Source organism: Photorhabdus luminescens subsp. luminescens (assembly GCF_001083805.1).
Lineage (GTDB): Bacteria > Pseudomonadota > Gammaproteobacteria > Enterobacterales > Enterobacteriaceae > Photorhabdus > Photorhabdus luminescens.
In genome coordinates this window covers 288,358-346,028 of record NZ_JXSK01000004.1, presented here as the reverse complement: position 1 = coordinate 346,028, position 57,671 = coordinate 288,358, and the positions used below count along the sequence as shown (strand labels likewise).

At 43.7% G+C, this 57,671-nt stretch carries 48 protein-coding genes, 2 tRNA genes, 3 rRNA genes and 1 pseudogene (2 of these 54 only partly in view); 9 read left to right on the top strand and 45 right to left on the bottom strand.

Annotated features, from left to right (window positions below):
• The 6 genes from proS to metN all read right to left on the bottom strand — a co-directional run.
• On the bottom strand, nucleotides 1-1,486 hold the 5' portion of the coding sequence (gene proS / locus TI10_RS12500; protein ID WP_049583662.1) for a proline--tRNA ligase. Its footprint begins 233 nt before the window's first position; only the first 1,486 of its 1,719 coding nucleotides appear in the window; its start codon is at nucleotides 1,484-1,486; its stop codon lies beyond the left edge, outside the window.
• A 124-nt stretch (nucleotides 1,487-1,610) separates the two neighbouring features.
• Nucleotides 1,611-2,318, bottom strand: coding sequence for a tRNA (N6-threonylcarbamoyladenosine(37)-N6)-methyltransferase TrmO (tsaA, locus tag TI10_RS12495; protein WP_049583661.1), 708 nt, complete (start codon nucleotides 2,316-2,318; stop codon nucleotides 1,611-1,613).
• Complete coding sequence (rcsF, locus tag TI10_RS12490) at nucleotides 2,315-2,662, bottom strand: Rcs stress response system protein RcsF (RefSeq protein WP_254773899.1); 348 nt, start codon at nucleotides 2,660-2,662, stop codon at nucleotides 2,315-2,317. Before rcsF ends, tsaA begins: the two co-directional genes overlap by 4 nt.
• 193 nt (nucleotides 2,663-2,855) lie before the next feature.
• Nucleotides 2,856-3,671: a MetQ/NlpA family lipoprotein gene (locus TI10_RS12485; protein ID WP_049583659.1), complete on the bottom strand. Its 816-nt coding sequence runs from the start codon at nucleotides 3,669-3,671 to the stop codon at nucleotides 2,856-2,858.
• 64 nt (nucleotides 3,672-3,735) lie between these two features.
• Nucleotides 3,736-4,389, bottom strand: coding sequence for a methionine ABC transporter permease MetI (locus TI10_RS12480; protein WP_049583657.1), 654 nt, complete (start codon nucleotides 4,387-4,389; stop codon nucleotides 3,736-3,738).
• The gene (gene metN, locus TI10_RS12475; protein WP_036781210.1) at nucleotides 4,382-5,413 is read right to left on the bottom strand and encodes a methionine ABC transporter ATP-binding protein MetN; all 1,032 of its coding nucleotides are present in this window, start codon (nucleotides 5,411-5,413) and stop codon (nucleotides 4,382-4,384) included. Before metN ends, TI10_RS12480 begins: the two co-directional genes overlap by 8 nt.
• A gap of 195 nt (nucleotides 5,414-5,608) precedes the next feature.
• Here metN and gmhB point away from each other — a divergent pair, with 195 nt between their 5' ends.
• From gmhB to rrf, 6 genes are all read left to right on the top strand, one after another.
• Nucleotides 5,609-6,175 (top strand): D-glycero-beta-D-manno-heptose 1,7-bisphosphate 7-phosphatase, encoded by a 567-nt coding sequence (gene gmhB / locus TI10_RS12470; RefSeq protein ID WP_049583656.1) that lies wholly within the window; start codon nucleotides 5,609-5,611, stop codon nucleotides 6,173-6,175.
• A gap of 377 nt (nucleotides 6,176-6,552) precedes the next feature.
• A 16S ribosomal RNA gene (locus tag TI10_RS12465) occupies nucleotides 6,553-8,097 on the top strand.
• 69 nt (nucleotides 8,098-8,166) lie between these two features.
• Nucleotides 8,167-8,243 (top strand) — tRNA-Ile (locus TI10_RS12460).
• Between the two features lie 130 nt (nucleotides 8,244-8,373).
• A tRNA-Ala gene (locus TI10_RS12455) sits at nucleotides 8,374-8,449 on the top strand.
• Between the two features lie 163 nt (nucleotides 8,450-8,612).
• Nucleotides 8,613-12,040 (top strand): 23S ribosomal RNA (locus tag TI10_RS12450).
• Nucleotides 12,041-12,175: 135 nt separating this feature from the next.
• Nucleotides 12,176-12,291, top strand: a 5S ribosomal RNA gene (gene rrf, locus TI10_RS12445).
• Together the 16S, 23S and 5S rRNA genes with 2 tRNA genes alongside form the textbook arrangement of a ribosomal RNA operon.
• A 1,147-nt stretch (nucleotides 12,292-13,438) precedes the next feature.
• On the opposite strand, the gene pssA is transcribed toward rrf, so the two are convergent.
• The gene (gene pssA / locus TI10_RS12440) at nucleotides 13,439-14,794 is read right to left on the bottom strand and encodes a CDP-diacylglycerol--serine O-phosphatidyltransferase (protein ID WP_049583655.1); all 1,356 of its coding nucleotides are present in this window, start codon (nucleotides 14,792-14,794) and stop codon (nucleotides 13,439-13,441) included.
• Nucleotides 14,795-14,957: 163 nt separating this feature from the next.
• Nucleotides 14,958-17,600 carry a bifunctional acetate--CoA ligase family protein/GNAT family N-acetyltransferase gene (locus TI10_RS12435; protein WP_049583654.1) on the bottom strand — a complete coding sequence of 881 codons (2,643 nt, stop codon included), beginning with the start codon at nucleotides 17,598-17,600 and terminating at the stop codon, nucleotides 14,958-14,960.
• A gap of 320 nt (nucleotides 17,601-17,920) precedes the next feature.
• Between TI10_RS12435 and TI10_RS12430 the strand changes: the two genes are divergently transcribed.
• Nucleotides 17,921-18,937 (top strand): tRNA/rRNA methyltransferase, encoded by a 1,017-nt coding sequence (locus tag TI10_RS12430; protein ID WP_049583653.1) that lies wholly within the window; start codon nucleotides 17,921-17,923, stop codon nucleotides 18,935-18,937.
• 46 nt (nucleotides 18,938-18,983) lie between these two features.
• Here the strand turns inward: TI10_RS12430 and emrB are convergent, their stop codons facing one another.
• The 13 genes from emrB to nrdH all read right to left on the bottom strand — a co-directional run bounded on the left by emrB (nucleotide 18,984) and on the right by nrdH (nucleotide 33,121).
• Nucleotides 18,984-20,525: a multidrug efflux MFS transporter permease subunit EmrB gene (emrB, locus tag TI10_RS12425; RefSeq protein ID WP_049583652.1), complete on the bottom strand. Its 1,542-nt coding sequence runs from the start codon at nucleotides 20,523-20,525 to the stop codon at nucleotides 18,984-18,986.
• A gap of 14 nt (nucleotides 20,526-20,539) precedes the next feature.
• The gene (gene emrA / locus TI10_RS12420) at nucleotides 20,540-21,730 is read right to left on the bottom strand and encodes a multidrug efflux MFS transporter periplasmic adaptor subunit EmrA (RefSeq protein ID WP_049583651.1); all 1,191 of its coding nucleotides are present in this window, start codon (nucleotides 21,728-21,730) and stop codon (nucleotides 20,540-20,542) included.
• 237 nt (nucleotides 21,731-21,967) lie between these two features.
• Nucleotides 21,968-22,495, bottom strand: a complete 528-nt coding sequence (gene mprA, locus TI10_RS12415) for a transcriptional repressor MprA (RefSeq protein ID WP_011145601.1) — start codon at nucleotides 22,493-22,495, stop codon at nucleotides 21,968-21,970.
• Nucleotides 22,496-22,624: 129 nt separating this feature from the next.
• Nucleotides 22,625-22,960, bottom strand: a complete 336-nt coding sequence (ygaH, locus tag TI10_RS12410; RefSeq protein ID WP_175445349.1) for an L-valine transporter subunit YgaH — start codon at nucleotides 22,958-22,960, stop codon at nucleotides 22,625-22,627.
• A complete protein-coding gene (locus tag TI10_RS12405; protein WP_049583649.1) occupies nucleotides 22,960-23,718 on the bottom strand; it encodes an AzlC family ABC transporter permease in 759 nt (252 codons plus the stop codon). The genes ygaH and TI10_RS12405 overlap by 1 nt, the downstream gene beginning before the upstream one ends.
• Nucleotides 23,719-23,843: 125 nt before the next feature.
• Nucleotides 23,844-25,034, bottom strand: coding sequence for an MFS transporter (locus TI10_RS12400; protein ID WP_049583648.1), 1,191 nt, complete (start codon nucleotides 25,032-25,034; stop codon nucleotides 23,844-23,846).
• Between the two features lie 376 nt (nucleotides 25,035-25,410).
• Complete coding sequence (gene proX / locus TI10_RS12395) at nucleotides 25,411-26,409, bottom strand: glycine betaine/L-proline ABC transporter substrate-binding protein ProX (RefSeq protein ID WP_049583647.1); 999 nt, start codon at nucleotides 26,407-26,409, stop codon at nucleotides 25,411-25,413.
• Nucleotides 26,410-26,478: 69 nt separating this feature from the next.
• Nucleotides 26,479-27,564 carry a glycine betaine/L-proline ABC transporter permease ProW gene (gene proW / locus TI10_RS12390; protein ID WP_049583645.1) on the bottom strand — a complete coding sequence of 362 codons (1,086 nt, stop codon included), beginning with the start codon at nucleotides 27,562-27,564 and terminating at the stop codon, nucleotides 26,479-26,481.
• A complete protein-coding gene (gene proV / locus TI10_RS12385; RefSeq protein ID WP_049583643.1) occupies nucleotides 27,557-28,756 on the bottom strand; it encodes a glycine betaine/L-proline ABC transporter ATP-binding protein ProV in 1,200 nt (399 codons plus the stop codon). Before proV ends, proW begins: the two co-directional genes overlap by 8 nt.
• Before the next feature lie 592 nt (nucleotides 28,757-29,348).
• Complete coding sequence (gene nrdF, locus TI10_RS12380; RefSeq protein WP_049583642.1) at nucleotides 29,349-30,308, bottom strand: class 1b ribonucleoside-diphosphate reductase subunit beta; 960 nt, start codon at nucleotides 30,306-30,308, stop codon at nucleotides 29,349-29,351.
• A gap of 20 nt (nucleotides 30,309-30,328) precedes the next feature.
• Complete coding sequence (gene nrdE, locus TI10_RS12375) at nucleotides 30,329-32,458, bottom strand: class 1b ribonucleoside-diphosphate reductase subunit alpha (RefSeq protein WP_074525017.1); 2,130 nt, start codon at nucleotides 32,456-32,458, stop codon at nucleotides 30,329-30,331.
• A 2-nt stretch (nucleotides 32,459-32,460) separates the two neighbouring features.
• Nucleotides 32,461-32,877, bottom strand: a complete 417-nt coding sequence (nrdI, locus tag TI10_RS12370; protein WP_049583804.1) for a class Ib ribonucleoside-diphosphate reductase assembly flavoprotein NrdI — start codon at nucleotides 32,875-32,877, stop codon at nucleotides 32,461-32,463.
• A gap of 13 nt (nucleotides 32,878-32,890) precedes the next feature.
• Entirely contained in the window at nucleotides 32,891-33,121 is a 231-nt protein-coding gene (nrdH, locus tag TI10_RS12365; RefSeq protein ID WP_049583641.1) for a glutaredoxin-like protein NrdH, read from the bottom strand.
• Nucleotides 33,122-33,452: 331 nt separating this feature from the next.
• Between nrdH and TI10_RS12360 the strand changes: the two genes are divergently transcribed.
• Nucleotides 33,453-33,914, top strand: coding sequence for a methylated-DNA--[protein]-cysteine S-methyltransferase (locus TI10_RS12360; protein WP_011145612.1), 462 nt, complete (start codon nucleotides 33,453-33,455; stop codon nucleotides 33,912-33,914).
• A 218-nt stretch (nucleotides 33,915-34,132) separates the two neighbouring features.
• Nucleotides 34,133-34,342, top strand: a complete 210-nt coding sequence (cspE, locus tag TI10_RS12355; RefSeq protein ID WP_021323071.1) for a transcription antiterminator/RNA stability regulator CspE — start codon at nucleotides 34,133-34,135, stop codon at nucleotides 34,340-34,342.
• Nucleotides 34,343-34,418: 76 nt separating this feature from the next.
• Here cspE and crcB read toward each other — a convergent pair whose 3' ends face one another.
• The 24 genes and pseudogenes from crcB to miaB all read right to left on the bottom strand — a co-directional run.
• Complete coding sequence (gene crcB, locus TI10_RS12350; protein WP_049583803.1) at nucleotides 34,419-34,793, bottom strand: fluoride efflux transporter CrcB; 375 nt, start codon at nucleotides 34,791-34,793, stop codon at nucleotides 34,419-34,421.
• Nucleotides 34,794-34,932: 139 nt separating this feature from the next.
• A complete protein-coding gene (gene lipA / locus TI10_RS12345; RefSeq protein ID WP_049583640.1) occupies nucleotides 34,933-35,898 on the bottom strand; it encodes a lipoyl synthase in 966 nt (321 codons plus the stop codon).
• A 110-nt stretch (nucleotides 35,899-36,008) separates the two neighbouring features.
• A complete protein-coding gene (gene lipB, locus TI10_RS12340) occupies nucleotides 36,009-36,650 on the bottom strand; it encodes a lipoyl(octanoyl) transferase LipB (RefSeq protein ID WP_049583639.1) in 642 nt (213 codons plus the stop codon).
• A gap of 131 nt (nucleotides 36,651-36,781) precedes the next feature.
• A complete protein-coding gene (ybeD, locus tag TI10_RS12335) occupies nucleotides 36,782-37,045 on the bottom strand; it encodes a DUF493 family protein YbeD (RefSeq protein ID WP_011145617.1) in 264 nt (87 codons plus the stop codon).
• A gap of 157 nt (nucleotides 37,046-37,202) precedes the next feature.
• Nucleotides 37,203-38,414: a D-alanyl-D-alanine carboxypeptidase DacA gene (gene dacA / locus TI10_RS12330; protein ID WP_049583802.1), complete on the bottom strand. Its 1,212-nt coding sequence runs from the start codon at nucleotides 38,412-38,414 to the stop codon at nucleotides 37,203-37,205.
• Nucleotides 38,415-38,574: 160 nt separating this feature from the next.
• Nucleotides 38,575-39,584: pseudogene (gene rlpA / locus TI10_RS12325) on the bottom strand (endolytic peptidoglycan transglycosylase RlpA).
• A 13-nt stretch (nucleotides 39,585-39,597) separates the two neighbouring features.
• On the bottom strand, nucleotides 39,598-40,710 hold the full coding sequence (mrdB, locus tag TI10_RS12320) for a peptidoglycan glycosyltransferase MrdB (RefSeq protein ID WP_049583638.1): 1,113 nt from the start codon (nucleotides 40,708-40,710) through the stop codon (nucleotides 39,598-39,600).
• Between the two features lie 8 nt (nucleotides 40,711-40,718).
• Entirely contained in the window at nucleotides 40,719-42,614 is a 1,896-nt protein-coding gene (gene mrdA / locus TI10_RS12315) for a peptidoglycan DD-transpeptidase MrdA (protein WP_049583637.1), read from the bottom strand.
• A gap of 39 nt (nucleotides 42,615-42,653) precedes the next feature.
• Nucleotides 42,654-43,124 (bottom strand): 23S rRNA (pseudouridine(1915)-N(3))-methyltransferase RlmH, encoded by a 471-nt coding sequence (gene rlmH / locus TI10_RS12310; protein WP_049583636.1) that lies wholly within the window; start codon nucleotides 43,122-43,124, stop codon nucleotides 42,654-42,656.
• A 2-nt stretch (nucleotides 43,125-43,126) separates the two neighbouring features.
• Entirely contained in the window at nucleotides 43,127-43,453 is a 327-nt protein-coding gene (rsfS, locus tag TI10_RS12305; RefSeq protein ID WP_074525019.1) for a ribosome silencing factor, read from the bottom strand.
• A gap of 98 nt (nucleotides 43,454-43,551) precedes the next feature.
• Entirely contained in the window at nucleotides 43,552-44,229 is a 678-nt protein-coding gene (nadD, locus tag TI10_RS12300) for a nicotinate-nucleotide adenylyltransferase (protein WP_049583635.1), read from the bottom strand.
• Nucleotides 44,213-45,253, bottom strand: coding sequence for a DNA polymerase III subunit delta (gene holA, locus TI10_RS12295; RefSeq protein WP_049583634.1), 1,041 nt, complete (start codon nucleotides 45,251-45,253; stop codon nucleotides 44,213-44,215). The genes nadD and holA overlap by 17 nt, the downstream gene beginning before the upstream one ends.
• Nucleotides 45,250-45,798 (bottom strand): LPS assembly lipoprotein LptE, encoded by a 549-nt coding sequence (gene lptE, locus TI10_RS12290; protein WP_049583633.1) that lies wholly within the window; start codon nucleotides 45,796-45,798, stop codon nucleotides 45,250-45,252. Before lptE ends, holA begins: the two co-directional genes overlap by 4 nt.
• A gap of 13 nt (nucleotides 45,799-45,811) precedes the next feature.
• Nucleotides 45,812-48,394, bottom strand: coding sequence for a leucine--tRNA ligase (leuS, locus tag TI10_RS12285; protein ID WP_049583631.1), 2,583 nt, complete (start codon nucleotides 48,392-48,394; stop codon nucleotides 45,812-45,814).
• Nucleotides 48,395-48,556: 162 nt separating this feature from the next.
• The gene (locus TI10_RS12280; protein ID WP_049583630.1) at nucleotides 48,557-49,282 is read right to left on the bottom strand and encodes an amino acid ABC transporter ATP-binding protein; all 726 of its coding nucleotides are present in this window, start codon (nucleotides 49,280-49,282) and stop codon (nucleotides 48,557-48,559) included.
• Nucleotides 49,282-49,956 carry a glutamate/aspartate ABC transporter permease GltK gene (gltK, locus tag TI10_RS12275; RefSeq protein ID WP_015835275.1) on the bottom strand — a complete coding sequence of 225 codons (675 nt, stop codon included), beginning with the start codon at nucleotides 49,954-49,956 and terminating at the stop codon, nucleotides 49,282-49,284. Before gltK ends, TI10_RS12280 begins: the two co-directional genes overlap by 1 nt.
• Nucleotides 49,957-50,697 (bottom strand): amino acid ABC transporter permease, encoded by a 741-nt coding sequence (locus TI10_RS12270; protein ID WP_049583628.1) that lies wholly within the window; start codon nucleotides 50,695-50,697, stop codon nucleotides 49,957-49,959.
• 133 nt (nucleotides 50,698-50,830) lie between these two features.
• Nucleotides 50,831-51,724 (bottom strand): amino acid ABC transporter substrate-binding protein, encoded by an 894-nt coding sequence (locus tag TI10_RS12265; RefSeq protein WP_049583626.1) that lies wholly within the window; start codon nucleotides 51,722-51,724, stop codon nucleotides 50,831-50,833.
• Nucleotides 51,725-52,165: 441 nt separating this feature from the next.
• Nucleotides 52,166-52,627, bottom strand: coding sequence for a carboxymuconolactone decarboxylase family protein (locus tag TI10_RS12260; RefSeq protein WP_049583625.1), 462 nt, complete (start codon nucleotides 52,625-52,627; stop codon nucleotides 52,166-52,168).
• Nucleotides 52,628-52,745: 118 nt separating this feature from the next.
• The gene (lnt, locus tag TI10_RS12255; RefSeq protein ID WP_049583624.1) at nucleotides 52,746-54,275 is read right to left on the bottom strand and encodes an apolipoprotein N-acyltransferase; all 1,530 of its coding nucleotides are present in this window, start codon (nucleotides 54,273-54,275) and stop codon (nucleotides 52,746-52,748) included.
• A gap of 7 nt (nucleotides 54,276-54,282) precedes the next feature.
• Nucleotides 54,283-55,164, bottom strand: coding sequence for a CNNM family magnesium/cobalt transport protein CorC (gene corC, locus TI10_RS12250; RefSeq protein WP_049583623.1), 882 nt, complete (start codon nucleotides 55,162-55,164; stop codon nucleotides 54,283-54,285).
• A gap of 73 nt (nucleotides 55,165-55,237) precedes the next feature.
• Nucleotides 55,238-55,705, bottom strand: coding sequence for an rRNA maturation RNase YbeY (ybeY, locus tag TI10_RS12245; protein ID WP_049583622.1), 468 nt, complete (start codon nucleotides 55,703-55,705; stop codon nucleotides 55,238-55,240).
• On the bottom strand, nucleotides 55,702-56,679 hold the full coding sequence (locus TI10_RS12240) for a PhoH family protein (protein ID WP_175445350.1): 978 nt from the start codon (nucleotides 56,677-56,679) through the stop codon (nucleotides 55,702-55,704). Before TI10_RS12240 ends, ybeY begins: the two co-directional genes overlap by 4 nt.
• 87 nt (nucleotides 56,680-56,766) lie before the next feature.
• On the bottom strand, nucleotides 56,767-57,671 hold the 3' portion of the coding sequence (gene miaB, locus TI10_RS12235) for a tRNA (N6-isopentenyl adenosine(37)-C2)-methylthiotransferase MiaB (RefSeq protein ID WP_036813394.1). It continues 526 nt past the right edge of the window; 905 of the gene's 1,431 nt are visible here — the last part of the coding sequence; its start codon lies beyond the right edge, outside the window — the gene reads right to left on this strand; its stop codon occupies nucleotides 56,767-56,769.

Genomic DNA, 57,671 nt, shown 5'->3' with positions numbered 1-57,671 from the left:
GTTTCTCTGCCACTTCTTTAACTCGGTATGACTTGTGCATATTCATTGGCAAAATAGCAACTTGGAATGGTGCAATGGTATCAGGCCAGATGATACCGCGGTCATCGTGATTTTGTTCAATCGCTGCGGCGACAATTCGAGTAACACCAATACCATAACAGCCCATAGTGACTATCTGATTGTGGCCGTCTTCGCTTTGAACAGTCGCTTTCATGGCATCGGAATATTTGGTGCCAAGTTGGAAGATATGGCCGACTTCAATACCACGTTTGATAAGCAATATCCCTTTACCATCCGGGCTGGCATCACCTTCAACAACATTACGGATATCAGCAACTTCTGGTAGCGGCAGATCACGCTCCCAGTTGATACCGAAATAATGTTTGTCATCAATATTAGCACCTGCGCCAAAGTCACTCATCACCGCCACACTGCGGTCGATAATAACAGGTATCGGCAGATTGACAGGCCCCAATGAACCTGGGCCTGCACCAACAATTGAACGAATCTCTTCCTCGGTAGCAAAAGTCAGTGGGCTGGCAACTAAAGATAATTTCTCTGCTTTGATTTCATTAAGTTCATGGTCGCCCCGAACCAGTAAGGCAATCAATTTATGATCCGCGCCTTCTGCTGCATGAACCATCAGGGTTTTAACCGTTTTCTCAATTGGCAGATTGAATTGCTCAACCAGTTCAGCAATTGTTTTTGCGTTTGGAGTATCTACCAGATGTATCTCTTCTGTTGGTGCTGCGCGATTATAAGCAGGGGCAACAGCTTCGGCTAATTCAATATTAGCTGCGTAATTGGATTCAGTTGAGAAAACGATATCATCTTCTCCACTGGCCGCCAGAACCTGAAATTCATGGGAAGCACTACCACCGATGGAACCGGTATCTGCCAGGACAGCACGAAAATCCAAACCTATGCGGGTAAAAATTTTGCTGTAGGCTTCATACATGTTGTCGTAAGTTTCTTGTAATGATGCTTGGGTAGCGTGGAAAGAGTAAGCATCTTTCATTAGGAATTCACGGGAGCGCATCACGCCAAAACGAGGGCGAACTTCATCGCGAAATTTAGTTTGAATCTGGAATAATGTCAGTGGTAATTGCTTATATGAGCTGACTTCATTGCGGATCAGATCAGTGATGACCTCTTCATGAGTTGGACCTAGTACAAAAGGACGATCACCTCGGTCAACAAAACGTAATAACTCTGGACCGTATTGTTCCCAGCGGCCGCTTTCTTGCCATAGATCTGCGGGCTGTACGACGGGCATAGATATTTCGATCGCTCCGGTATTGTTCATCTCTTCACGAACAATTTTTTCAACTTTTTTGAGTACACGGATACCTGTAGGCATCCAATTATACAAACCTGAAGCGAGTTTACGGATCATGCCCGCACGCAGCATCAGCTTATGGCTGACAACCTCCGCGTCGGCAGGAGTCTCTTTTAATGTAGAGAGCAGATATTGGCTAGTACGCATTGTTAGGTTCCATTAGAGCAGCAAATTGCTTCTGACTGGCAGAAATTTGCCAGCCAATAAAAAACGAAAATAAGCCTTTAGTCTACCAGCGAGTTTAAGATGCCAAAAGGGTATATGCTGATTTTTAATGGGGATCTATGGAGACCACTTCGGTTAATGTGCCACAGATTCTCCAGCGTACATTAAAATCCAGTAAATGAGCCGCATATTCCCGATTTTCCTGTTTTCCTTTCCGGTAAGCAGGACGAGGATCTTGGGCCAAAACTTGACTGATAAAACGACGTAAGTTCGGATAAATATTTTGAACTGGGATGAGTTGTTGTTCAGCGGCAGGTGAAAATATTACTTCCATATCAGTAGCGGGGGCTTGCTGTGCAAAACCTGCCACTGCATGTGGCTGACATTCAGCAAAAGGTAAATAAGGCTTAATATCAATAACAGGCGTACCATCAACTAAATCCAGGCTACCCAGTTCCAAAGTAATTTGACCTTTCTTGTATTCGATCCCTTTAAGTTCAATTAGAGACATACCAATTGGATTAGGTCGAAAAGTCGAACGAGTTGCGAATACGCCCATTTTTGCATTGCCGCCTAAACGAGGTGGACGTACCATTGGCTTCCAGCCGCCTTCTATTGTTTGATGGAAGATAAAAATAACCCACAGATGACTAAATTGTTCCAGACCACGAACTACATCCGCTTGATTATAGGGGGGAAGAAGTACCAGCTTCCCACCACCATCTTCAATAAGCCCTGGTTGGCGGGGAACGGCAAATTTTTCTTTATAAGGGGAGTGGATAACCCCTATCTGTGTGAAATGGAAATCGGTCATTGGGCGATAAGCAGGGCTGAGCCTTCACATATTGCTACCTGGTAACATCCTTGGCCTGATAATATTTCGCATTGATGCAATAAAACAGCGTTAGCATCCAAATAAGCGGCTTTGGTTATCATCTGGTTGCGAGCTACTGTGATATTCGCTGGTGGATCTTGTAAGGAACTGCGACATGATTGACCAGAAACAATCCCTAAATCTTTAAATGAAGCACCTAATAATTCTTCACTTTTGGTATATAACTTTACGGATGAAGAGGAATGTTTTTTTTCGCTAGTTGATAGTTTTGTGAGTCTCATATCTGATAACTGGGAAGAGTCAGGAAATGTTGTTTGTTGCATTGAACATCCTGTTATGGACAGTACTAACAAAGAGGCAAGTAGCCTATGCATTATAGATCCTCGAATTTTTACGGTTAGAGTTAAGCGAGTAGATCAGGTTAACAAAAAATATCGAAAACATGATGCCATAATAAATCAGGCGGACAATTTGTCCGCCTGATTATTCTAATATCAATGAGCGTAATATGAAAGATTACCAGCCTTTCACTGCACCACCATTAAAGATCTTATTGGCAGCTTCATCAACTTCGTCGGATTGATATGCCTTAACGAATTTCTTAACGTTTTCAGCATCTTTATTATCTTCTCGACTGACCAGTAAGTTTACATATGGAGAATCTTTATCTTCAACAAATAAGCCATCTTTTGCTGGAGTCAGGCCAATCTGACTTGCATATGTCGTATTGATGATTGCCAGAGCAATTTTTTGATCATCCAGTGAACGTGGTAATTGTGGAGCTTCCAGTTCGACTAATTTTAAATTTTTAGGATTTTCAACAACGTCCAGAACTGTTGGTAATAAACCTATGCCATCTTTCAGTTTAATTAGACCTTGTTTCTGCAACAGTAATAAAGAACGGCCTAAGTTCGTTGGATCGTTTGGTAACGCAATTTGGGAACCGTCCTGCAATTCATCCAGAGATTTAATTTTTTTGGAATAACCTGCAATTGGATAAACAAAAGAATTGCCAACTATGACCATCTTATAACCGCGATCTTTGATTTGCTGATCCATATAGGGTTTGTGCTGGTACGCATTCAGATCAATATCACCTTTACTCAGAGCTTCGTTTGGTAATACAAAATCATTAAAGGTCACCAATTCTACATCCAGACCATATTTATCTTTAGCGACTTTTTTCGCAATTTCAGCAACTTCCTGCTCTGCACCTACGATAACGCCGACTTTAATATGGTTTGGATCTTGTTTCTCTTGCCCACAACCCGCCAAAATTAATGAACCTAAAAGAGCGCTGATAGTTGCGATTGTTTTTAATTTAACAGACATACTTTACCCCTATAGAATACTGATTTATTAGCACCGAACAGGTACTGCTATTAAAATAATCTTGTTATTTATGTGTTGTGGCCTTGACTAAACGGTCACCACTCAATTGAATTAAATAAACTAAAATAACCAGTAACACTAATACGGTATTCATTACTGTTGCATTATAGCCGATATAACCGTATTGGTAGCCAATTTGGCCTAATCCGCCTGCACCTACAGCACCTCCCATTGCAGAATAACCGACTAAAGTTATGAGGGTAATTGTGGCTGCATTGAGCAAACCAGGTAATGCTTCAGGTAACAGAATTTTCTTTACAATCTGGAATGGGGTTGCTCCCATTGCTCTGGCAGCTTCAATTAGTCCTGATGGAATTTCTAATAAAGCATTTTCCACCATACGAGCAATAAATGGCGCAGCACCTATGGTTAATGGGACAATGGCAGCTTGTAAACCAATCGATGTCCCCACAATTAATCTGGTAAAAGGAATCATCCACACCAGTAAAATAATAAATGGGATAGAGCGGAAAATATTAACTACCGCTGAAAGAAAACGATAGAGTTTACTATTTTCCATAATTTGACCGGGACGAGTGACATATAATAATACACCTACCGGCAGCCCGATAATGAAGCCAAAGAATCCAGAAACAAAAGTCATTACTAGAGTTTCCCAGACGCCTTTAGCCAGTAATAAAATCATTCCTTCAGACATAACCGAGAACCTCTACTTTCACATGATGATCTTGTAAAAACTTAATCGTTGATTCAACGCCGCCATTTTCACCGTGTAATTCAGCTAACATCACACCAAATTTTACGCCACCGGCATAGTCGATTTGAGAACTTAATATATTCATATCAATATCAAAACGACGTACCGCCATTGAAATCAATGGGGCATCTACAGACTGACCGGTGAACTCTAATTTCAATAATGGACTAAGATCTGGTGCTGGGTGGCTTTGCATTTTTTGTACATAATCTTCAGGGATATCCAGATGCAAAGTTGACTGAATGAATGCCTGAGCGATAGGTGTCTTGGGATGAGAGAACACTTCACTAACAATGTCTTGCTCAATCAATTGCCCACCACTGATAACGGCTACCTGATCACAAATACGCTTAACGACATCCATTTCATGTGTAATCAACAGAATGGTTAATCCCAGACGGCGATTAATATCTTTCAATAATTCTAGAATAGAACGTGTTGTTGCAGGATCTAGGGCACTGGTTGCTTCATCACATAAAAGGACCTTAGGTGAATTAGCTAAAGCACGTGCAATAGCAACACGTTGCTTCTGTCCACCAGAGAGATTTGCTGGATAAGCATCATGCTTATCTGCAAGACCAACAAGCTCCAATAACTCGTCTACTCGCTTTTTGATTTCAGCCTTTGGAATGTTATCCAGTTCCAAAGGTAAAGCTATGTTGCCGAACACTGTTCTTGAAGACAGCAAATTGAAGTGTTGGAAAATCATGCCAATGCGACGACGTGCACGAGTTAAATCACTATCAGATAAGATAGTTAAATCCTGTCCGTCAACTAGTACTTGCCCGGAAGTTGGACGCTCAAGCATATTTACACAGCGAATTAGTGTACTTTTACCTGCGCCGGATGAGCCAATAACACCGTAAATTTGTCCTTGCGGAACATGCAGGCTGATATCTGAAAGCGCGTTGATAGAACGGGCACCCTGCTGGAATATTTTATTGATATGAGAAAGTTTTATCATTTTTATTCTTATTTGTTTTTATAAAAATTTTGAAAATTGATAGCTTGAATATTTTTGAGAAAACAAACCACCCGTTGAATCGGATGTTAAGGTGTCTAGACGTCTAAGTCAACTGTGAATAACTTAATCGCTGCATTCTCATTCATGGCTAAATCGTGCGATACTGAGGGCTTCTTACATTCTTGGAGCAATCGGGTGACACAAGGTATTCCTGCCGTATTTTTAGATCGTGACGGAACAATAAATATCGATCATGGTTATGTACATGAAATAGATGATTTTCAATTTATTGATGGTGTTATTGAAGCCATGATTGAATTGAAAAAGATGGGGTATGCACTGATATTAGTTACAAACCAGTCAGGTATTGCCCGTGGCATTTTCGATGAAGAGCAGTTTTTGCAACTGACGGAATGGATGGATTGGTCGCTGGCAGACCGTGGTGTGGATTTGGATGGCATCTATTATTGTCCTCATCACACAGATGCAACTGAAGAGCAGTATAAGAAGAGTTGTGACTGCCGTAAACCACAGCCGGGTATGTTGCTGGACGCACAGAAAGAGCTTGGTATTGATATGACAGCTTCTTTTATGGTTGGTGACAAGCTGGAAGATATGCAAGCGGCAACGTTGGCGGAAGTGGGAACTAAAGTGTTAGTTCGTACAGGTAAACCAATTACTGATGAGGCTGAACAAACGGCTGATTTAGTAATAGATAGCCTTGTAGACTTACCTAAAGCGATTAAAGGCATCAGAAAATAGGTTTTTTTGTTCTTTATATCACCGTGTTGTTGAAAAAATCTCCGAATGGAATTTTTTTTTCAATAAACGCTTGCCAGCGTCAAAGAACTCCCTATAATGCGCCACCACTGACCGACACAACGCTGATAAACGTTGTCAGGCCAGGCAGAGAGAAGTCAATAAGCGCTTGACTCTGCGGGCGAACAGCGTAATATACGCAGCCCGGCTGACCGAGAATGTTAAATTTTATGTCAGCCTGCTCTTTAACAATTAATCAGACAATCTGTGTGGGCACTCACAAGACCGTATCACAAAAAAATACGTTTTAAAGTCTTGAAGAGTGAACAACAGTTAATTCATTACGAACTAACAGTCAGTTTCTTTGAGCATCAAGCTTTCAATTGAAGAGTTTGATCATGGCTCAGATTGAACGCTGGCGGCAGGCCTAACACATGCAAGTCGAGCGGTAACAGAAAAGCGCTTGCGCTTTTGCTGACGAGCGGCGGACGGGTGAGTAATGTCTGGGGATCTGCCCGAGGGCGGGGGATAACCACTGGAAACGGTGGCTAATACCGCATAATGTCGCGAGACCAAAGTGGGGGACCTGAAAGGGCCTCACGCCGTCGGATGAACCCAGATGGGATTAGCTAGTAGGTAGGGTAAAGGCCTACCTAGGCGACGATCCCTAGCTGGTCTGAGAGGATGACCAGCCACACTGGGACTGAGACACGGCCCAGACTCCTACGGGAGGCAGCAGTGGGGAATATTGCACAATGGGCGCAAGCCTGATGCAGCCATGCCGCGTGTATGAAGAAGGCCTTCGGGTTGTAAAGTACTTTCAGCGGGGAGGAAGGGTTCAGCTTGAACAGAGTTGAATTTTGACGTTACCCGCAGAAGAAGCACCGGCTAACTCCGTGCCAGCAGCCGCGGTAATACGGAGGGTGCAAGCGTTAATCGGAATGACTGGGCGTAAAGCGCACGCAGGCGGTCAATTAAGTTAGATGTGAAATCCCCGGGCTCAACCTGGGAATGGCATCTAAGACTGGTTGGCTGGAGTCTCGTAGAGGGGGGTAGAATTCCATGTGTAGCGGTGAAATGCGTAGAGATGTGGAGGAATACCGGTGGCGAAGGCGGCCCCCTGGACGAAGACTGACGCTCAGGTGCGAAAGCGTGGGGAGCAAACAGGATTAGATACCCTGGTAGTCCACGCTGTAAACGATGTCGATTTGGAGGTTGTGGCCTTGAGCTGTGGCTTCCGAAGCTAACGCGTTAAATCGACCGCCTGGGGAGTACGGCCGCAAGGTTAAAACTCAAATGAATTGACGGGGGCCCGCACAAGCGGTGGAGCATGTGGTTTAATTCGATGCAACGCGAAGAACCTTACCTACTCTTGACATCCAGAGAAGACCTCAGAGATGAGGTTGCGCCTTCGGGAGCTCTGAGACAGGTGCTGCATGGCTGTCGTCAGCTCGTGTTGTGAAATGTTGGGTTAAGTCCCGCAACGAGCGCAACCCTTATCCTTTGTTGCCAGCGCGTAATGGCGGGAACTCAAAGGAGACTGCCGGTGATAAACCGGAGGAAGGTGGGGATGACGTCAAGTCATCATGGCCCTGACGAGTAGGGCTACACACGTGCTACAATGGCGGATACAAAGTGAAGCGACCTCGCGAGAGCAAGCGGAACACACAAAGTCTGTCGTAGTCCGGATTGGAGTCTGCAACTCGACTCCATGAAGTCGGAATCGCTAGTAATCGTAGATCAGCATGCTACGGTGAATACGTTCCCGGGCCTTGTACACACCGCCCGTCACACCATGGGAGTGGGTTGCAAAAGAAGTCGGTAGCTTAACCGCAAGGGGGGCGCTGACCACTTTGTGGCTCATGACTGGGGTGAAGTCGTAACAAGGTAACCGTAGGGGAACCTGCGGTTGGATCACCTCCTTACCTGAGATGCGTTGAGTGCAGTGCTCACACAGATTGTCTGATGAAAGAAGAGAATGACGTTATCGCGATAGGCTTGTAGCTCAGGTGGTTAGAGCGCACCCCTGATAAGGGTGAGGTCGGTGGTTCAAGTCCACTCAGGCCTACCAAACGCTTTTCCTCTTTGCCATTTTAAACGCTGCATTACTCATGTGCTTGCGCACACTGCGTGATTCGCGTTGAAACTGGCGGTGATGAAAAGGTTTGGGTAACACCATGTGATAGCGGAAGATTCTGTATGGGGCTATAGCTCAGCTGGGAGAGCGCCTGCCTTGCACGCAGGAGGTCAGCGGTTCGATCCCGCTTAGCTCCACCATACTAAAAGTCATTCAGAGTATATTGGCGACAGTATGCTGTGAATTATTTTGCTCTTTAACAATCTGGAACAAGCTGAAAAATTGAAACACTCGATAATATCGCTGAGGTATTATTGACGAGTCTCTCAAGCTGCAGCAGTCCGAGACAGTTTCGGGTTGTGAGGTTAAGCGACTAAGCGTACACGGTGGATGCCTAGGCAGTCAGAGGCGATGAAGGACGCGCTAATCTGCGAAAAGCGTCGGTAAGCTGATATGAAGCGATATGAGCCGGCGATGTCCGAATGGGGAAACCCAGTGCAATGCGTTGCACTATCATTAACTGAATCCATAGGTTAATGAGGCGAACCGGGGGAACTGAAACATCTCAGTACCCCGAGGAAAAGAAATCAACCGAGATTCCCCCAGTAGCGGCGAGCGAACGGGGAGGAGCCCAGAACCTGCATCAGCCACAGCATCAGAGGAACGGTCTGGAAAGGCCGGCGAGAGAGGGTGACAGCCCCGTACTCGAAGATGGCGTGGTTGTGAGTTCGACGAGTAAGGCGGGACACGAGAAATCCTGTCTGAAGAAGGGGGGACCATCCTCCAAGGCTAAATACTCCTGACTGACCGATAGTGAACCAGTACCGTGAGGGAAAGGCGAAAAGAACCCCGGCGAGGGGAGTGAAAGAGAACCTGAAACCGTGTACGTACAAGCAGTGGGAGCCCCACCACCAAAGCGTTTCGCTTTGCGTGGCGCACAAAATGCGTAACGACATCACTGATGCGCGGTTGGCGGAGCGACAGCGACGCCCAACACAATCATCAAGCAGTGGAGCGTTTTGGGGTGGGGTGACTGCGTACCTTTTGTATAATGGGTCAGCGACTTATATTCTGTAGCAAGGTTAACCGCATAGGGGAGCCGCAGGGAAACCGAGTCTTAACTGGGCGAAATGAGTTGCAGGGTATAGACCCGAAACCCGGTGAGCTAGCCATGGGCAGGTTGAAGGTTGGGTAACACTAACTGGAGGACCGAACCGACTAATGTTGAAAAATTAGCGGATGACTTGTGGCTGGGGGTGAAAGGCCAATCAAACCGGGAGATAGCTGGTTCTCCCCGAAAGCTATTTAGGTAGCGCCTCGTGAGTTCATCTTCGGGGGTAGAGCACTGTTTCGGCTAGGGGGCCATCCCGGCTTACCAACCCGATGCAAACTGCGAATACCGAAGAATGTCATCACGGGAGACACACGGCGGGTGCTAACGTCCGTCGTGAAGAGGGAAACAACCCAGACCGCCAGCTAAGGTCCCGAAGTCATGGTTAAGTGGGAAACGATGTGGGAAGGCCCAGACAGCCAGGATGTTGGCTTAGAAGCAGCCATCATTGAAAGAAAGCGTAATAGCTCACTGGTCGAGTCGGCCTGCGCGGAAGATGTAACGGGGCTAAACCATGCGCCGAAGCTGCGGCATTCAGAGGACAGATTTCAGAAGACAGAGGACGGAATGATGTCATATGGATTCGAGCAATTGGACGTGTTTAAGAAAGCTTATCGAATTTCGTTAGAAATTCATCAGGTGAGTTTGACATTTCCTCAGTACGAACAATATGGATTAGCGGACCAGGTCGGGCGGGCAAGTAAGGGCATTTGCGTCCAACCTTGCCGAGGGCTTTGGTAAGCAGCATTATTCCAAACCCGAGTTCAGGCGTTTCATTAGTATAGCCTTAGGCAGTGCCGATGAGATGCGTGTATGGTTAAGATATTGTCTGGATTTGGGCTATATCAATCGGGTTCAGTGGCAGGAATGGCGCGATGGACTATGAAGAGATAGCGAAAATGCTGACTGGACTGGGGCGGCGTCTGTAAGCTGTATTCTGACGTCTGTTCTCTGAATGGGTAGGGGAGCGTTCTGTAAGCCGGTGAAGGCGGCGCCGTGAGGCCTGCTGGAGGTATCAGAAGTGCGAATGCTGACATAAGTAACGATAAAGCGGGTGAAAAACCCGCTCGCCGGAAGACCAAGGGTTCCTGTCCAACGTTAATCGGGGCAGGGTGAGTCGACCCCTAAGGCGAGGCCGAACGGCGTAGCTGATGGGAAACAGGTTAATATTCCTGTACTGAATGTGACTGCGAAGGGGGGACGGAGAAGGCTAGGCCATCCGGGCGACGGTCGTCCCGGTTTAAGCGTGTAGGTGGGAGGAGCAGGCAAATCCGCTCTTCTTTTAACACTGAGGCGTGATGACGAGCCGCTACGGCGGTGAAGTGGTTGATGCCCGGCTTCCAGGAAAAGCCTCTAAGCATCAGGTGACATTGAATCGTACCCCAAACCGACACAGGTGGTCAGGTAGAGAATACTCAGGCGCTTGAGAGAACTCGGGTGAAGGAACTAGGCAAAATGGTGCCGTAACTTCGGGAGAAGGCACGCTGGCGTTAGGTGAAGGGGTTTGCCCCCGGAGCCGAAGCCAGTCGCAGAGACCAGCTGGCTGCAACTGTTTATTAAAAACACAGCACTGTGCCAACACGTAAGTGGACGTATACGGTGTGACGCCTGCCCGGTGCTGGAAGGTTAATTGATGGGGTTAGCCGCAAGGCGACGCTCTTGATCGAAGCCCCAGTAAACGGCGGCCGTAACTATAACGGTCCTAAGGTAGCGAAATTCCTTGTCGGGTAAGTTCCGACCTGCACGAATGGCGTAATGATGGCCAGGCTGTCTCCACCCGAGACTCAGTGAAATTGAACTCGCTGTGAAGATGCAGTGTTCCCGCGGCAAGACGGAAAGACCCCGTGAACCTTTACTATAGCTTGACACTGAACATGGAGCCTTGATGTGTAGGATAGGTGGGAGGCTTGGAAGTGCGGACGCCAGTCTGCATGGAGCCATCCTTGAAATACCACCCTTGAATGCTCGATGTTCTCACTTAGGCCCGTCATCCGGGCTGAGGACAGTGTCTGGCGGGTAGTTTGACTGGGGCGGTCTCCTCCCAAAGCGTAACGGAGGAGCACGAAGGTTGGCTAATCACGGTCGGACATCGTGAGGTTAGTGCAAAGGCATAAGCCAGCTTAACTGCGAGAGTGACGGCTCGAGCAGGTACGAAAGTAGGTCTTAGTGATCCGGTGGTTCTGAATGGAAGGGCCATCGCTCAACGGATAAAAGGTACTCCGGGGATAACAGGCTGATACCGCCCAAGAGTTCATATCGACGGCGGTGTTTGGCACCTCGATGTCGGCTCATCACATCCTGGGGCTGAAGTAGGTCCCAAGGGTATGGCTGTTCGCCATTTAAAGTGGTACGCGAGCTGGGTTTAGAACGTCGTGAGACAGTTCGGTCCCTATCTGCCGTGGGCGCAGGAAGATTGAAAGGGGCTGCTCCTAGTACGAGAGGACCGGAGTGGACGCACCGCTGGTGTACGGGTTGTCATGCCAATGGCATAGCCCGGTAGCTAAGTGCGGGAGAGATAACCGCTGAAAGCATCTAAGCGGGAAACTTGCCTTGAGATGAGTCTTCCCTTGACTTGAGGTCACGGAAGGAACGTTTAAGACGAAGACGTGGATAGGCTGGGTGTGTAAGTGCAGCGATGCATTGAGCTGACCAGTACTAATGAACCGAGAGGCTTAACCTTACAACGCCGAAGGTGTTTTGGTGTCAGAAGACAGCGGACAGCGGTCAGAAGACGGAAGAGAGATGAATTTCAGCTTGTTCAGAGATTGAACCGGGCGGTTGTGGAGAAGCAACGGCCGGGATAAAACGGAATATGCCTGGCGGCGATAGCGCGGCGGTCCCACCTGACCCCATGCCGAACTCAGCAGTGAAACGCCGTAGCGCCGATGGTAGTGTGGGGTCTCCCCATGTGAGAGTAGGGAACTGCCAGGCTTTAACTTTAGCTTTATGTGATGGAAACAGTGACATAAGGCACAATGGTAGAGAGTAGGACAACTCCGTCGGGAACGGAGTTGAACGTCGCGAGCAGCGACGGCCCGAAGGGCAAACGGCAGGAAAGCCGTTTGTAAACTGCCAGGCTTTAAATACAGTAGAAACCCTCAGCGAGAGCTGGGGGTTTTGCGTTTATAAAATATTACTTTATTACATATATTTACTTTGTGGTTTCATATAGTAAGTGTAATATAATTATGCTGTGATTAAATAAATTTTCATCCCTTTAAATAATTTGTTAAATGTTTTGCATCCCTCGTTTTTACGGGGTTTATGACTGAATTTATTTTTCGGCTAGAGATTTTATTAAATTTATTCTTTTTAGAAAGTTCTGATTAGTTTATTTATATTCTCATTTACCCCTTTCTTTTATAGTTGTATAGGAATTAGCAAGTTCAACTTTCTTCTCTAATTTTTCACTGATAATTTCATGGCGTGTAAATTCTGAACTGTTATCGAAAATTATTCTTAATTCTTTGTTTTGTTGGTATTGTATATAGTATTTTACGTTCAGCTTAATATTAATAATATATTTTCTATCTTTTCCAACTTATCGTACCATTTTTCTGGTTGTTATTTATTTAATCTGTTTAAGGATTTTATCTGATGGTTATTCCCATTAGACTTGTAGAAGTGAGTAGAAATATTTTAAGTTTAACAAGTTATTATGTTTTTTTGAGGAATAAATACCATCTTTAAATGGTATTACGCTGATGTTTTTTTGATTAATCTTATAAATATATTTTACTCCACTGGTTTTGTGATTTTATAAGTGAAACTTAGAGAAGGAGTTATCTACGAAACTTTAAATAAGATATTCCGACCAGAAAAATAATATTTTTAAATAGAACATTCTAGGATTGTAATTCAATCAATTTTTTGTTGAAAAATAGTATATTAATAGGATTAGTTGTTTTATTTTTTTATCTCCAGAAGCTGAATCTGAATTTGCATACTTTTGAATATTACTATTATTTAAATAAATTTAAGATTTATTAAATAAAAATTCGATAGTAAAAAAATCTCCCGAAATTATTCAATATCAGGAGATTTGATTTAGAAAAGATAATTCGCTTTATCGATTCAATTACAGAATACGACTAATCAATTTGTCTACCCGGATACGGCGTAAACGGCGGATAAGTTTACGTACTTTGACTGGGTAAAACTGGATGCTGTCCAATTCCTGATAATTACTGACAACCGTAGTATAAGTGCGAATACAGTGTAGTTCTTTTGTACGTTGCTCCTGCATTTCTTTATGAGGATCGTGGATAAGAATGGCATTTTCTAAATCTAGTCCCCAGGCACGAGGATTAAGATTATTTCCTGTAATCAATTGCCATTGATTATCCACCCATACACCTTTCAGGTGATAGCTATTATCACCATCTTTCCACAACCTGATAGTCAGTTGATTGTTGTCAATATAACGCTGTAGTCTGCTGATAAAACGGCGCAGATTGATTTCATACAAATAAGGTAGCGCACCGATAATTTTAAATGGTTCTTCCGGTGGAATGTAAAAATCGTTAGCAGTTTTATCGCCAACAATAATTTCCACGTGTTTGCCTTGACGAAGCAGATGAACAATACGCCGGACAATGATGGCTGGTAGATTAAAATACGGAGTACAAATAATCAGTTTTTGTTCTGTGCTAGCGATCAGATGGCTAATGGTTTTATTTAGTAGATTTTTCTTTCCCAGACCGGCAAGTGGAGTGACAGATAGCTCATCATTTGTTGCCTGATTGTCTATTTTATAGGTAGTGTGCCGCAGAGAAAAACGTAATTGACGGATCAAGTTTTTAATTTCAGGAATACGAAGACGGTTCTTACAATCCAGTTTCTGTACGGCTCCTGTCGCGATAATGTAATTATCAACAAAGTGTTTCATTGCTTCTGCAAGTTTTGCATTGTGAAGCAAGTGGTAGCGATCATAACGATATTTATCATGTTGGTGGAGATAAACATCATTAATGCTTGCTCCGCTATAAACTACAGTGTCGTCAAAGATAAAACCTTTTAAATGTAAAACACCCAGTGCTTCACGGGTATTTACAGGTACACCTAGCACTGGAATTTTCACATCGGGATAAGTTTCTGCCATAGCACAATACCAATCGGCATTTGTTACCATTGCAGCGGCGCCAATTCGTCCACGTTGCGCTCGATGCCAGTCAACGAGCACTTTAATGTCCAAGCCCGGACGTTGTTGTTTAGCTGCATAAAGTGCATTCAGGATATCTCTCCCTGCATCATCATTTTCCAGATAGAGGGAGATGATATAAATATGTTTTTCAGCGTTAGCAATTTTTTCCAGTAGGGTGCTGCGGAACACTTCAGGTTGATAAAGTGTTTTAACATCAGCAACTGACTGAGGTAGCTTAGGCAGTTGTGCAAGGTGTTGTTGATGTTTAGCTTGTTTGAATTTAGACAACATCACAGTGCGCTTTTTCTCTTATGTTGGATGGCTAAAAGACTACTATGTAAAGCAATGAATCAAATGATCTGGCAATAATACCATTAGTCTGGCTAATTGTGAGCATGATTTAACGCTCTAATGCCTAATGATTCAAGTCTGTGCGATTCATCACGAAGTTGATTTAAAGTTCGAGGGATAAGTTTACAATGCTGTCCTCAAATTGAATATCTATGGTAAATCCCAGTTTTTTAGCGAGTTTTATCATAGTGCGATTTTCTGGCATGGTGATGGCATTAAGGCGGTTTATGCCATGCTCTCGTGTATAGTTAATCAGTTTTATCATAAGCTGATATCCAAGGGTAATCCCTTTTAAGTCAGAACGCACTAGCACAGCGAATTCTGCTTCGACATTATCAGGGTCAGCTATGGCACGAGTAACCCCGATAATTTCCGGAGTCGTTTTAGGATGTCGTACAGCAACAAATGCCATTTCGCGGTCGTAATCAATCTGGGTCATATTGGCCAGATCATCGTGTGTAAATTCGCTGATTTCACTAAAGTAGCGGTAGTAGAGATCTTCTTTAGTAACCTGGCTGATAAAATCTTTCAGCAATGGTTCATCTTCTGGCAGGATCGGGCGTAGCAGGCATTCTGCATCCCCTTTGAGTTTTATCGTTTCTTCTAGTTCACTTGGATATGGACGGATAGCTAATCTGGTTCGTGGATCGCCTTCTATCGAAGATAATTCCATTGAAACATCTAATAATGTGAATTCGTCGCCAGAAGCCAGTAACGGATGAATATCTAGTCGTACAATTTGCGGGCAATCAAGTAACAGGTTAGATACCTGAACTAACAGTCGGCTGAGTGCCAGTATGTCTAATGATTGGGGAGCTCCCCTGAGTTTAATTTTTCTACTTTTAATCGCCTGAATAACCAGATATCGCGCTAACGCCATATTGAGAGGCGGCAACGCGACGGCTGTTTGTGTCTCCTGTGACCACTCAATACCTCCTTCACCTAACATGATCAGTGGGCCAAATACCTCATCTTGCTCTACTGCAATACGTAGCTCTTGTGCGCCGGCACGGTTTGCCATGCTTTGAACTAACAGTCCTTGAATTCTTGCGTGTGGGAAATTCTGATTGACACGTTCGATAATCGCTTGAGCAGAAGCCTTGACTTCGTTTGCATTTCGCAAATAGAGCATAACCCCCTGAACTTCTGATTTATGCGGGATATCTGGCGAGTGTAATTTTAGAGCGACAGGATAACCGATCTGTTGGGCAATATTGACGGCTTCATCGCTGTTATGAGCAATCCATGTTGGCAACGTATTTAGGCCATAGGCTGCCAGAATAGGTTGAACTTCATGAGTATCTAGACGTGAGTTTCCCTGTTCCAGCGCCTGTTGTATGCATTGATGGGCACGTGCTGTATTAGCTGTGATGTTTACTGGTAGGGCCGGTGTTTCTGTTAATTGTTTTTGATTGCGGCGATATTCCACCATGTGCATGAAAGCAGTAATTGCTCCTTCCGGGGTGCGATAAGTTGGAATACCTGCTTCACTGAATAGGCGGCGGGCTTCTTGAGAAGAGTATTCACCGCACCAATTGGTAAAAATAGTTAGCCATTTTCCCCTTGGGTGTTTACGGATTGTTTCAATGACTTTTATGGCAGTTTGAATACCGGGAGCGATTGCGCTAGGAGAATGAATAAGTAACAGAGCATCATGGTCGTGGCTGTCTAGTAACGGTTTTAACGCAGCGATATAACGTTCCACCGTGGAGTCGTCTCTTAAATCCAGTGGATTATGTAGGGAGATAGTTTCTGGTAGTTGTGTTTTTAATGCCTTTGTTGTCTCTTCACCTAATATTGCGAGCTTACCGTTACGGAGGAATAACTCATCCAGCGCCATTGCGGTTGGAGCAGCGCCATTGCTGACGATAAATAGTCGTTCCCCCCGTAAAGGTGACATATGGCTTAAGGTTTCTACAGCAGAAAACATTTCATGCATATCTTGTACGCGTAATAACCCTGCTCGCTGAATTGCTGCATCATAGGCTGCATCCAGATTTTGTTGTTCACCAAGTAATTTCTGTGCTCGTCTGGTACGGCCGCTTTTGACCACTAAAATAGGTTTATTGCGGGAAGCGCTTCTAGATGCTGAAAGAAAGCGACGGGCGTGATGGATATGCTCTAAATAGAGCAGGATGGCGCTGGTTTTACTGTCACGAGCCAGAAAATCGAGTAGATGATCAATATCGATATCTACACTGTCGCCTAACGCGATAAAGTAGGAAAATCCGACTCCCCGATGTTGCGCCCAGTCAAGAATCGTATTTGAGACTGCCGCAGATTGAGAAATAAAGGCTAATTTCCCTTTGAGAATTGGAATCGGAGAAAAGCTGGCATTCAGCCCTTGCCAGGGGGCTAATAGTCCCAAACTGTTTGGTCCAAGTAGTCGGATACTATAGCGCTGGCAGTACTGTTTTAATTCAGTAAATTGGGGCTTTGGCGAGGAAAGAATAATCACTGTTTTGCAACCCAATTGCCCTAGTTGTTCCAGACATTGCAAATTACGGTGGTGATGAGTACAGATAATAGCCAAATCTGGTGTGATTGGTAATTTATCTATTGAAGGGTAAGCTAGAACCCCTTGAACAGAACGGCTATTGGGAGTTACCGGTAGTATTGGCCCGGCAAAACCTCCTGCAAGTAGGTTGCGCATCATAACTGAACCCGCTCGTTCTGGTTTTTCTGAGGCGCCAATTACAGCAATGGATTTAGGGCGTAATAAAGCTTCAAGTCCGCGCTGGCTCATCGGGAGGCTCCTTATTTGTGGTTAGTTGATAACTGTAGCTGATTTTGCAAGTCATTGCTGTGACTTACGTTATTGGATGCAGTTGCTGAGAAGCAATTAAATTGCCAGCTTGTTTCAAAATGGTACCGGGCTGTAGCTTGAATATCTTTGGCAGGGGTCTGTTTCAACAGGTAGCCTGACGGTGCTCTCTATAGCAAGTACGGCATTTCTTGCCGAAAGCAGGGAGTTAAGAGCGCATTTTGGTGGATTATGGTTGTCAGAGGTAGCTTAAGATGCGCACATCAGGTAATCTTCGCGCCATAAAGCAGTTGGAGAAACGAATGAACGATTCATACAGTGGTAGAAATGGCAAAGTCAAAGTGATGTATGTCCGCAGTGAGGGCGATAATGACAGCCGCAGCAATAACAAACGTCCGTCTGGCAAAGGACGCGATCAAGGTCAGCGTCGTCGGGACAATGAGCGAACATCCCGTTCTCCGCGCGCCAATGAGCGTGAAAGATCGCCTTGGAAAACAGTGTCGCGCCCTGAGAGTGATTCTTTAACGCCAGTGCATGGTGGTATCAGTGGGAAAAGCCAGATTGATCCTGAACAGCTCCGTCGTCAGCGAATGGAAGAAACTCGGATTTATGGTGAGAATGCTTGCCAAGCGATGTTTAAAAACCGTTCTGAAGCAATAGTTCGTGCTTGGTTCGTTGAGTCGGTGACACCACGTTTCCGCAATGCGCTGAAATGGATGGCTGCTAACCGTAAAGCCTATCATGTTGTGGATGAGGCTGAACTGACGAAAGTGTCGGGTACTGAACATCATGGTGGTGTTTGTTTTCTGATTAAGAAACGCAACGGTTTGGATGCAGAGACCTACCTGCAAGATGCTCCAGTAAAAGATTGTGTTTTGGCTCTTGAAGATGTGGGTAATCCTCACAACCTTGGCGCTATTATGCGAAGTTGTGCGCATTTCGGTGTGCAAGGGGTGATTTTGCACGATGTGGCCTTGCTGGAGTCGGGTGCGGCTATCCGTACAGCAGAGGGTGGCGCTGAGCATATTAAAGGTATTGATGCTGATAGCTTGATCACTACACTGGATAAATTTCGTCAAGCGGGTTACACCATTGTAACGACATCCAGCCATAAAGGTAGTACCGATTTAGCTAAAGCTGAATTACCGGAAAAAATGGTTCTGGTACTGGGTCAGGAACGTGATGGCTTGAGTGACAGTGCTTTTGAACATGGTGATATGAGCTTGTTCGTTGGTGGCGCGGGGTTGGTTGAAAGCCTGAACGTTTCTGTTGCAACTGGCATTATGCTAGCTGAATGGTGGCGACAGAATAAAGCTTGATAGGAAAAGCGGGGAGTGTAATGTTCCCCGCTTTGCTATTTAAGATTTAGTGGGCTCCGCCAATATTCTCTTTACTTCCCTGTGTGAATGGTGGTTTTGCGAACCAGACGAGTACGATTAATATCAGGAATACGCCGGCGGAGAGCCAGAAAATTTCATTCGCTGAAATTATGAGTCCTTGATGGGTAATCTCTTTTGCCAGATAAGCGGGAATTTGTTGGTTATTCATTCCCGATTCCGATAATTGTTGATAAATCTGTTGAGTATCGGGGCTATAAGGGTTGATGTGTTCAGTAAAATGGGCATGATGCATTGATTCGCGTTGGGTCCACATGGTTGTTGTTAGTGATGTTCCTATTGAACCAGCCAATGTCCGGATGAAATTCGATAGACTGGATGCAGATGCCACTCGTTCTGACCGCAAGCCGGAAAGAGTAATGGTTGTGAGCGGCATGAAGAAACAGGCAATGGCAAACCCTTGGATAAACTGAGGCCATGCGACTGCGGCAAAATCCATGCCGGGTTCGAATGTATATGCACGCCAATAATAACAGATGGCATAAACAACAAAGCTGAATGTCACTATGTAGCGCATATCGGCTTTATTGCCGAATTTACCAATCAGTGGAGAAATAATTAGTGGCAACAATCCTACCGGCGCTGATGCAAGACCTGACCAAGTTGCGGTATAACCGAACACTTCTTGTAATAACTGAGGTAATAATACGATTGTGCCAAAATAGAGCATATAAGCTAAGCTCAAACAGAAGCAGCCAATGGTAAAATTACGTTCTTTAAACAGTGATAGGTCAATAATCGGGTTATCGTCGGTCAATTCCCATACCACTAGAAATGCTAATGAGATGATTGCGATAACCGCTAATATGATAATTTCTGTAGAGTTAAACCAGTCTAGTTCTTTACCCTGATCTAGCATGATCTGTAAACAACCAACGCCGACAACCAATAACATCAATCCTATTGTGTCGATAGGTTTGATCTCTGTTTGAGTTTCACGCCCTTTCAGCGTTTGCATAGCAATCAGAATAATTGCTATACCGACAGGCACGTTGATGAAGAAGATCCATCCCCAATGATAGTTATCACTGATGTAACCACCCAGAATAGGGCCAAAAATCGGCGCGACAATGATCGTGATTGACCATAGCGCCAATGCCATATTTCCTTTGGCTGGTGGATAATTGTTCAGGAGTAGGCTTTGTGAAAGGGGGATAAGAGGACCTGCAACTAATCCCTGAATAACCCGAAAGAAGATTAGCATGTTAAGACTGTTGGAAATACCGCATAGCCAAGAAGCAATGGAGAATAGAGCGGTTGACCAGATAAATAATTTAACTTCGCCGATGCGTTTTGCCAGCCATCCAGTAATTGGGATGGAAATCGCATTGGCAACGCCGAAAGAGGTAATGACCCAGATTCCTTGAGAATTTGATGATCCCAGGTTACCTGAAATAGTGGGTATTGCTACGTTAGCAATGGTAGAATCTAACACTTGCATGAACGTTGCCAAGGATAACGCAATGGTCATCCATGCAAGTTTGGCGCCTGTAAGCGGCTGTCTCGTCACCTTAGCCTCCGGTATTATTTTCCAGCATTACTATTAATAATGTCGTTAACTATTTTATTGGCAGGAGACATATCTATTGCCAGAGCCGTGGTGTGATAAGCCGATTTAGTGCGTGTTCTATCAGACAGAACCGCTCCATCAGGATTTGTAGTATCTACTCTGACTTTAGTCGAGAGGCCGATGCGTAATGGGTATTTTTCTAATTGCCCAGAATCAAGTTCAATGCGGACGGGTAAACGTTGTACAACCTTAATCCAATTGCCACTGGCGTTCTGAGCGGGTAATAAAGAGAAGGCGCTGCCGGTACCCATATCAAGGCCGGTAATTTTGCCGCTAAATACCTTGCTTCCACCATAGAAATCGCTGGTGATTTCCACGGGTTGACCAATGCGCATACCCGAAATTTGCGTCTCCTTGAAGTTAGCTTCGATCCACATATCGTTTGCCGAAACTATCGCCATTAGTGGAGTATTTTTATTAATTTGAGCGCCAACTTGTACACTACGGCGTGAGACATAGCCATCAATTGGGCTGACTATTTTCGTGCGTTGTAAAGCCAGCCAGGTATTACGGACTTCCGTTGCAGTTTGTTCAACGGCAGGCTGTTTCTCTAAAGGCGTATTCAGGATAATTGCTTGATTAGCGTTATATTGTTCGATAGCCATATCCAGCGCAGCTCGGGCACTGGCGACAGCTTCCTGTGCATGTTGCAACTCTTCTTTGCCAATGACTCTTTGAGCGCTAAGTATTTCTCGGCGGCTAAGATCATTTTGAACTTTGGTTAATTCGGATCTGCGTAGGGCGATGTTAGCCTGATACTGTTTGCTATTAACTATCTGTTGATGAGTTTGGCGAACACTATTGGCTAATGCTGTTTTTGCTTTTTCTAATGCTAATTCTGCATCACGGGGATCGAGTTGTACCAGTACATTACCGCTTTTCACAAAGTCAGTATTGTCAAAGTTAACTGTGATTACACTGCCAGCAACTTGCGACATGATTTGAACTTGATTACCTGTAACGTAGGCGTTATCTGTTTCCTGATGATGACGTAAAATGAGAAACCAATAGAAAAAGTAGGCAACACCGAGCAGGGTGAAGACAAGGGTTAGTAACATGAGGGCACGACTACGTTGCCTTTTTTTGCTACTGTTTGGGTTTGGATCTTGTGCCGCTTGTACTTCTATTTCCTCATTTGCGCTCATAGTAAATCCCCATGCTTGTTATTTATCTTCTTAGTAATACTATTTTTTTCAGATCACTTTCCAGTAGTGGGTATATCATCACTACTGGAAAGATGAATGACACAGGGTCCAATGTTATCGAAGAATAATAGTTAGCTTTTTGCAGAAAATATCATCTTAGCTAACAGGAAAATTTTTTCGAACAATTTAACCAGGGAAGTGTTGTTTTGGATAAAAATTGTTCGATTAAATAACAAGCTATTTTTTGATACAATCGCCCATTGTATCAAGTCTGACCAGTAATTTTCTCATTAACTTTTCTAACTGTTTTTGTTCCTCCTGGTCAAGGCATGACCAAAGTCTTCTCAGGCACTCATGTTGAGGTGGAAGCAAACTATTTAAAAATTTTGTACCTTGTTCTGTCAGATGAAGATGAAGGCAACGGCGGTCGTTATGACTTTCCTTTCTTTCAATCCACTCCTGCTTTTCTAATTCATCAGCAATACGAGTGGCGTTAGTACGGGAAGAACCCAATGCGGCACTTAATTCTGATGGCTGAATGCTGTGGCTTTCCTTAGTATCAAGGATCATCAAGGCCATGAACAAAGTTTCATTGATTCCTTGAGCTTTCAGCATATTATTACGGTTTTCAAGCAATTTACTTTGGACGTGCATTGATAACCTAGTCAACAGGATCTCTTGATAAGGGATATCTTTATTTAATTTGGCTTGCTGTGCTGCACGAATATTCAGTAATTCTTCGGTAGGCGTAAACGAACTTTCCATTATTTAGATACCTTATTAGTTTCAACTGGTAAGATAACTTTTGTTATCAAACATCCAAATGGTATATTAAAAGATAAATTTAGCAATTGTAGTTATTTGTTATCATCATATTTCTTTTGATATTGATACCTAATTCATAAATATTTTGAATGTTAGTCCAAAAAGTAGTGCGCCAAATAACGTTGCGAGCATAATTTTCCTTGTTTTGTAAAAGACTAAGCAGATGGTTAGACAACCTATGAGGGTCGGAAATAGTTTTTGACTCTCTCTCATTACATCAGGTACACCCGATACGATGAGTAAAGAACAAATAGATGCAATACCAATACTGTCAAGAATGATGCTTGTTTTTCCACCTTTCCTGCCGGCGGATTGGCGTGCTTTCCCAAATCGCAGCGGCAGATAGCGAAACGAAAAGTTAGCTAACCCAACAAATAGCCCAATGAGCAAAATCTTGCTGTCAATCATGGTATTTCCTTTTGTTCAGAAGAGTCATTGCAACTGTTTTGCGGTTGTAACAGTGCTGCGATGCAACCACCGACAATACCTGCCAGAATAGCAACTGGAATTGAGAAAAATGTAATCCCTAATAGTGCTCCGGTTAGCGCGGTTGCAACACAATAACTATTTTGCTTTCTGCAAGAAGCAAGAAGAAAACTGAGAAACAGTGCTGGTAACATGAAAATCATGGCAGCTTCTACGGCAGGATAGGATTCCAAATAACCGTTGCCAAGAAATGCCCCGGCTGTGGTACCTGCGACCCAGGCCAGCCAGGAACAGATTGCAATAGCAACCATCCAGTTTTCACTCCAGCTCCGTTGGTTCTTAATGAGTTTTGCGGTAGCGGCGGCAAAAACCTCATCTGTCAGACCAAAAGCCCAGATAACGGTTTTTTTCTCCGTTAACTTATCTTTGATACGGTGCCTTAAAGATGGGCCATAAAGAATATGGCGTACATCCATTGCCATGATTGTTAGGGCAGAAATCCATAGTGATGTGCCTGCGCTCAGTAAAGCTGTGATGACGAACTGACTTGCGCCGGCGTAGATGATGCATGAAAAGAAAATGGCTTCTATTGGGTTGAAGCCGAGTTTTACGGCATTAAGACCAAAAGCAAAGGCTACGGGAATGTAGCCGATGACAATGGGTAAACTGTCTATTATTCCTTCAGTAAAAGAAGATTTTTTACTGATTAAGGGCGGTGATGTATCAGAAACAGGCATAAAATCTATCTGGTTATATAAATGTTATGTAACATTAACAAAAGGAAACCAAATAGAAAATATGATCCTTAACAAATGTTTCATAAATGTTTTTATTTAAACGTTCTTGTATTGTAACTTGTTTCTTACAGCGTCTTTGGTTCGTGCTTTTTGCCCAAAAACCACACGATTAGACTGATTATGCAGATAGCAATGCCAGAGGCGGCAACACCATACCAACCTGAGTGTTTGTAAGCATAACCTGAAACCAGAGAACCAAAGGCCCCGCCAATGAAATAGCTGGTCATGTAAGCGGCGGTGAGTCGGTTTCTGGCTTCTGGCATGATGCGGTATATCGTGCTTTGATTTGTAACGTGAACACCTTGAATCGCAATATCAAGGAGAAAAATACCAATTAGAAAGCCAATTAGTGATTCTTTGACTAAACCGATCGGTATCCATGAAAAAAGTAATAGCGCCAGGGAAATGCTGGTGGTCAGAGGACCTTTGCCTTTATCAACGAGTTGTCCGGTTTTGGTTGCCATCAGTGCCCCAGCGGCGCCGACTAATCCAAATAAGCCGATGATGCCTTCAGAATAGTTAAAAGGAGGTGCTGAGAGCAGGAATGCCATTGATGTCCATAGCAGGCTGAAGTTGGCAAATGTCAGCGCACCCAGTATGGCGCGTACTCTTAGCAGCGGGCTGGTAGTGATAAGGTTTACAATAGAGCCAAGTAATTGGAAATAATTGAGATTAGTGACTTGTTTATGACGGGGCAGGTAGCGCCACAGAGTCAGAGAAAGAATCACCAATAAAACACTGGCAACCCAAAAAACAGTTCTCCAGCCGCCAAAAGTCGCCATTGTTCCTGAGATGGTTCTTGCCAGTAATATTCCAAGCAGTAAACCGCTCATAATCGTACCGACAGCTTTTCCACGTTGATGGGGAAGAGCAAGTGTTGCGGCCAGCGGAACCAGTATTTGAGCAACCACCGAAAATAAGCCCGTCATTGCCGTTCCCAGTAACATTTGCCAGATGTTCTGCGACGTGGCGGTAATCAGTAATCCAACAGTAGCTAATACTGTCATTGAGACAATTAAACTGCGTCGTTCGAACATATCACCTAATGGCACAAGGAATGTTAGGCCAACGGCATAGCTCAATTGAGCTGTAGTTACAATAAATCCCGCTTCGTTGACGGTCAGATTAAATTGTAACGCAATAGTATCGAGTAGCGGCTGTGCATAATAGTTGCTGGCGACAACCAGACCTGTGGCGATTGCGATCAGTGCAATCAACGCTGGACTTAATGGTGTACGGGAAATATTTTCTTCCATAAATGTATTTTCTTATATTTAAACGGCAGGTTAGGGGTGAGTGGATTGCTCGTTGAAAGTCTATAGTCACGAGCTAAACTTTTTGCATTGTAATGAATTTTTATTCAGGTTCAATGGTAAAGCTGAGGGAATGGTTGCTAAAGAAACTCTATTGAGTATTCATTGTTTTAGGTAGTTTTAACCTTGTGATTTAACTACCAAATCGAACTGAGAATGAAATGTGAAAACGATATTAATTCTTAATATTTGCTATAATATGGTGATAATGACCATAAAACGGTTGAAATGTAAATTTTAATAATAATTTCTCGTCAGAAAAAATAGCAATGAAAAACAGTGAATTGCTTTATATCAATTCACTGTGATGTGTTAAATATTAATTTTTTCCGGCGGCTTCAATGGCAGTTTTAACCCAATCATCAAACAATTTTTGATGAGCTTTAATCCAACCATTGGCGTGGCGTTCAATCTCCGCTTGTGATGCTTCGCCATTATGCATCCTCAGGTTTTGGGCATTGATATCCGCAAGGGGCATTTTCATGATAGAGAATAGCTTGGCGGCGGACGGGTTGCTTTCTGCCCACTTTTTATTGGCGGCAATGTGCATAATACTTGGTGGGAAACCATAGTTAGCGCCATTTGGCAGTTTCGTCTCTATTTTTTCATCGTTAGGCATAGCGGAGAAAGGAACTTGCAGCCAGACAACATCTTTACCCGGTTTCAGCACATCACTAACCCAATAAGGTGTCCATGTGTAATACAAGATGGGTTTGCCTTCTTTATAGCGGGTAATGGTATCTGCCATCATGGCTGCATAGTTCCCTTGATTATGCTCAACGCTATTGTTTAAACCATAAGCTTTGAGATGATGGTTAATGGCGATTTCACAGCCCCAACCGGGATTACAGCCAGTCAAATCGGCTTTGCCATTACCGTTGGTATCGAATAATTTAGCTATTTTCGGATCTTTCAATTGGGCAATATTCGTGATGTTGTATTTTTCCGCTGTTTTTTTGTCGATTAAGTATCCCTGAGCGGCATTTTCTACATAGTTACCAACCCGGTAGAATTTTGCATTACCGCCGGTTGCTTGATATTGGGTGTTGTGCAGTGGTTCCCAACTGACAGCCATAAAGGTTGCGTCACCGGAAGCGATAGAGGAATAGGCGACATTGTAGTCTACTTCTTTGATAGGTTTGACATCATAACCAAGCTTTTCCAATGCCTTACTGACGATCAGCGTCTGGAATGTTTCTTCGCTAAGGGTGCTTTGTACGGGTTGTACGCTGATACCTTTACCTGGTAATTCGACAGCGAATAATTGAGAACTTATCAGTGATGACAGGGATATCGCCCAGATAACTATTTTGCGCATGGTTTTTCCTCCTGTTGCAGTCATCATGTGTTTACCAAACTCTTGTGGTTTGATAGGTGTTTTTGAAGGTTATGCTTTTTGGCCGAATAAACGGGTAATTAATCCAATTGGTCCAGTGGCATACCAGAGATTTACCCCTTTAGTCCGGTTACCGCGGCCAAGAGACTGTGTTAGGCGGTCAAGGAGAATCGCCAGAATAACAATTCCAACTCCGCCTACGGTGGCAAGTCCCATATCAAGACGGCCAATACCTCGCAAAACCATTTGGCCTAAACCACCAACGGCAATCATTGATGCAATAACAACCATTGATAGGGCCAGCATCAGGGTTTGGTTGACACCGGCCATAATGGTTGGCATAGCCAGTGGTAATTGAACTTTAAACAACATTTGGCGAGGGCTGGCGCCAAAAGATTCAGCTGCTTCTACCAGATCTGTCGGAACTTGTTTGATGCCTAAAATTGTCAGACGGACAATCGGAGGTAGAGCAAAGATAATGGTGACGATAACCCCAGGCACGTTACCGATGCCAAATAGCATGACAATCGGGACCAGATAGACGAATGCTGGTGTGGTTTGCATGGCATCAAGTAGAGGTTGGATAATTTTTGCGGCTCTTTTGCTGTGTGCCAGCCAGATACCCAGTGGTAAGCCAACGATAATGCAGAACAACAGAGATGTCAGAGCTAATGACAGAGTGACCATTGCTTCAGACCATGCGCCTATTGCACCAATAATTACCAGAGAAATCAGAGCGGTAATACCCATACCAATGCCTGATAACTGCCAGGCAATCAAGGCAAAAAATAGGATGGCAATAGGGGCCGGTATTGAAGTCAGACATTGTTCAAAGCCACTGAGAACAAAATCAATGGGGACGCGTATTCCCTGAAATGCGGGCCGAAAATTTAGCACAATCCAATCAATAGCATGGGTTACCCATGAATCTAAGGGGATAAGTGGGTGCTGGAATGGGTCCATGATATTGAAATGTTCAGGCTGTACCGTAGTTGCAGGTGCATCCAGCCAGTCAGAACCTGTTGAATTATCAGTATAGGTTTCGCTGCTCCAGGGATCTGTATTATCGGCAGCGCTGGGGGAGGTATCCCGTGTATTCTGTTCAGGCTGAGTTTGATGCTCGTTTTGATTACTCATTTGGTGTCTCCTTATCTAATGCCTGCAACAGCATCCCTTTGGAAATAACGCCGATATATTTATCGTCATTTCCAACCACCGGAACTGCACAAGGTGATTGTGCGACAACAGCAATTAGCTCGTTGAGGGGCATATCTGCGGCAACTGCGGTTGGTTCCGCTAATATGGCGTGTTCGATAGATTTTTTTTCCCGTAATGATTTTTCCAATGAATTTACGGAAACTATACCGGCGAATTTTTGTCCATGTTCGATCAGGTAACCATAGTTTCTGTTTTCGTCATCGAGAACTTTCAATGCAGAAAGAGGGCCAAAACCGGGTGCAATATGAAGCAGAGAGTCAGGACGGCGGCGGGCAATATCTTTAGCACTAAATACATGGCTGATATCTACGCCGCGAAAGAAAGTTTTCACATAATCATTCGCTGGATTATTCAAGATTTCATCAGGTGTCCCGACCTGTACAACAACACCGTCTTGCATAATGGCGATCCGATCGCCGATACGCATTGCTTCATCCAAATCATGGGAGATAAAGACGATAGTCCGTGGTTGATTGCCTTGCAGACTTAACAGCTCATCTTGCATTTCTGTACGAATTAATGGATCAAGGGCAGAAAACGCTTCGTCCATCAGCAAAATATCTGGGTTATTAGCCAGCGCTCTGGCAAGCCCGACACGTTGGCGCATTCCGCCTGAGAGCTCGTCTGGATAGGATTGCGCATAATTTTCCAGGTTTACCTGTTTCAGGGCATCTAGCGCTTTTTTATTGCGTTCTTGTTTGGTGATTCCGGCAAGTTCCATACCAAAAGCACTGTTTTCCAGTACATTTAAATGTGGCATCAGTGCAAATGATTGGAAAACCATACTGATTTTATTACGGCGAATTTCTCTTAACGCTGTTTCTGAAATCTCAGAAATATCTTCACCATCAATTAATACCTGGCCGCGAGTCGGTTTTATCAGGCGATTGAGAAGGCGTACCATTGTGGATTTGCCAGAGCCAGACAATCCCATGATGACAAATATTTCGCCTTCTTCAATAGTCAGATTGGCATTTTGTATACCAACAGTCATACCTGTCTTTTCAAATATCTGATCTTTGCTCAAACCCGAATTCAGTAATTTGAAAGCATATTCAGGACGATCGCCAAATATCTTATAGAGGTTTTTAACTTCAAGTTTAATTGCCATGAAATAGTTATCTTCCTTTCAATGGTTATGTAATGGCGTTATGCATTATTCATCTCTGCATGATTCTTTGAATATATATACCCTAACATACTGAGAGAGCCTGACAACCCTATGTTAATAACAATTAATGTAAAAATTGGTAATATTGAATGGCTTAAATTAAATGTATTTGTCGTAATTTTATTGTTATTAGCGATTTATTTTGCCTAAATTTATGCTGTTATTGAAAGGGTGGGTTTTCTCTATATTGCTGTTATTAATATATTTTTGTGTTTAGTTGGCAAATAAATTATTCACCATGTCGTAAATAGAATATGTTATTAGTTTATCATGTTTATTATATCTGATTAATATGAAATTTAATTTGAAATTAATTAGCTATGTTAATGTTTTTTGTTGTTTGACATGATATGAATGGCTGTTTCTGGCAAAAAATATCCATAGGAATGGCGATAATCATAAAAAAACACCATAAAAATATAAGGATTTTATGGCGTTTTATCGTTTAAAAAGCAGGCTAGAATATGGACATTAAAATATTAGAGTATTATGGTTATTTTGAAGTATTCTCTATAAAGTCAAGTCATTCTCTTTAAAAATTCCAATCTTCATCTTCGGTATTAATGGCTTTACCAATAACATATGATGAACCTGCACCAGAAAAGAAATCATGGTTTTCATTGGCATTTGGTGATAATGCAGAGAGGATTGCAGGGCTGACATCTGTTATTTCTGAAGGAAATAAGATTTCATAGCCAAGATTCATTAACGCTTTATTGGCATTATAATGCAAGAATTTTTTAACATCTTCAGTCCAGCCAACAATATCATAAAGTTCTTCTGTATATTTAATTTCATTTTTGTATAGTTCTAATAATAATGAAAAAGCGAATTCTTTAATTTCTTTTTGATCTAACTCTGAATATTTATTTAATGATTGCTGAAATTTATATCCAATATAATAACCATGAATAGCTTCGTCTCGGATAATAAGTCGGATTAAATCGGCTGTATTTGTTAATATGCCTCGACTTGACCAATACATGGGTAAATAGAAACCTGAATAAAATAAAAATGATTCTAGAAAAACACTGGCAACTTTTTTCTTTAATGGATGATGATGACTATAATAATTTAGTATAATTTTGGCTTTATTCTGTAATGAAAAATTCCTTTCACTCCAGCGATAAGCATCATCTACATCAGTTGTTAGGCATAATGTTGAAAAAATGGAACTATAAGAACGTGCATGAACAGCTTCCATGAAACTAATGTTAGACATAACCGCTTCTTCGTGGGGGGTCAGGGCATCTTCCATCAACGCTGGAGCACCAACAGTGTTCTGAATTGTGTCCAGTAGCGTCAGTCCGGTAAATACCCGGATAGTCAGCTCTTTTTCTTCTGTCGTCAAGGTATTCCATGAAGGAATGTCATTGGATAAGGGAATTTTTTCCGGTAACCAAAAATTAGTTGTCAGCCGGTTCCAAACTTCTAGATCTTTTTCATCTTCAATTCGGTTCCAGTTAATTGCACATATAGGATTACTAATCATAATAAATTTCCAGAATCATTTTACAGTGAGCATGAAACACAATCTTGTACTTCCGTGCCTTCCAGAGCAGTTTGTTTCAGACGGATGTAATAAAGGGTTTTAATTCCTTTACGCCAGGCATAAATTTGTGCTTTGTTAATATCACGGGTAGTGGCATCGTCTTTGAAGAAGAGTGTCAGTGATAATCCTTGGTCAACGTGTTGAGTGGCTGTAGCATAGGTATCAATAATCTTTTCCGGTCCTATTTCGTAAGCATCTTGGTAATATTCAAGATTATTATTGGTCATAAATGGCGCCGGGTAATATACTCGTCCTGTTTTACCATCTTTACGGATCTCAATACGGGATACAATCGGGTGAATGCTTGAGGTTGAATGGTTGATATATGAAATAGAACCTGTAGGAGCAATAGCTTGAAGATTTTGATTGTAAATACCGTGAGTCATAATTGAGGTTTTTAATTCAAGCCAGTCTTGTTGATTAGGGATGATTATTCCTGCTTGTTCAAACAATTGAGAGACTTTTTTTGTCTGAGGCTGCCATGCTCTTTCTATATATTTATTAAAAAACTCACCACTGGCATAACGAGAATCTTTAAAACCTTTAAAGTAGCTATTGCGTTCAATGGCGATCTGATTAGAAGTACGCAGAGCATGATAAGTGATGGTGTAGAAATAGATATTGGTGAAATCTATTCCTTCTTCAGAACCATAAGGAATTTTTTCTCTTGCCAGGTAGCCGTGAAGATTCATTTGCCCTAAACCAATGGCATGAGAATCCTGATTTCCTTTTTCGATAGAAGGAACTGAACGGATATGGCTCATATCTGATACTGCGGTTAAAGCACGGACAGCGGTTTCAATAGAGAGGGCAAAATTTGGTGAATCCATTGCATGAGCAATATTCATTGAGCCCAGATTACAACTAATATCTTTCCCAATATGGCGGTAACTTAAATCATCTTCATATTCGCTGGCACTGTTAACCTGTAAAATTTCGGAACATAAATTACTCATATTGATCCGACCTTTAATTGGGTTAGCATTATTCACTGTGTCTTCATATATAATATAGGGATAACCAGACTCGAATTGGATCTCAGCTAACGTCATGAAAAATTCACGGGCATTGATTTTTGATTTCCGAATTTGTTGGTTATTCACCATTTCAGCATATTTTTCTGTCATGCTAATTTCGGACATTGGCACACCATAAACCCGTTGAATATCATAAGGTGAGAATAGATACATATCTTCATTATGCTTAGCCAGCTTAAAGGTGATATCAGGAATCACGACGCCAATAGAGAGTGTTTTTATACGGATTTTTTCGTCGGCATTTTCCCGTTTTGTATCTAGAAAACGAAGAATATCGGGGTGATGAGCATGGAGATAAACCGCTCCTGCGCCTTGGCGTGCACCGAGTTGATTGGCGTATGAAAATGCATCTTCCAGCATTTTCATTACTGGGATAACGCCTGATGATTGATTTTCAATCATTTTTATTGGCGCACCTGTTTCTCGCAGATTACTGAGTAAGCATGAGACTCCACCGCCACGTTTTGAAAGCTGTAATGCCGAATTAACTGAACGTCCGATGGACTCCATATTGTCTTCAATGCGCAGCAGGAAACAGGAAACCAATTCTCCTCGCTGTTTCTTACCGCAATTAAGGAAAGTTGGCGTTGCTGGTTGAAAACGGCCACTGATCATCTCGTCCACCAGACGACAAGCCAGCATTTGATCGCCTTGGGCTAGGGTCAGTGCTACCATGCATATACGATCTTCATAGCGTTCCAGATAACGCTTATTATCGAAGGTTTTCAGAGTATAACTGGTGTAATATTTGAATGCGCCCAGAAAGGTTTGAAAGCGGAATTTTTTGCTATAGGCTTGCTGAAAGAGCTTTTTAATAAAAGTAAAATCGTATTGCTCCAGCACATTTGTTTCGTAATATCCCTGTTGTTGGAGGAAATCCAGCTTCTCTTTTAGGCTATGGAAAAATAGTGTGTTTGGATTTACATGCTGGCGAAAATAGTCATGAATAGCCAGTTTGTCTTTATCAAATTGGATCTTTCCTTCGCTATCGTACAGATTAAGCAGAGCATTTAAAGCATGATAATCCTGTTGTGCATTAATTTGAAAAGTCATAATTACGTATTCTCTAATGAATCATATTGCCAGAATCTTTGAATACCTTGGCGTACCTGTTGTACATCTTCTTCAGTACCCAGCAGTTCAAAACGGTATAGAAGGGGGATTCGACATTTCTCTGAGATTATCCGTCCAGCAATGCCGTAAGCTTCGCCAAAGTTGGTATTCCCGGCCGCGATGACTCCCCGGATTAATGCTCGGTTTTTGGCGATATTTAGAAACCGAATCACTTGTGGCGGAACCGCGCCTTTAGCATTGCCGCCACCATAACTGGGGGTCAGTAAAATGTAAGGAGAGGTTACGTTTAATGGGCTACCTGATTGATTTATCGGAATACGAAAGGCTGGTATCTCCAGTTTCTGAACAAATCTATGGCTATTACTGGACGAACTGGAGAAATAGATCAGCGGATTTATGTTCATAATAAACCTACAAATTCTCGGTTAATGCGTTGATTTTATCAGGACGAAATCCCGACCAATGCTGTGTGCCGGCAACAACCACAGGAACTTGTTGGTAGCCCATAGTACGGATAGTCGCTAAAGCCTGCGGGTTTTCAGTCAAATCGACAATCTGGTAAGGAATGTTTTTTCGGCTTAGCGCCTGATAGGTTGCGCTGCATTGTACACAGTCCGGTTTGCTATAAATGGTAATGCTCATTAACGACTCCTTTGTCAGTTTGTGGGCATGTAATGGCAAAATTTGGTTCATGAGTGATAATTTTACTAAAGGCCAGAACTTGAACTATACTATATATAGTGTAATTTTATTTCAACCATACTATATATGGTGTTAATTTTACACCGAGTGACTATCATTAAAATTACAATGTTGGTTATTCTCTGTTTGTTGGTAGGTTTTTCGCCTTCAGACAAGTTTAAGTTTTCTAGTCGGTGGTAAGGGAGCAACTGAATTCATCATTGCAATTTGTCGAAAAGACGATTTACTCTAATCCCTATAATGATTGATATTTTTTTCAATGGAGGTGGTTATGTATCATCACTATTTTGATACACCCAAAGGATTTCCTAAACCGTATATTCATATCACTGCGGATGATAAGGGGGTGACCAGTCTATATTTTGTTGATGAAAAAACAGCGCCTGAAGTAAAAAATGATATTACTAAGCAGTGCGTGAAAGAGTTACGGGGATATTTTGCGGGTAAGCGTACTGAGTTTTCTGTTCCACTCAATCCAGCAGGAACTGAATTCCAGCAGCGTGTATGGTTACAGCTATGTAAGATCCCATTTGGAGAAGTGTGGAGTTATAAGCAACTTTCATTAGCATTAGGTTCAGTTAATTATTGTCGCGCGGTAGGAATGGCTAATTCTCGGAATCCGATCTCATTAATTGTGCCTTGTCATCGAGTTATTGGACATGATGGTAAATTGGTAGGATATACCGGAGGCTTGAATATTAAAAGCTGGCTATTGGAACATGAAAAAACCTAGTCATTTGTTTATTGGGTAAATTGTGTGATAAAAGACCAGGGAGGGTTTAGATATTTATATATGTGTATTATTTAGTGGTAAAACTAAATTAAAGATAACATCTATCGTATTTTATTATGCTTTTCGTGATCTTGGTTGTAGACAATGAACCAACTTATTTGCTGTACTGTATGCGACACAGATTTTGTGTCTTAATTTTCACGTTGAAGGTAAGTTTGATGTCAAAAATTAAAGGTAACGTTAAGTGGTTTAATGAATCTAAAGGATTCGGGTTTATCACTCCAGAAGATGGTAGCAAAGACGTATTCGTGCATTTCTCTGCTATTCAGAGTAACGGATTTAAAACTTTGGCAGAAGGTCAAAAAGTAGAGTTTGAAATCACTGACGGCGCTAAAGGTCCATCTGCTGTAAACGTTGTCGCTATCTGATTTTAACTCCGTATTTCGAAAACCCGTTATTTCAACGGGTTTTTTTTGGCTTGTGTGATGTGTAGATAATTTTAATCTAAAGTTTATGCATCAATACAAAAGCTAACGTGGTCATTAATAATGATCCAAAAAGATTAAGCAAAACTGTTCCCAGTGCCCATCCTAGTTTTCCGTCCTGTAACAAATAAACAATTTCAACAGAAAATGTGGAAAAGGTTGTTAAGCCTCCGCAAAAACCGGTGGTCAACATCAATTTCCAGGCCGGATCAAGATGTGTAGATTTATTAAAATAGGCTAACCCTAGCCCGATAATTAATGCACCAATACAGTTAACGGTAAGGGTGCCAATCGCAATATTAGCAGAAATACTATTAAGGCGGAGGCTGATAAACCAGCGTAATACGCTGCCTAAGCCACCTCCGATAAATACAGCCAGAATAATATTAATCATAATATACCCGTCATCTTTCAAGCTGCCTCTTTGTTGGCTGCACTCGCTCACCCCGGTCACATAGTTTGCTATGCTCCCGGGGATTCGCTCCCTTGCCGTCGCGATGCAGCTTGAAATCCATAGGGTATAAGAAACTGGGTTATTTGACCTCTTCACCTCTGGCTTGCAAGTCAGCATGATAAGAAGAACGGACAAATGGACCGCAGGCGGCATGGGTGAACCCCATAGCTAACGCTTCTTCTTTCATTTCATCAAATTCCTGCGGGCTGACATAGCGTTGTACCGGTAAGTGATGACGACTAGGCTGTAGATATTGTCCCAGAGTCAGCATAGTTACACCGTGGCGGCGCAGGTCACGCATAACATCAAGAATTTCTTCGTTGGTTTCACCGAGGCCGACCATCAAACCTGATTTAGTTGGAATATTAGGATGGGCTTCTTTAAACTTTTCAAGTAATTTTAGTGACCATTCATAGTTTGCGCCAGGGCGTACTTGACGGTAAACCCGGAGTACGTTTTCCAGGTTATGGTTAAAGACATCGGGCGGTGTCGCTGTCAGTATTTCAAGTGCACGGTCCATACGCCCACGGAAGTCAGGCACTAAAGTTTCAATTTTGATAGATGGATTTTTTTCACGAATAGCAGAGATGCAATCAGCGAAGTGTTGAGCGCCGCCGTCACGTAGATCATCACGGTCAACGGAGGTGATGACAACGTAGCGCAGAGCCATGTCTTTAATGGTTTGCGCCAGTTTTACTGGTTCGTTGGTGTCAGGCGCCATTGGGCGGCCGTGTGCAACGTCACAGAAAGGACAACGGCGGGTGCAAATTGCGCCAAGGATCATAAAGGTTGCTGTACCGTGATTGAAACATTCGGCTAGGTTCGGGCAGGATGCTTCTTCACAAACGGAGTGCAGACCATTTTTGCGCATGGCGGATTTGATGCCTTGAATGCGGCTGGAATCCGCAGGAAGTTTGATTTTCATCCACTCAGGTTTACGCAAGATTTCTGTACGTTCGGTCATCACTGTTTTGACAGGGATCAGCGCCATTTTGTCTGCGTCGCGGTACTTAATGCCGCGTTCCATCTGAATTGGTTTACTCATAATCGTGCTGGTTCCAGTGTTAAATTCATCAGGTTGAGATTTATCATTCAATCTACTGTATGATAAGCCATTAAAAAATTTTTGAAGAATGTTAAAAAATTATAGCATCTTTAATTGTTCAGTTTAAATCCTAACTGCTGGCAAAATTTCTCCACCAAAATAGGTTGTACTTGCTCAACAGTAATTCCAGGAACTAAATCACTGAGTTGAATCATTTTCATGCCAGCATAGCCACAAGGGTTAATACGCAAAAAAGGTTCTAAATCCATTGCGATATTGAAGGCTAACCCGTGGAAAGAACAACCTTTGCGTATCCGTAATCCAAGGGAACAAATTTTGGCTTCATTGACATAGACACCAGGGGCATCCGGGCGGGCATGGGCTTTCACACCAAAGTGAGCAAGAGTTTTAATGACAGTATCCTCTATCGCCGTAACCAGTTGCCGTACACCAATTTTGGCACGTTTAATGTCAATCATGACATACATAACCTGCTGACCAGGGCCATGATAAGTGACTTGTCCACCACGATCGGATTGAATAATCGGAATATCACCAAGGGATAGCAAATGTTCAGCTTTACCTGCTTGTCCTTGAGTAAAGACTTTTGGATGCTGTACCAGCCAGATTTCATCAGATGTATTAGTATCTCGTTGCTCAGTAAACAAGTGCATTGCATCAGAAATCGGCTCGTAGGGTTGTATTCCTAATTGACGTAAGAAAATCGTTTTATGTTGCAATTGAAACTTCATTTGATAGCTATAAGATTTGGTCAGTATAACCCTCAGAAGAGGTTCTCACCAGTTTAGTGCGCCTGAAACGGTGGTATTTCTGATAGATAAAGAATCCCCTGTGGAATTATAGGGGATTTTTTTGGTTTCTATTACAACACGACCCGTACCAGTTCAAGGTTACCTAACTCTTCGTACAGCGTTTCTACCTGCTCAATATGAGTCGCATTGATGGTAATCGATACTGAGTGGTAGTTGCCTTTGCTGCTTGGTTTCACTTGTGGAGAGTAATCGCCCGGCGCATGGCGTTGAACTACCTCAACGACTTGATTGACTAACTCAGGCTCCGCCAAGCCCATCACTTTGTAAGTGAATGAACAAGGGAACTCAAGTAGTTCATTTAATTTCGTTTTCATGGGGCGCTCCTGTTTTTGCTTTCCGCGATATATACGGTCAGTTTCTTCTGTAAAATTTGATACTTTCCCCCGCCCTAAAACGTGGGGGCTTATTGCGATCGGGCGGTAGCCCGATTCGCTTTGGTGGGTTCTGTTTATCGATTAATTATCTCAAGAATCAGCCAAACCAATGATGAAATAGTAGCTTGATATAATCGATAAAGCGGCTGAAGATACCGCCTTCTTTTACTTCATTCATGACGACTAAAGGCCGCTGTTCAATAGTTTTGCCATCAAGCTGAAAGTTGATAGTACCTACGACTTGATTTTTCGCTAGTGGTGCATGTAATTCACTATTATTCATGACATAGCTGGCTTTCAGATCTTTCAGACGGCCACGGGGAATAGTCAGATAGACATCTTTATCAACACCTAACTGAACCCTATCGTTATCGCCAAACCAGACTGGTTCAGAAGCGAACTCTTTGTTTGCTTGCAGAGGAGCAACAGTTTCAAAGAAACGGAAACCCCAGGTCAGTAGTTTCTTACTTTCTGTTTCTCGGCCTTTATAAGTGTGGCCGCCTAATACCGCAGAAATCAGACGCATATCGCCTTCCGTTGCAGAAGCAACCAGATTATAGCCCGCGGCGTTAGTGTGACCAGTTTTGATACCATCGACATTTAGGCTTTTATCCCACAATAAACCGTTACGGTTTGTCTGGCGGATATTGTTGTAGGTAAACTCTTTTTCTTTATAGATGGAGTACTCTTCGGGAACATTACGAATCAGCGCTTGACCAATCAGCGCCATATCGCGGGCGGAGCTGTATTGGCCTTCTGCATCCAGACCATGAACGGTTTTGAAATTCGTATTCTTTAATCCAAGTGATTTTACATAACCATTCATTAAATTAACGAAAGACTCTTGGCTACCGGCAACATAATCTGCCATTGCAACACAGGCATCGTTACCGGATTGTAAGTTTATACCGCGGGATAACATAGAAACAGAGACCTGATCGCCTGGCTTGAGGAACATCAGGGAAGAGCCTTTAAATACTGGGTTACCTGTTGCCCATGCGTCAGTGCCAACAGTGACCATATCATTTGGATGGATTTTGCCTGATTTAATTGCTTGACCAATAACATAACTGGTCATCATTTTTGTCAGACTGGCAGGATCACGGTGTGCATCTGCATTCATCTCTGCTAGCACTTTGCCTGAATTATAGTCGATAAGGATATAAGCTTCCGCATCGATCTGAGGCACGCCTGGGATCATCGTTTTCAGGTTGACATCATTTCCATTGGCAAAGGCAGAAGCACTTATTGCCAGCGCAATACTCAAGGTAGCGCTTTTTATAAAACGAGAAGTGGTTGTATATTTCATGGTCGGTTGGACAGCATCCGTGAGAAAAGGTTGATATCGAGCCACATCATAGCAAATGAAAAAAATACTGACATTGCCAAATTTTGACAAGACTCAGGTTTACATTTTTTTACTCCTCTTACTGATATCTGAATCAAAGTGAGATATCAGTAAAGAACGATTAGGGACTGACGATAAAAGAAGATTGCTGTATCTGGTCAGCCAGTTTTTGTTGTAAATCGGCAGCTTGCTGGCGATTGTTGAATGGCCCCAACTGTACACGATAAACGTTACTATATTGAGTTATGCGTCCTTGAACATTAAAGCGTTGCTCCAGCGTTTGTTGCCACTCTTTTGCTCGTTGCTCACTGCTAACCGCGCCAACCTGCACCATAAAACCGTTTGCTAAGGTGGCTGTTGGCGCTGTTACTGTCGAAGTACTGTTTGTAACAGGTGTAGGGGTTGCAGTTTCATTGCGGGTAATTGCTCAGTAGTTTCCGGTTGTGCCATCCATGATTGAGTCTGTTCCACCGGCTGATTTGTTAAAGGCTGGCTGCCAGTTTGATCGGGGACGTTCTCCATTGTTGGTGTTCCTAGTGGGCTGGTTGTCAGCGTTGGTCTACCCGGTAGAGCGTAACTCTGTTTAACTATCTGGCTGCCAATGGTACCGGGACCAGATATAGAACCGTCCTGGGCCACCTCAATAAAATCAACCTTAACTTTGGTACTTTGAGTCAGGTTTAAGCGTTCAGCAGAAGCCTTCGAGAGATCGATAATTCGCCCTGGTTTATAAGGACCACGATCATTGACTCTAACAATCATCATGCGGCCATTGCTCAAGTTGGTCACACGGACGTAACTTGGAATTGGCAGGGTAGGATGGGCGGCTGTCAGCGCATAAGGATTAAAACGCTCGCCAATTGCGGTCATTTTGCCGCTAGATTCTTCACTGTACCAACTCGCATAGCCTGTTTCACTGAACTGAGACGGATCTTGCACAATGTGATAAGTATGTCCGTTCACCTGATAATCATTATTGGCGCTAGGATGATAAGGCTCGTAGCGAGGTTCTGCTCCCAGAACATCCTGTGTTGGTACTGCTGGTAACGGGGCAGGTCTTTGTTTGTCAGGAGTAGTACAGCCGGATAGCAGGGCTGCAATCATGCCAAGTATAAGCCAGTGTTGACGCATTGAAACCTCTTCTCTATAAACTTTTAGACAACAATTTTCGGTGTGTGTGAATCGACATGATAATGCCGAAACCAGCCATTAAGACGATTAATGCTGAGCCGCCATAACTGACAAATGGCAAAGGAACGCCTACTACAGGCAGGATACCACTCACCATGCCGATATTGACGAAGATATAAACAAACAAGATTAACACTAGACCGCCGACGATAACCCGGCCAAAAGTGTTCTGTGCCCTAGTTGCGATGACCAGTCCACGCATAATTAATAACATATATAATGCTAATAACAGTAATACGCCAATTAAACCAAGTTCTTCCGACAGTACGGCAAATATGAAATCTGTATGACGTTCTGGCAGGAATTCTAATTGAGATTGTGTTCCTAGTAGCCAACCTTTACCTGATAAACCACCGGAGCCAATCGCGATTTTTGATTGAATAATATGGTAACCCTTACCTAGTGGATCGCTTTCTGGATCAAGTAGCATCATGACGCGATCGCGCTGATAGCCATGCATCAGGAAGAACCATAAAATAGGGATAAAACAGGCTAACAGTAGCGCTGCGATACCGATCAACCGCCAACTCATGCCAGAAAGGAACAGGACGAATAGGCCAGAAGCCGCGATCAGAATTGAAGTCCCCAAGTCTGGTTGAGCGGCGACCAGTAAAGTCGGCAGAAAAATGAGCATCAGAGCGATAGTGGTATTTTTCAGCGATGGGGGGCATAAATCGCGGTTCATAAAGCGTGCGATCATCAGTGGTACTGCGATCTTGGCAATCTCAGAAGGTTGGAAGCGGATGATGCCTAAATCCAGCCAGCGTTGCGCACCTTTACTTATTTGCCCGAAAGCATCGACAAAAATCAGTAAAATGACACAAACAATATAGAGATGGGGCGCCCAGCTTTCATAAACTCTTGGTGGAATTTGCGCCATGATGAGCATGACAACCAGTCCGGCGCCAATTTGGCCAATTTTGCGCTCCATCATACCCATATCTTGACCGCTGGCGCTCCACATCACAAAAGCGCTGTATATCAGCAATGCCAAAATGCACAGTAGTAACGGTAGGTCAATATGTAATCTGGTCCAGAGAGGAACCCTTTTTTGGTTTTCTGTCATGATGTTAATCAGTCACTTTCTGTTCCGGAAGGTGTAGGGACAGTATTTGGCAATGTTGTGTTGTTATCCCCTAATAGTACATGGTCGAGGATTTGGCGAACAAGAGTTCCCACTGTTGGACCTGCGCCGCCATTCTCTAAAATAATGGAAAGGGCTACTGTCGGATTTTCATAAGGCGCGAAAGCAATCATCAGTTTGTGATCCCGTAAATGTTCAGCAATTTTACTGGCATTGTAGGTTTCATAACTGTAGACCTGTGCTGTTCCCGATTTGGCCGCTGCTTTGTAAGGTGCGCCGATAAAACTCTTGTGGCCGGTACCGTTTGGCAGGTTAGCAACACCGTACATACCGCTTTTTGCCAATTCCCAGTATCCTGAATGGATATCGCCAATCTGAATATTTTCTGTTTGTTGATAAGGGATCATCTCACCTTTCAGTTTCTTGCTTAGCAGCAGATGTGGGGTTTTGACATTACCGTCGTTAATTAAGGTTATCAGCGCTTTCACCATTTGAATAGGGGTTGCTGTCCAATATCCTTGGCCGATGCCGACAGGAATGGTATCTCCTTGGTACCAAGGTTTTTTATATTTTCTTTGTTTCCATTCACGAGTAGGCATGATACCGGTGCGTTCTTCGGCTAGGTCGATACCAGTGTTTTCGCCATAGCCAAACTTGGTCATCCATTCAGATAGACGATCAATGCCCATATCATAGGCAACTTGATAGAAGAAAGTGTCCGCTGATTCTACAATGGCTTTATGTGCATTGAGACTACCATGCCCCCAACGTTTCCAGTCACGGTAGCGTTTTTCTGAACCCGGTAATTGCCACCAACCCGGATCAAAAATGGTGGTATTTTTATTGATAACGCCTGTGCTTAGTGCTGCAACGGTAATAAAAGGTTTCACTGTTGAAGCTGGAGGGTAGATCCCTTGAGTAGCACGATTAATAAGCGGCCTGTCAGGATTGTTTAATAGTTCTTGGTAGTTTTTATTTGAGATACCGTTTACGAATAGGTTTGGATCATAGCTTGGGTTAGATACCAGCGCCAGAATTTCCCCATTACGTGGATCACTGACAACGACCGCAGCACGGCTGGTTGTGAGGAGTTTCTCAATGTAGATCTGCAATTCGAGATCGATAGTGAGGTAAATATCTTGTCCAGCCTGTGGCGGTTGTTCATGTAATTGGCGTATCACGCGGCCTCGGTTATTCACTTCGACTTCTTCATAACCTGTTTTGCCATGTAAAACAGCTTCATAGTAGCGTTCAATACCCAGTTTGCCGATGTCATGGGTAGCGGCGTAATTAGGTAAAATACCTTCTTTATCCAATCGTTCTACATCTTTATCATTGATTTTAGCAACATAGCCGATGATATGTGTCAGTGCTGAGCCATAAGGATAGAAGCGGCGTTGGTAGCCTTTTATTTCAAAACCAGGGAAACGATATTGGTTAACGGCAAAACGTGCGACTTGAATATGATCAAGTGAAGTTTTCAATGGAATAGAAGTGAAGCGGCGCGAGCGCTTACGCTCTTTTTCAAAGTTGGCAATGTCTTCGTCAGTCAGATCGATAACATTACGTAAATCATTCAGCGTTTGCTCAAGATGTTCTACCTTTTCGGGGATGATTTCCAACTGGTAGATGGTTCGATTAAGCGCCAATGGTGTACCGTTACGGTCATAGATGATACCGCGGCTTGGCGCAATTGGAACCAGTTTAATACGGTTTTCGTTTGAACGGGTTTGATAGTCTTCGTGGCGAGTAATTTGTAAATGGTAAAGATTAGCTATCAGGATACCAGTCAGTACTAGGATGATAATAAACGCCACCAATGCGCGGCGAGCAAATAGGGCTGATTCAGCCGTATAATCACGAAAAGGAGTACGTTTATTTTTCATCCCATTGCCAGAATTCGCTTTTATCCGTTGATAACCAAATTATTCCCGATGATAGGGATGATTGGTGGTAATACTCCATGCCCGGTACAGGCTTTCCGCAACCAAAACCCGGACCAGAGGGTGAGGTAAAGTCAGCGGTGACAGTGACCAGCTTTGTTCTGCGACAGCTTTGCATGCTGGAGCGAGGCCTTCTGGCCCGCCTATTAATAAACTGACATCTCTACCATCTTGTTTCCAATGTTCAAGCTGTTGGGCTAGTTGAGGTGTTTCCCAACGGGAACCCGGAATGTCCAGGGTAACAATACGGTTGCCTTTACCAATAGCGGCCAGCATCTGTTCGCCTTCTTTTTCCAGAATGCGCTTAATATCTGCATTTTTGCCCCGTCTGCCAGCCGGAATTTCTACCAGATCAAATGGCATGTCTTTGGGGAAACGGCGCAAATAATCTGTAAAGCCGGCTTGTATCCAGTCCGGCATTTTTGTACCTACAGCAATTAATTGCAGCTTCAAACTCAGCTCCAGAGCTTTTCAAGTTCATACATGCGGCGGCTCTCTTCTTGCATGACATGTACGATAACTTCACCGAGGTCTACGACAATCCAGTCAGATACACCCTGTCCTTCAACGCCAAGTGGGATCAGGCCGCTCGCACGACAGTCATCAACCAGATTATCTGCGACAGACATCAGGTGACGGTTGGAGGTTCCGGTGCAGATAATCATGCAATCGGTAATACTGGATTTCCCTTGAACATCAAGGGAAACGATATCCTGTGCTTTGGAGTTTTCAAGCTTATCAATAACAAACTGTTGGAGTTCTTTACCTTGCAAAAGGCTCATCCTTATTTTTTATCACAATTGATTAAATAGTGCGGAATAATAGCATGTCAGGTCACTTAAGGGTAAGCCAACTAAGCGACTAATCGAGGCAGATTTCGCTATTGGCGATATAACCCCTGTGAATCTATATACTTTTGTACGGAAGGGGGAAGTAAATCGTCACAGCTTAACCCTTGCTGGCGGCGTTGACGGATCTCTGTTGCTGAGATAGGCAGCAGAGGTGTATCTGCCAGATAGATATAACCGTTAGGTTGATTACCGAGCTGGTTTGGAGCGCAGACTCGATGTTCTGTAAGCCATTGCTGCATTTCAGTTGTGGAAAACTGGGTTTGATAACCAGGACGAGCACAGACCAGCAAGTGGCAGAGACTCAGCAGTTCTTGCCAACGATGCCAAGTGTGCAGTGATAATAAAGCATCTTGGCCGATTATAAATGCCAGTGGTTGCTCGTGACCAAGTTCCTGACGGAATGACTCTAGCGTATCAATTGTGTAGGAGGGGGTAGTGCGCTCCAGTTCACGCTTATCGACGGTAAACAGAGGGTTATCCTGTACTGCCAGTTGTACCATTTCAAGCCGCTGTTGTGCAGTGGCTTCCGGTTGTGGGCGGTGTGGGGGAACGTGATTTGGTAGTAAAATCACCTGTTTCAGGCTAGTTTGATATGCAAGGGTTTCAACTGGTTGCAAGTGCCCGTAGTGGATGGGATCGAATGTTCCACCAAATAATGCTTGAATAACGGGTTGCTTCGGGCAAGTAGAATTAGTGGTATGAGGCATTAAGAAAGCTCTCAGGTAAGGTTTTTCCGCATAACAGCATGGAAAGCGTTTCTAAATCTGACCAAATAGACTGGCCGTAATCCTGTTTAATCTGGCGTTCCATCTGTACAAGTAAATGAATCGCTCGCTGCAAATCATGTTGAGTTAGACGTTGCAGTGCGCTTGCCAGTAATGGGCGACGGTTTTGCCATACCCGATGCTGATCTAACAGTGTTTTCATCGGGGTTGTGGTACTTTGACGTTTCAGTGTGAGGAGCAGCAGCAATTCACGCTGTACGGTACGTAATAGAATGACAGCTTCGCAATCTTCCTGTTTTAACTGTTTCAGAATATGCCAGGCTCGTTTTGCTTTACCCGATAATAGCGAGTCTACCCAGTGATAAGGTGTAAAGTGAGCTGCGTCATTCACCGCATTTTCGACACGATGTAAGGTCAGTTTACCATCTGGGTATAATAGGGAGAGTCGCTCAAGCGCCTGAGCTAACGCCAGTAAATTTCCTTCATAACAGTAACACAGCAGTTGATTGGCCTGTTCTTCCAGCGTCAATTTCATGGCTTTGGCCCGTTGGGCAACCCACTGCGGCAGACGGTTCTGTTCTGGTGTCTGGCAACTGACATAAACGCCGTTTTTTCCTAACTCTTTGAACCAGTTACTGTTCTCCTGAGCTTTGGTCAATTTCAGACCACGTAGTGTTAGCAGTATATCTGGGTGAAGAAGCCCTGCCAGTTTTACCAGTTGTTCAGCCATTGCTGCGTTAGGGCCATTTTCCGGCAGGAGCAAAGTGAGTGTTTGACGGCTGGCAAACAGACTTAATGACTGACAAACACTGAATATTTCATCCCATTCGGTATGATTATCTAGTGTATAGCTGAAGTGTTCAGTGAAAGCGTGCTTTTCAGCAGCCTTGCGGATATGATCCTGGCTTTCCTGTAGTAGCAGGGGTTCATTACCCCATATCAGATAACAGTTTCGCAGCCCCTCATTGAGCTGCGAAATCAGTTGTTCGGGATAGAGTTTGATCATTGTGCTTGCGCAGCTTGCTGTTCCGCCTGTTTTTCTCTGGCTTTCTGCTTTTCTGCGCTATGAACGGTCAATAGCTGGCGAACTAACTGGCGAGCAGCTTGTTCACGCATTTCCTGATTGATAATCTCGTTTTCAGCATCTTTCGCCAGGGCTTCTAACGGGTTGTCGAAAAAAGAGCGGTCAATCCTGGATCGTAGCGGATATACGCTACCGTTTGGCATAATGACCTGAGCATCGACATACAGCGTCAATTGGCGTTCAGCAGCTTTACCATCTTGGAAAACAGAGACAGTATCTTTATTTTCAGAAGAGCCGATTAACTTCAAAATCGGAATATCAGCGCTACCATCCTCAAGGATAGTGACGTTATTCAGACGAAGCTGTTGGCGAACAGAACGGGCTAGTGGCCCATATGGGTCACCGCTTGTTAATTGTAGTTTTTTGAGTTCCGGCGGCACCTGAGTGGTGCCGCGCAGATGAAAACCGCAGCCAGCGGTGACCAACACCGCTAACCCCAGCAACAACGTTAATATACGATGTCGCACATTGCCTCCTTTATCAGCCGACGACCAGATTCAGCAGTTTGCCTGGTACATAAATGACTTTGCGAATAGTGACGTCTTCAAGGTATTTCGCCACACCATACTCTTTTGCTGCCATATCATGAACATATTCTTTAGTCGCATCGGCTGGCACAGTAACACGACCACGCACTTTACCGTTAACTTGAATGACGACTAACTTGGTATCGTCAACCATTGCCTGTTCATCAGCTTGTGGCCAATCAGCCGTATCAATGTCACCCTTACCGCCCAGAGCTTGCCACATAGTAAAACAAGCATGAGGAGTTATTGGTGACAACATACGAACAACCGCCAACAACGCTTCTTGCATCAGAGCGCGATCCTGCTCAGTTTCTTGTGGTACGCGGGTCAGTTTATTCATCAATTCCATTACGGCAGCGATAGCAGTATTGAATGCCTGGCGGCGACCAACATCATCTGTGACTTTAGCGATGGTTTTGTGTAGATCACGGAATAGATCTTTTTGTTCTACTGTCAGGTTTGCGACGTCCAGTGGTTGGGTTGCACCTTTGCTGCTGTGTTCATAAACCAAGCGCCACACACGTTTCAGGAAGCGGTTTGCCCCTTCAACACTGGATTCTTGCCATTCTAGCGTCAGTTCTGGTGGAGCAGCGAACATCATGAACAGGCGAACGGTATCAGCACCATATTTTTCTACCATCAATTGTGGGTCGATACCGTTGTTTTTGGATTTAGACATTTTGCTCATGCCGGTATAAACCAGCTCATGGCCTTCTTTATCCGTTGCTTTAATAATACGGCTTTTATCATCGCGCTCAACGATAGTATCAGCCGGGGAAACCCAGATTTTTTCACCATTTTTGCCGATGTAATAAAAAGCATCGGCTAGAACCATGCCCTGACATAACAGGCGTTTAGCAGGTTCATTGGAATTGACCAAGCCCGCATCACGCATCAGTTTGTGGAAGAAACGGAAATACATCAGATGCATGATGGCATGTTCGATACCACCGATGTATTGGTCAACTGGCAGCCAATAGTTAGCCGCTGCTGGATCGAGCAGGCCTTTGTCATAATCTGGGCAGGTGTAGCGAGCGTAGTACCAGGAAGATTCCATAAAGGTATCGAAGGTATCTGTTTCTCGTAGTGCTGGCTGGCCGTTGATAGTGGTTTTCGCCCACTCAGGATCAGCTTTAATTGGGCTGGTGATGCCATCCATTTTGACATCCTCCGGCAGAATAACAGGCAGTTGATCTGCTGGGACAGGAACAACTGTGCCATCTTCCAGTGTTGCCATTGGAATAGGAGCGCCCCAGTAACGTTGGCGGGAAACCCCCCAGTCACGCAGACGATAGTTGACTTTACGTTTACCTACGCCCATTTCCACCAGTTTATCCGCAATGGCATTAAAACCAGCTTCGTGATTCAGGCCGCTAAATTCACCGGAATTAAACAGAACATTCTTATCCGTTACCGGGGCTTCATGAACATTTGGTTCATTACCTTCACTGTCCAGAATAACGGCTTTCATTGGCAGGTTATATTTTGTCGCAAATTCCCAATCGCGTTGATCATGGCCGGGAACTGCCATGACAGCACCGGTGCCGTATTCCATCAGAACGAAGTTTGCAACCCAGATTGCCGCTTTCTCTTTGGTCAATGGATGAATAGCAAACATACCGGTTGCTATGCCTTTCTTCTCCATTGTTGCCATATCTGCTTCTGCAACTTTGGTATTACGGCACTCATCAATGAAAGCAACCAGTTCAGAGTTATTTTTTGCTGCTTGTTTTGCCAGAGGATGACCGGCGGCAACCGCAACATAAGTAGCGCCGAGGAAAGTATCAGGTCGAGTAGTATAGACGGTCAGCTTCTCCTGACTATCAACCACATCAAAAGTGATTTCTACTCCCTCGGAACGGCCAATCCAGTTGCGCTGCATGGTTTTGACCTGTTCTGGCCACTCTTCCAGTGTATCCAGATCATTTAACAACTCTTCGGCATAATCAGTGATCTTGATAAACCATTGCGGAATTGCTTTACGTTCAACTTTAGTGTCACAACGCCAACAACAGCCATCGACCACTTGTTCATTAGCCAGAACGGTCAGATCGTGAGGGCACCAGTTAACTGCGGAGGTCTTTTTATAAACCAGGCCCTTTTCATACAATTTGGTGAAGAACCACTGTTCCCAACGGTAATATTCTGGAGTACAGGTTGTGACTTCACGATCCCAATCGTAACCGAAGCCCAGTGTTTTCAATTGACCTTTCATATATTCGATGTTGGCATAGGTCCACGGAGCAGGCGCGGTATTGTTTTTGACTGCGGCCCCTTCCGCAGGCAGGCCAAACGCATCCCAACCGATGGGTTGCAGGACGTTTTTACCAAGCATACGTTGGTAGCGGGAGATAACATCGCCGATAGTGTAGTTGCGTACATGGCCCATGTGTAGTCGACCAGAAGGGTAAGGTAGCATGGACAGGCAGTAATATTTTTCTTTGCTGTTATCTTCTGTCACTTTAAAAGTTTGCTTCTCTTGCCAGTGAAGCTGAACTTGCGGCTCTATATCTTCTGGACGGTATTGTTCTTGCATGGCACCGATAATCCTATGGTGAGTAAAAAGCTACGCTTGTAGCAATCATTTAGTTGGTAAAATATGAGATCGGCATAGCATATCTGATTTGATATATAAGAAACAGGGGTTCTGAGGGAAAATCCGGTGGCGACGGGTGTCACCACCGGTGATGAAATGAGGCTAATGAAGAATTTTAGCTAAAAATTCTTTGGCGCGATCTGATTTTGGATTCGCAAAGAAATCTTCTTTCTTGCTATCTTCAACAATTTTGCCTTCGTCCATAAAGATAACTCGGTTGGCTACTTTACGGGCGAAGCCCATTTCGTGAGTAACAACCATCATGGTCATCCCTTCGTCTGCCAGTTTAACCATGACATCAAGCACTTCATTGATCATTTCAGGGTCGAGTGCGGAAGTGGGTTCGTCAAATAGCATGGCAATTGGGTCCATACAAAGAGCTCGGGCGATTGCTACACGTTGTTGCTGACCACCGGAAAGTTGAGACGGGAATTTATTCGCTTGACTGGCAAGCCCAACGCGTTCAAGTAATTTTAATCCTTTTTCTTCTGCCGCTTTTTTATCACGATTAAGTACTTTAATCTGCGCTAGAGTTAAATTCTCAATGATGGATAGATGGGGGAACAGTTCAAAATGCTGGAACACCATGCCGACTTTTGAACGTAGTTGCGCCAGATTGGTGTTTTTGTCATTAACTTTAATGTCATTAACCAGAATTTCACCCTGTTGGATGGATTCCAGACCATTAACCGTTTTTATCAGGGTGGATTTGCCTGAGCCAGATGGGCCACAGACCACAACGACTTCACCTTTTTTAACTTCAGTTGAGCAGTCGGAGAGAACCTGAAATTGGCCATACCACTTGGATACATTTTTCAGGGAGATCATCAAACAGTCCTTTTCTTCAAATAGTTAACCAGCATAGATGCGGCAATACTAATAATAAAATAAACCAAACCAGCAAATAGGATCATTTCGACCTGAGTGCCATCACGCTCACCGATATTTGCCGCAGTACGGAAAAAGTCCGCTAGACTGAGCACATACACCAATGAGGTGTCTTGAAACAGTACGATCCCCTGTGTCAGTAATAGCGGAGTCATCGCACGGAATGCCTGAGGCAGGATAACCAGTCTCATACTTTGCATTGGCGTCATACCCAATGCCAGTGCTGCCGAAGATTGCCCGCGGGAGATACTCTGAATTCCTGCCCGGATAATTTCTGAATAGTAAGCCGCTTCGAAAAAGGCGAATGCAACCATAGCTGAAATTAAACGAATATCTGTTTTCGGAGAAATCCCCAGAACATTCTGCACTAGGCTAGGCACAATCAGGTAGAACCATAACAGTACCATAACTAATGGTACAGAACGGAACAGATTGACATATAAAGTGGCAAACCAGCTCAGTACTTTTACCGAAGAGAGCCGCATAACGGCCAGCGCGGTTCCCCAGAGAATACCAACAACAACCGCAATAATAGTGATTTTTGCTGTAATGACTAAGCCTTGTAGCAGAAATGGGATACTGGGGACAATCGAACTCCAGTCAAACTCGTACATTTATTGACCTCCAATATTACCCGGTAAACGTACTTTTTTCTCAAGCAAGTGCATGGCAAGCATAATCACCAGATTGATTGCGATATAGGCCAGTGTAATGGCCGTAAATGTTTCATAAGCATGTGCTGAGTAATCAAGTAGCTTACCTGCCTGTGCTGCCATATCTACCAAGCCGATAGTGGAGGCGATGGCGGAGTTTTTTACCAGATTCATCATTTCTGACGTCATGGGTGGAATGATCACTCGATAGGCATTGGGTAATAGGACATAGCGATAGGTTTGTGGCAAGGTTAGCCCCATTGCCAGCCCGGCCGATTTTTGGCCGCGCGGTAGTGATTGTATGGCGGCGCGAACCTGCTCGCACACACGTGCAGCGGTGAAAAGACCTAAACAGACCGTGGATGAGAGAAAAAATTGGATATTAGGGTCCAGTTCGGTTTTAAACCATTGACTGGTTTTTTCTGGCAGTAATTCAGGTACAACCAGATACCAGATAAAAAATTGAACTATCAGTGGTATGTTACGAAAGAGCTCAACATAACAGGTACCTATCCCAGATAATATTTTATTGGGAACAGTGCGTAAAATGCCGAACAGCGAGCCGACAATAAAAGCGATAATCCAGGCGCAGATAGACAAGGCAATCGTCACCTGAAATCCAGCTATCAACCAGCCTAGATAAGTCGTATTGCCGAAAGGGGCAGCTTGCAAAAAGATACCCCAGTTCCAATCGATTGACATAATAATACTCCCTGTGAGGGTGTAACTTGATCCCCTGAAAGCGATTGATTGGCTGAGAAAAAAAAGCGAGGTAGGGAACGGCCACCTCGCACCCTGTGATGCCAATCAAATAGTCATTTTTTTAATTATATTTCTAGTCAAGCGCCTTATCATTTGGCGATTTAAATAGTGCTTTCATTTCATCAGACAAAGAGAAGTTCAAGTTCAGATTCTTGGGTGGAATCGGGTGTTTGAACCAGCGTTCAAATGATTTCTCTGCCTCTCCAGAGGTTTGCGCCTGAACAATGGTTTCATCAATCAGCTTCTTGAATTGAAGATCGTCTTTGCGTGAGATACAACCATAGGCTTCTCTAGACTGAGGCGTACCAACAATTTCCCATTGATCAGGTTTTTTCGCTTTGGCGCGTTCACCTGCTAGCAGAGCATCGTCCACCATAAAGGCGATGGCACGGCCGGATTCCAGAGTGCGGAATGAGTCACCATGATCTTTTGCACTGATGATACGCATTTTCATGTTTTTTTCATCATTGAGTTTATTCAGCAATATTTCAGAAGTGGTGCCTGCTGAGACAACGACATTTTTACCTGCTAAATCAGGGAAATCTTTTATACCGGAACCTTTTTTAGTCAGCAAACGTGTATTAACAATAAAGATAGAGTTTGAGAAAGTGACTTGTTTTTGGCGTTCAAGGTTGTTGGAAGTGGAACCGCATTCGAAATCATAAGTCCCATTTTGTAACAGTGGGATACGATTTTGCGAAGTGATGGGTATCAATTTTACTTGCAGATTTGGCATATCCAGTTTCTTCTTCACTGCTTCAACAATCAGATTAGAGTAATCCTGAGAGTAGCCGACGACTTTTTGATGATTATCGTAGTAAGCAAAAGGCACGGAAGATTCACGGTGCCCAACAATGATTACGCCATCATCTTTAATCTTTTTCAGTGTTCCCGTTAATTCATCGGCCTGAACAGCCCCTGCCATGCCAAGTAACATCATGGTTAATACTAGGTTACGCATACGCATATACAACTCCTTTAATGTGGCTATCGTTTGCGATGTTGTGTTTGCAAAAGTTTCTCTGTGATTTGTTTTTAATCGAGGATCATTTGCTGTCATGTGTATATATAATGTTAAAAAATAGTACAAAAGGGTTAGTCAATGAAAATGAATTGTTTCTATTTCGGGAGCTGTCTCGCACTATAAATGAACAATGTTGTTTATCTTGCACAATAAAGGTGCGTAATTATCATTTTTCTAGTGCGTTTTCCCATTTTTGGTTAGTGAAACAGCTATTTTCCTTTTCATTCATAGATATAGCAGCAATTAGCATGCCAAAATAATAAAGGGGGGTAAAATTAGTACTAATAAGTTGTTTAAGTAAGTTACTTGCATAACATCGAGTGATATCAGTTATTGAGGATTAGCAAGGTTAATTATCGTTAGTCATTAACCTTGCTGAATTTCTTAGGATAGGTCAGTGGTAGAGTTGGGCAGAGTATATTTCATACCAATCGCCAGACGATTCCACAGGTTAATAAGGCCGATTAACAACGTTAAATCGACAATCTCTTTTTCATCAAATTCTGCTAATAACGGGGTGTAATGTTCATCTTCTGCCCCAATTTCGGCAATTCGAGATAAAGCCTCTGTCCAGCCTAACGCCGCACGTTCCCGTGATGTAAAAATAGTTGCCTCTTTCCAGGCACTCAGGAGGTAGAGTTTTTGTTCGCTATTTCCGACTTTGCGGGCAGCTTTGGCATGCATATTAAGGCAAAAGGCACAGCCATTGATTTGGGAAACTCTGACTTTGATAAGTTCGATGAGTGCCTTACCGAGGGTGGATTGATAAGTTAATTCATCGACTTTTACGACAGCGTTATAAAGCTCTGGTGAAATTTCCGATGGTTGCAGACGTTTTGCTTGCATAACTTGTTACTCCTTTGTTTTTCTATCAATGGGATGGAAAATGGATTAAAAGTTAATCTGTTTTTGCGTGATGCAAGGGAGCCGTTTTTGCTCCCTTTTGACTATATAGATATCTGGTTCAAGATTTACGGCGGTTATATGTTAAGGCAAACAGGGCGAACAATACGGTAATTATCCATACCGGCCAGTTACCCCAGCGAGCATAGGGTGTTATCCCGGTTGCAGGTGTCACTTTAGCTGCCAGAACATTACGGGTAAATTGTGGGAGTTCGGCTTGCACTTCTCCGTCCGGGCTGATAACGGCTGTAATACCGTTATTGGTACTACGTAGTAATGGGCGTCCTAATTCGAGGGAACGCATGCGTGCCATTTGGAAATGTTGCCAGGGGCCGATTGAACTACCAAACCAAGCATCATTGGATACAGTGAGTAAGAATTCAGTATCCGGTTTGAAATTCGCGCGAACCTGTTCACCCAGTATAATTTCATAACAAATAGCGGTGGTCAGGTTATATCCTGCAACAGAAAGCTGTGGTTGAATGTAGTTGCCTCGGCTGAACGAAGACATAGGTAAGTTGAAGAATGGCGCCAGAGGGCGGAGTAGAGATTCCAGCGGAACAAATTCACCGAATGGTACCAGATGATATTTATCGTAGCGAATAGCTGCCGGATATTGATAAGGTTTTTTATCGCCAAGGACAATCACACTGTTATAGATCTTATCACTGTCGCCAACGGCTCTTTCATCGACAATACCGGTAATAAGGCTGGTATGTTGATTACGTAACAGCTCATCCAATTTTGTTAGAAAGTGGCGTTGATAATTTTCCAATGAAGGAATGGCGGACTCAGGCCAGATGATTATCGGTATTTTGCCGATGTATGGCAGGCTGTTGCCCATGTAGATGTCCATAGTTTTGCTGAGCATGTTAGGGTCCCATTTTAGGGACTGTGGAATATTTCCCTGAACTAGCGCGACATCAACTGTTTTTTCAGGCAGTAGGTTATACCACTGATAATGGCGTATTGACCACGGTAATAGCAGAATGGCGACAGCAATAATACCAGCGACTATTTTCCGATGTATAACAGCCAGAACGAATAACCCGCTAATAATCATTAACAGGAAAGTGATGGCCTCAACACCCAAAATTGGCGCAATGGCTTTCATTGGACCGTCTAATTGGCTGTAGCCGAATTGTAGCCAGGGAAAACCGGTCAGAACCCAGCCTCGCAGGAATTCGGTGAGTTGCCATAATGCAGGTGCTGCTACAGCCAGCCTCATCCCGTTCGTTTTTGCGAAGAAACGGTTGAGTAAGCCAGCGAATAAAGCAGGATAGAGCGAAAGATAGGCGGCAAGTAATATAACCAGCAGAATATTGACCGCGGTTGGCATGCCGCCGAAATTAGCAATACTGACATACACCCAGTTTGTACCACTGCCAAACAGACCGAATCCCCAACAAAAAGCAATAAATGCCGCTTGTCGGGGTGTTCTGTTTAAAGTCAGAAGTTGTAGTCCAAACAGGGAGATAATAGCGGCAGGCCAGAAGTCAAAAGGCGAAAAAGCCAGTGTTCCACTGGCTCCAAAAAATAGTGCCAGTAGGGCGCGCAGCCGCTGGCAATTTAATAATGAAGCTTTGTTCATTCAGATTTTATTCTTCTTCGAGGTTAGGTATTGGCGCATCATCCGGTATCGTAACATAAACCTGAATAATTCTTCGGCTATCGGCCATAGCTACTTTAAAGAGATAACCATTGATATCAACGGACTCCCCTCTGGCGGGCAAATGACCGAATGCCTGCATAACCAGACCGCCAATAGTATCCACTTCTTCATCACTAAATTGGGTGCTAAAGGCTTCATTAAAGTCTTCAATCTGAGTTAGCGCTCGTACCGTATAGGTATGACGGCTCAAGGAACGAATATCGACATCTTCTTCTTCATCGTATTCGTCTTCAATTTCACCGACGATCAATTCAAGAATATCTTCGATAGTGACTAGGCCCGACACACCACCAAACTCATCAATGACAATTGCCATATGATAACGTTGAGAACGGAATTCTTTCAGCATGCGGTCAACCCGTTTACTTTCAGGTACAACGACAGCCTGACGCAGAACCTTATCTATGCTGAATGGTGGGGCATCGGTGCGCATAAATGGCAATAGGTCTTTTGCCATTAACATCCCTTCAATATGATCTTTGTCTTCACTGATCACGGGGAAACGAGAGTGAGCCGAATCGATAATGACATCCAGACATTCGTCCAGGGTTTGATTACGTTTTAAGGTAACGATTTGAGAACGGGGAATCATGATATCCCGGACACGCTGATCGGAAATATCCATTACTCCTTCGAGCATATCGCGGGTATCAGGATCAATCAGATCGTTTTGTTCAGAGTCACGGATCAATTCCACCAGCTCGTCACGGCTTTTTGGCTCACCGTGAAAAAGCTGGTTGAGAAGAAGAGTGAAAAACCCTTTCTTAGGGCCAGGGTTGTCGTTACTTGAAGGATGGTCGTCGCTCATGGCGTTTTAATGAAAATTTCCCACTAAATTAAGTTATTGTTGGTATTTTTTAGCATAAAAATGGTACGAATGGTTACTCTTTTTCTGCAAGGTAGGGGTCAGCATAACCTAACTCTTGCATAATTTCTGTTTCCAAAGATTCCATTTCTTCCGCTTCATCATCTTCGATATGGTCATAACCCAGCAAATGTAGGCAGCCGTGTACAACCATATGCGCCCAATGTTCTTCTACGGTTTTTTGTTGCTCCTCCGCTTCTTTTTCAACAACCTGACGACAGATAATGAGATCGCCAAGCAGGGGCAAATCAACTTCTGGTGGTGCTTCAAATGGGAAAGATAACACATTTGTTGGCTTATCTTTACCACGGTAGGTCAGATTTAAATCGTGGCTTTCTGCCTCATCAACAATGCGGATAGTGACTTCACTTTCAGATTGAAATTGAGGTAAAACCCCATCCAGCCAGCGCTGGAACAGGGTTTCTTCAGGAAGACCTTGTGAATGTTCACAAGCAATTTGTAAATCAAGTATTACTGAACTCATTGTGCTTCCTGCTTGCGTTGCTCACTGAGTGCCTGTTTGCGTTTTTGCTCAGTTGCTTCCCACTCTTCATAGGCAATGACAACTTTGGCAACAACCGGGTGACGGACAACATCATCACTATGGAAAAAGTTGAAACTCAGCTCGCCGACGCCTGATAGAACTTCAATGGCATGGCGTAGGCCGGATTTCTGCCCACGAGGTAGGTCGATCTGTGTAACGTCACCGGTAACAACCGCTTTGGAGTTGAAGCCGATACGGGTCAGGAACATTTTCATCTGTTCGATGGTCGTGTTCTGGCTTTCATCCAGAATAATAAAAGCGTCGTTTAAGGTTCGTCCACGCATATAAGCTAATGGTGCAACTTCAATAACGTTACGCTCGATCAGCTTCTCAACTTTTTCAAAACCTAGCATTTCAAACAAGGCATCGTAGAGTGGGCGCAGGTACGGATCAACTTTTTGGCTCAGGTCACCCGGTAGAAAACCCAATTTTTCACCTGCTTCTACCGCTGGACGGGTTAGCAAGATACGGCGGATTTCCTGTCGTTCCAGTGCATCAACCGCAGCAGCAACGGCCAGATAAGTTTTTCCCGTGCCGGCAGGACCAATCCCAAACGTAATATCATGGCTAAGAATATTAGCAATGTATTGTGCCTGATTGGGTGTGCGTGGTTTCACCATGCCGCGTTTGGTGCGAATGTTAACGGCTTTACCGTATTCGGGTATGCTCTCGGCGGTTTGTTCCAGAACTCGGCTCTCGGTAATTGCCAGATGAATCTGTTCTGGTTTGATATCAGGGATCACACCACGGACAGGGGAGGTTTCCGCATATAAATGCCGTAGGATATTAGTGGCTGCGCTAACGCACAGTGGTTTGCCCATCAGTTTAAAACGGTTATCACGACGGCTAATTTCAATACCTAACCGGCGTTCAAGCTGTTTTAAATTGTCATCAAACGGACCACTCAGGCTCATTAGGCGCTGATTATCGGCTGGTTCGAGGAAAATTTCCTGAGTTGCTATTTGTGAATGAATTTGTTGAATCACTGATTATCTCTATATTTAGGGCTGATAAGTGCCGACCCCGATTTCATCTTCTTTACGGGTACGGGCTATAACGGACTCAGGTGATTCGTGTGTACGAAGATCCATTTGATCTTCGGTACGGATAACTTTACCGCGTAGTGAGTTGGCGTAGACATCAACAATTTCAACATCAACGAATTTGCCAATCATATCAGGCTGGCCTTCAAAGTTGACAACCCGATTGTTTTCGGTACGGCCAGAAAGTTCCATCACATTCTTACGGGAAGTTCCTTCAACCAGAATACGTTGTACACTGCCCAACATAGCACGGCTGTAGCTCATTGCTTGTTGGTTGATACGTTGTTGTAACAGGTAAAGACGCTGTTTCTTCTCTTCTTCGCTGACATCATCAGGCAGATCCGCTGCCGGCGTTCCTGGACGAGCAGAATAGATGAAGCTGTAGCTCATATCGAAATTGACATCAGCGATCAGTTTCATGGTTTTCTCGAAGTCATCTTGGGTTTCACCTGGGAATCCGATAATGAAGTCAGAGCTTATCAAGATATCAGGACGTGCTTTACGCAGTTTGCGGATAATGCTTTTATACTCAAGGGCGGTGTGGGCACGTTTCATCAACGTTAGAATACGGTCTGAACCACTTTGCACCGGTAGATGCAGGAAGCTAACCAATTCCGGTGTATCTTCGTAAACAGCAATAATATCGTCTGTAAACTCAATTGGGTGACTGGTCGTAAAGCGAATACGGTCAATACCATCTATAGCGGCTACTAAACGAATTAACTCAGCGAAAGAGCAGATGTCGCCATCATAAGTGGCGCCCCGATAAGCATTCACATTCTGACCGAGAAGATTAACTTCACGTACACCTTGCGCGGCAAGTTGCGCAATTTCAAACAGAACATCATCACATGGGCGGCTAA

Coding starts and splice junctions, on each gene's coding strand:
- TI10_RS12265 (WP_049583626.1), bottom strand. CDS start 51,724: ATGCGTATGCGTAACCTAGTATTAACCATGATGTTACTTGGCATGGCA.
- TI10_RS12400 (WP_049583648.1), bottom strand. CDS start 25,034: ATGGAAGAAAATATTTCCCGTACACCATTAAGTCCAGCGTTGATTGCA.
- mrdB (WP_049583638.1), bottom strand. CDS start 40,710: ATGACAGAAAACCAAAAAAGGGTTCCTCTCTGGACCAGATTACATATT.
- TI10_RS12485 (WP_049583659.1), bottom strand. CDS start 3,671: ATGTCTGTTAAATTAAAAACAATCGCAACTATCAGCGCTCTTTTAGGT.
- emrA (WP_049583651.1), bottom strand. CDS start 21,730: ATGAGCGCAAATGAGGAAATAGAAGTACAAGCGGCACAAGATCCAAAC.
- proX (WP_049583647.1), bottom strand. CDS start 26,409: ATGCGCAAAATAGTTATCTGGGCGATATCCCTGTCATCACTGATAAGT.
- lipA (WP_049583640.1), bottom strand. CDS start 35,898: ATGAGTAAACCAATTCAGATGGAACGCGGCATTAAGTACCGCGACGCA.
- TI10_RS12480 (WP_049583657.1), bottom strand. CDS start 4,389: ATGTCTGAAGGAATGATTTTATTACTGGCTAAAGGCGTCTGGGAAACT.
- TI10_RS12405 (WP_049583649.1), bottom strand. CDS start 23,718: ATGCCTGTTTCTGATACATCACCGCCCTTAATCAGTAAAAAATCTTCT.
- gltK (WP_015835275.1), bottom strand. CDS start 49,956: ATGTACGAGTTTGACTGGAGTTCGATTGTCCCCAGTATCCCATTTCTG.
- cspE (WP_021323071.1), top strand. CDS start 34,133: ATGTCAAAAATTAAAGGTAACGTTAAGTGGTTTAATGAATCTAAAGGA.
- mprA (WP_011145601.1), bottom strand. CDS start 22,495: ATGGAAAGTTCGTTTACGCCTACCGAAGAATTACTGAATATTCGTGCA.
- lnt (WP_049583624.1), bottom strand. CDS start 54,275: ATGAACAAAGCTTCATTATTAAATTGCCAGCGGCTGCGCGCCCTACTG.
- corC (WP_049583623.1), bottom strand. CDS start 55,164: ATGAGCGACGACCATCCTTCAAGTAACGACAACCCTGGCCCTAAGAAA.
- holA (WP_049583634.1), bottom strand. CDS start 45,253: ATGATCAAACTCTATCCCGAACAACTGATTTCGCAGCTCAATGAGGGG.
- leuS (WP_049583631.1), bottom strand. CDS start 48,394: ATGCAAGAACAATACCGTCCAGAAGATATAGAGCCGCAAGTTCAGCTT.
- pssA (WP_049583655.1), bottom strand. CDS start 14,794: ATGTTGTCTAAATTCAAACAAGCTAAACATCAACAACACCTTGCACAA.
- proV (WP_049583643.1), bottom strand. CDS start 28,756: ATGGCAATTAAACTTGAAGTTAAAAACCTCTATAAGATATTTGGCGAT.
- rsfS (WP_074525019.1), bottom strand. CDS start 43,453: ATGAGCCTTTTGCAAGGTAAAGAACTCCAACAGTTTGTTATTGATAAG.
- TI10_RS12260 (WP_049583625.1), bottom strand. CDS start 52,627: ATGCAAGCAAAACGTCTGCAACCATCGGAAATTTCACCAGAGCTTTAT.
- nrdF (WP_049583642.1), bottom strand. CDS start 30,308: ATGATTAGTAATCCTATATGTGCAATTAACTGGAACCGAATTGAAGAT.
- metN (WP_036781210.1), bottom strand. CDS start 5,413: ATGATAAAACTTTCTCATATCAATAAAATATTCCAGCAGGGTGCCCGT.
- ybeY (WP_049583622.1), bottom strand. CDS start 55,705: ATGAGTTCAGTAATACTTGATTTACAAATTGCTTGTGAACATTCACAA.
- TI10_RS12430 (WP_049583653.1), top strand. CDS start 17,921: ATGAACGATTCATACAGTGGTAGAAATGGCAAAGTCAAAGTGATGTAT.
- ybeD (WP_011145617.1), bottom strand. CDS start 37,045: ATGAAAACGAAATTAAATGAACTACTTGAGTTCCCTTGTTCATTCACT.
- TI10_RS12280 (WP_049583630.1), bottom strand. CDS start 49,282: ATGATCTCCCTGAAAAATGTATCCAAGTGGTATGGCCAATTTCAGGTT.
- tsaA (WP_049583661.1), bottom strand. CDS start 2,318: ATGACCGATTTCCATTTCACACAGATAGGGGTTATCCACTCCCCTTAT.
- TI10_RS12270 (WP_049583628.1), bottom strand. CDS start 50,697: ATGTCAATCGATTGGAACTGGGGTATCTTTTTGCAAGCTGCCCCTTTC.
- nadD (WP_049583635.1), bottom strand. CDS start 44,229: ATGCCTCATACCACTAATTCTACTTGCCCGAAGCAACCCGTTATTCAA.
- proW (WP_049583645.1), bottom strand. CDS start 27,564: ATGAGTAATCAAAACGAGCATCAAACTCAGCCTGAACAGAATACACGG.
- nrdH (WP_049583641.1), bottom strand. CDS start 33,121: ATGAGCATTACCATTTATAGCAAACCGGACTGTGTACAATGCAGCGCA.
- rcsF (WP_254773899.1), bottom strand. CDS start 2,662: ATGCAACAAACAACATTTCCTGACTCTTCCCAGTTATCAGATATGAGA.
- TI10_RS12240 (WP_175445350.1), bottom strand. CDS start 56,679: ATGAGCCTGAGTGGTCCGTTTGATGACAATTTAAAACAGCTTGAACGC.
- lipB (WP_049583639.1), bottom strand. CDS start 36,650: ATGAAGTTTCAATTGCAACATAAAACGATTTTCTTACGTCAATTAGGA.
- mrdA (WP_049583637.1), bottom strand. CDS start 42,614: ATGAAAAATAAACGTACTCCTTTTCGTGATTATACGGCTGAATCAGCC.
- nrdE (WP_074525017.1), bottom strand. CDS start 32,458: ATGACTTTTCAAATTAATGCACAACAGGATTATCATGCTTTAAATGCT.
- TI10_RS12435 (WP_049583654.1), bottom strand. CDS start 17,600: ATGAGCCAGCGCGGACTTGAAGCTTTATTACGCCCTAAATCCATTGCT.
- dacA (WP_049583802.1), bottom strand. CDS start 38,414: ATGAAATATACAACCACTTCTCGTTTTATAAAAAGCGCTACCTTGAGT.
- TI10_RS12360 (WP_011145612.1), top strand. CDS start 33,453: ATGTATCATCACTATTTTGATACACCCAAAGGATTTCCTAAACCGTAT.
- crcB (WP_049583803.1), bottom strand. CDS start 34,793: ATGATTAATATTATTCTGGCTGTATTTATCGGAGGTGGCTTAGGCAGC.